This is a genomic window from Achromobacter sp. D7-1, assembly GCF_059760445.1.
Map to the genome: position 1 here is coordinate 1 of NZ_JCBAMT010000009.1, position 57671 is coordinate 57671.

At 65.6% G+C, this 57671-nt stretch carries 47 protein-coding genes, 1 tRNA gene, 2 rRNA genes and 1 other RNA gene (1 of these 51 running past the window's edge); 38 read left to right on the forward strand and 13 right to left on the reverse strand.

What is annotated here, in order from left to right:
* Window positions 1-3 precede the first annotated feature (3 nt).
* The 3 genes from rrf (AC6LKD_RS05915) (at window position 4) to AC6LKD_RS05925 (ending at window position 1001) form a co-directional block, all read left to right on the forward strand.
* A 5S ribosomal RNA gene (gene rrf / locus AC6LKD_RS05915) occupies window positions 4-116 on the forward strand.
* A gap of 157 nt (window positions 117-273) precedes the next feature.
* Window positions 274-386, forward strand: a 5S ribosomal RNA gene (rrf, locus tag AC6LKD_RS05920).
* A 249-nt stretch (window positions 387-635) separates the two neighbouring features.
* Entirely contained in the window at window positions 636-1001 is a 366-nt protein-coding gene (locus AC6LKD_RS05925) for a DUF4870 family protein (protein WP_013391517.1), read from the forward strand.
* A 454-nt stretch (window positions 1002-1455) separates the two neighbouring features.
* Here the strand turns inward: AC6LKD_RS05925 and AC6LKD_RS05930 are convergent, their stop codons facing one another.
* Window positions 1456-1734, reverse strand: coding sequence for an SWIB/MDM2 domain-containing protein (locus AC6LKD_RS05930; RefSeq protein WP_006217453.1), 279 nt, complete (start codon window positions 1732-1734; stop codon window positions 1456-1458).
* 147 nt (window positions 1735-1881) lie between these two features.
* Between AC6LKD_RS05930 and AC6LKD_RS05935 the strand changes: the two genes are divergently transcribed.
* Entirely contained in the window at window positions 1882-3075 is a 1194-nt protein-coding gene (locus tag AC6LKD_RS05935) for a M20 aminoacylase family protein (RefSeq protein ID WP_013391518.1), read from the forward strand.
* 11 nt (window positions 3076-3086) lie between these two features.
* The gene (gene pyrC, locus AC6LKD_RS05940; RefSeq protein WP_498115520.1) at window positions 3087-4151 is read left to right on the forward strand and encodes a dihydroorotase; all 1065 of its coding nucleotides are present in this window, start codon (window positions 3087-3089) and stop codon (window positions 4149-4151) included.
* Window positions 4152-4255: 104 nt separating this feature from the next.
* Here pyrC and AC6LKD_RS05945 read toward each other — a convergent pair whose 3' ends face one another.
* The gene (locus AC6LKD_RS05945; protein WP_013391520.1) at window positions 4256-6082 is read right to left on the reverse strand and encodes an ATP-binding cassette domain-containing protein; all 1827 of its coding nucleotides are present in this window, start codon (window positions 6080-6082) and stop codon (window positions 4256-4258) included.
* A 133-nt stretch (window positions 6083-6215) separates the two neighbouring features.
* On the opposite strand from AC6LKD_RS05945, the gene rnpB reads away from it, so the two are divergent.
* The 16 genes from rnpB (at window position 6216) to lpxC (ending at window position 25281) form a co-directional block, all read left to right on the forward strand.
* Window positions 6216-6621, forward strand: an RNA gene (gene rnpB, locus AC6LKD_RS05950) — RNase P RNA component class A.
* Window positions 6622-6974: 353 nt separating this feature from the next.
* Entirely contained in the window at window positions 6975-7403 is a 429-nt protein-coding gene (mraZ, locus tag AC6LKD_RS05955) for a division/cell wall cluster transcriptional repressor MraZ (protein ID WP_192492682.1), read from the forward strand.
* Between the two features lie 7 nt (window positions 7404-7410).
* Complete coding sequence (rsmH, locus tag AC6LKD_RS05960; RefSeq protein WP_498115521.1) at window positions 7411-8505, forward strand: 16S rRNA (cytosine(1402)-N(4))-methyltransferase RsmH; 1095 nt, start codon at window positions 7411-7413, stop codon at window positions 8503-8505.
* The gene (gene ftsL / locus AC6LKD_RS05965; RefSeq protein WP_207472113.1) at window positions 8505-8795 is read left to right on the forward strand and encodes a cell division protein FtsL; all 291 of its coding nucleotides are present in this window, start codon (window positions 8505-8507) and stop codon (window positions 8793-8795) included. The genes rsmH and ftsL overlap by 1 nt, the downstream gene beginning before the upstream one ends.
* Window positions 8792-10522 carry a peptidoglycan D,D-transpeptidase FtsI family protein gene (locus AC6LKD_RS05970; protein WP_013391523.1) on the forward strand — a complete coding sequence of 577 codons (1731 nt, stop codon included), beginning with the start codon at window positions 8792-8794 and terminating at the stop codon, window positions 10520-10522. Before ftsL ends, AC6LKD_RS05970 begins: the two co-directional genes overlap by 4 nt.
* Entirely contained in the window at window positions 10519-13374 is a 2856-nt protein-coding gene (gene murF / locus AC6LKD_RS05975) for a bifunctional UDP-N-acetylmuramoyl-L-alanyl-D-glutamate--2,6-diaminopimelate ligase MurE/UDP-N-acetylmuramoyl-tripeptide--D-alanyl-D-alanine ligase MurF (RefSeq protein WP_492275961.1), read from the forward strand. The genes AC6LKD_RS05970 and murF overlap by 4 nt, the downstream gene beginning before the upstream one ends.
* Entirely contained in the window at window positions 13364-14533 is a 1170-nt protein-coding gene (gene mraY, locus AC6LKD_RS05980) for a phospho-N-acetylmuramoyl-pentapeptide-transferase (RefSeq protein ID WP_013391525.1), read from the forward strand. The genes murF and mraY overlap by 11 nt, the downstream gene beginning before the upstream one ends.
* The gene (gene murD, locus AC6LKD_RS05985; RefSeq protein ID WP_498115522.1) at window positions 14530-16062 is read left to right on the forward strand and encodes a UDP-N-acetylmuramoyl-L-alanine--D-glutamate ligase; all 1533 of its coding nucleotides are present in this window, start codon (window positions 14530-14532) and stop codon (window positions 16060-16062) included. The genes mraY and murD overlap by 4 nt, the downstream gene beginning before the upstream one ends.
* The gene (ftsW, locus tag AC6LKD_RS05990) at window positions 16059-17252 is read left to right on the forward strand and encodes a putative lipid II flippase FtsW (protein ID WP_013391527.1); all 1194 of its coding nucleotides are present in this window, start codon (window positions 16059-16061) and stop codon (window positions 17250-17252) included. Before murD ends, ftsW begins: the two co-directional genes overlap by 4 nt.
* On the forward strand, window positions 17249-18325 hold the full coding sequence (gene murG, locus AC6LKD_RS05995) for an undecaprenyldiphospho-muramoylpentapeptide beta-N-acetylglucosaminyltransferase (protein WP_498115523.1): 1077 nt from the start codon (window positions 17249-17251) through the stop codon (window positions 18323-18325). The genes ftsW and murG overlap by 4 nt, the downstream gene beginning before the upstream one ends.
* Window positions 18322-19728: a UDP-N-acetylmuramate--L-alanine ligase gene (murC, locus tag AC6LKD_RS06000; protein ID WP_013391529.1), complete on the forward strand. Its 1407-nt coding sequence runs from the start codon at window positions 18322-18324 to the stop codon at window positions 19726-19728. Before murG ends, murC begins: the two co-directional genes overlap by 4 nt.
* Window positions 19725-20675 carry a D-alanine--D-alanine ligase gene (locus tag AC6LKD_RS06005; protein ID WP_013391530.1) on the forward strand — a complete coding sequence of 317 codons (951 nt, stop codon included), beginning with the start codon at window positions 19725-19727 and terminating at the stop codon, window positions 20673-20675. The genes murC and AC6LKD_RS06005 overlap by 4 nt, the downstream gene beginning before the upstream one ends.
* A 12-nt stretch (window positions 20676-20687) precedes the next feature.
* Window positions 20688-21512, forward strand: a complete 825-nt coding sequence (locus AC6LKD_RS06010) for a cell division protein FtsQ/DivIB (RefSeq protein WP_013391531.1) — start codon at window positions 20688-20690, stop codon at window positions 21510-21512.
* A gap of 4 nt (window positions 21513-21516) precedes the next feature.
* Complete coding sequence (ftsA, locus tag AC6LKD_RS06015; protein WP_006217473.1) at window positions 21517-22743, forward strand: cell division protein FtsA; 1227 nt, start codon at window positions 21517-21519, stop codon at window positions 22741-22743.
* Window positions 22744-22932: 189 nt separating this feature from the next.
* On the forward strand, window positions 22933-24117 hold the full coding sequence (gene ftsZ / locus AC6LKD_RS06020) for a cell division protein FtsZ (RefSeq protein WP_013391532.1): 1185 nt from the start codon (window positions 22933-22935) through the stop codon (window positions 24115-24117).
* Window positions 24118-24357: 240 nt separating this feature from the next.
* Window positions 24358-25281 (forward strand): UDP-3-O-acyl-N-acetylglucosamine deacetylase, encoded by a 924-nt coding sequence (gene lpxC / locus AC6LKD_RS06025; RefSeq protein WP_013391533.1) that lies wholly within the window; start codon window positions 24358-24360, stop codon window positions 25279-25281.
* 254 nt (window positions 25282-25535) lie between these two features.
* Here lpxC and AC6LKD_RS06030 read toward each other — a convergent pair whose 3' ends face one another.
* Entirely contained in the window at window positions 25536-25943 is a 408-nt protein-coding gene (locus AC6LKD_RS06030) for a DciA family protein (RefSeq protein WP_013391534.1), read from the reverse strand.
* 127 nt (window positions 25944-26070) lie between these two features.
* On the opposite strand from AC6LKD_RS06030, the gene AC6LKD_RS06035 reads away from it, so the two are divergent.
* The 9 genes from AC6LKD_RS06035 (at window position 26071) to AC6LKD_RS06075 (ending at window position 36561) form a co-directional block, all read left to right on the forward strand.
* A complete protein-coding gene (locus tag AC6LKD_RS06035) occupies window positions 26071-27042 on the forward strand; it encodes a M23 family metallopeptidase (protein ID WP_013391535.1) in 972 nt (323 codons plus the stop codon).
* A gap of 191 nt (window positions 27043-27233) precedes the next feature.
* Window positions 27234-29969 carry a preprotein translocase subunit SecA gene (gene secA / locus AC6LKD_RS06040; RefSeq protein WP_498115524.1) on the forward strand — a complete coding sequence of 912 codons (2736 nt, stop codon included), beginning with the start codon at window positions 27234-27236 and terminating at the stop codon, window positions 29967-29969.
* Window positions 29970-29982: 13 nt separating this feature from the next.
* Complete coding sequence (locus AC6LKD_RS06045; protein ID WP_498115525.1) at window positions 29983-30702, forward strand: VOC family protein; 720 nt, start codon at window positions 29983-29985, stop codon at window positions 30700-30702.
* Between the two features lie 199 nt (window positions 30703-30901).
* Window positions 30902-31657: a GntR family transcriptional regulator gene (locus tag AC6LKD_RS06050; RefSeq protein ID WP_013391539.1), complete on the forward strand. Its 756-nt coding sequence runs from the start codon at window positions 30902-30904 to the stop codon at window positions 31655-31657.
* Window positions 31654-32643: a tripartite tricarboxylate transporter substrate binding protein gene (locus tag AC6LKD_RS06055; protein WP_492275968.1), complete on the forward strand. Its 990-nt coding sequence runs from the start codon at window positions 31654-31656 to the stop codon at window positions 32641-32643. The genes AC6LKD_RS06050 and AC6LKD_RS06055 overlap by 4 nt, the downstream gene beginning before the upstream one ends.
* Window positions 32644-32704: 61 nt before the next feature.
* Window positions 32705-34399: a thiamine pyrophosphate-binding protein gene (locus AC6LKD_RS06060; protein WP_013391541.1), complete on the forward strand. Its 1695-nt coding sequence runs from the start codon at window positions 32705-32707 to the stop codon at window positions 34397-34399.
* A gap of 69 nt (window positions 34400-34468) precedes the next feature.
* Window positions 34469-35251 carry an SDR family NAD(P)-dependent oxidoreductase gene (locus AC6LKD_RS06065; protein WP_498115526.1) on the forward strand — a complete coding sequence of 261 codons (783 nt, stop codon included), beginning with the start codon at window positions 34469-34471 and terminating at the stop codon, window positions 35249-35251.
* Between the two features lie 80 nt (window positions 35252-35331).
* Window positions 35332-35790: an Lrp/AsnC family transcriptional regulator gene (locus tag AC6LKD_RS06070; RefSeq protein WP_013391543.1), complete on the forward strand. Its 459-nt coding sequence runs from the start codon at window positions 35332-35334 to the stop codon at window positions 35788-35790.
* Between the two features lie 159 nt (window positions 35791-35949).
* Window positions 35950-36561, forward strand: coding sequence for a gamma-glutamylcyclotransferase (locus AC6LKD_RS06075; RefSeq protein ID WP_013391544.1), 612 nt, complete (start codon window positions 35950-35952; stop codon window positions 36559-36561).
* Window positions 36562-36575: 14 nt separating this feature from the next.
* Here AC6LKD_RS06075 and pagP read toward each other — a convergent pair whose 3' ends face one another.
* The 4 genes from pagP to AC6LKD_RS06095 all read right to left on the reverse strand — a co-directional run bounded on the left by pagP (window position 36576) and on the right by AC6LKD_RS06095 (window position 40335).
* A complete protein-coding gene (gene pagP, locus AC6LKD_RS06080; RefSeq protein WP_207472148.1) occupies window positions 36576-37130 on the reverse strand; it encodes a lipid IV(A) palmitoyltransferase PagP in 555 nt (184 codons plus the stop codon).
* A gap of 129 nt (window positions 37131-37259) precedes the next feature.
* The gene (gene mgtE / locus AC6LKD_RS06085) at window positions 37260-38732 is read right to left on the reverse strand and encodes a magnesium transporter (RefSeq protein ID WP_492275969.1); all 1473 of its coding nucleotides are present in this window, start codon (window positions 38730-38732) and stop codon (window positions 37260-37262) included.
* A gap of 10 nt (window positions 38733-38742) precedes the next feature.
* Entirely contained in the window at window positions 38743-39153 is a 411-nt protein-coding gene (locus AC6LKD_RS06090; protein WP_013391547.1) for an acyl-CoA thioesterase, read from the reverse strand.
* A 105-nt stretch (window positions 39154-39258) separates the two neighbouring features.
* Window positions 39259-40335, reverse strand: a complete 1077-nt coding sequence (locus AC6LKD_RS06095) for a YeiH family protein (RefSeq protein ID WP_013391548.1) — start codon at window positions 40333-40335, stop codon at window positions 39259-39261.
* A 120-nt stretch (window positions 40336-40455) separates the two neighbouring features.
* Between AC6LKD_RS06095 and AC6LKD_RS06100 the strand changes: the two genes are divergently transcribed.
* The gene (locus AC6LKD_RS06100) at window positions 40456-41349 is read left to right on the forward strand and encodes a LysR family transcriptional regulator (protein ID WP_492275970.1); all 894 of its coding nucleotides are present in this window, start codon (window positions 40456-40458) and stop codon (window positions 41347-41349) included.
* A 3-nt stretch (window positions 41350-41352) separates the two neighbouring features.
* On the opposite strand, the gene AC6LKD_RS06105 is transcribed toward AC6LKD_RS06100, so the two are convergent.
* Entirely contained in the window at window positions 41353-42549 is a 1197-nt protein-coding gene (locus AC6LKD_RS06105; RefSeq protein ID WP_492275971.1) for a M20 aminoacylase family protein, read from the reverse strand.
* A gap of 75 nt (window positions 42550-42624) precedes the next feature.
* On the opposite strand from AC6LKD_RS06105, the gene AC6LKD_RS06110 reads away from it, so the two are divergent.
* On the forward strand, window positions 42625-44325 hold the full coding sequence (locus AC6LKD_RS06110) for an AMP-binding protein (RefSeq protein WP_013391551.1): 1701 nt from the start codon (window positions 42625-42627) through the stop codon (window positions 44323-44325).
* Between the two features lie 6 nt (window positions 44326-44331).
* Here AC6LKD_RS06110 and AC6LKD_RS06115 read toward each other — a convergent pair whose 3' ends face one another.
* On the reverse strand, window positions 44332-45207 hold the full coding sequence (locus AC6LKD_RS06115; RefSeq protein WP_498115527.1) for an inositol monophosphatase family protein: 876 nt from the start codon (window positions 45205-45207) through the stop codon (window positions 44332-44334).
* A gap of 144 nt (window positions 45208-45351) precedes the next feature.
* Here AC6LKD_RS06115 and mnmC point away from each other — a divergent pair, with 144 nt between their 5' ends.
* The 6 genes from mnmC to AC6LKD_RS06145 all read left to right on the forward strand — a co-directional run bounded on the left by mnmC (window position 45352) and on the right by AC6LKD_RS06145 (window position 52686).
* Window positions 45352-47223, forward strand: a complete 1872-nt coding sequence (mnmC, locus tag AC6LKD_RS06120; protein ID WP_498115528.1) for a bifunctional tRNA (5-methylaminomethyl-2-thiouridine)(34)-methyltransferase MnmC2/FAD-dependent 5-carboxymethylaminomethyl-2-thiouridine(34) oxidoreductase MnmC1 — start codon at window positions 45352-45354, stop codon at window positions 47221-47223.
* Between the two features lie 272 nt (window positions 47224-47495).
* Complete coding sequence (locus AC6LKD_RS06125) at window positions 47496-49721, forward strand: glycoside hydrolase family 31 protein (protein ID WP_492275973.1); 2226 nt, start codon at window positions 47496-47498, stop codon at window positions 49719-49721.
* A 199-nt stretch (window positions 49722-49920) separates the two neighbouring features.
* On the forward strand, window positions 49921-51009 hold the full coding sequence (locus AC6LKD_RS06130; protein ID WP_492275974.1) for a methionine ABC transporter ATP-binding protein: 1089 nt from the start codon (window positions 49921-49923) through the stop codon (window positions 51007-51009).
* Complete coding sequence (locus AC6LKD_RS06135; protein ID WP_013391556.1) at window positions 50966-51619, forward strand: methionine ABC transporter permease; 654 nt, start codon at window positions 50966-50968, stop codon at window positions 51617-51619. Before AC6LKD_RS06130 ends, AC6LKD_RS06135 begins: the two co-directional genes overlap by 44 nt.
* A 55-nt stretch (window positions 51620-51674) precedes the next feature.
* A complete protein-coding gene (locus AC6LKD_RS06140) occupies window positions 51675-52472 on the forward strand; it encodes a MetQ/NlpA family ABC transporter substrate-binding protein (RefSeq protein WP_013391557.1) in 798 nt (265 codons plus the stop codon).
* A 138-nt stretch (window positions 52473-52610) separates the two neighbouring features.
* Window positions 52611-52686 (forward strand) — tRNA-Lys (locus AC6LKD_RS06145).
* Between the two features lie 164 nt (window positions 52687-52850).
* Here AC6LKD_RS06145 and AC6LKD_RS06150 read toward each other — a convergent pair.
* From AC6LKD_RS06150 to AC6LKD_RS06165, 4 genes are all read right to left on the reverse strand, one after another.
* A complete protein-coding gene (locus AC6LKD_RS06150; protein WP_498115529.1) occupies window positions 52851-54659 on the reverse strand; it encodes a methyl-accepting chemotaxis protein in 1809 nt (602 codons plus the stop codon).
* The gene (locus tag AC6LKD_RS06155) at window positions 54660-56396 is read right to left on the reverse strand and encodes a GGDEF domain-containing protein (protein WP_498115530.1); all 1737 of its coding nucleotides are present in this window, start codon (window positions 56394-56396) and stop codon (window positions 54660-54662) included.
* Window positions 56397-56467: 71 nt separating this feature from the next.
* Complete coding sequence (locus tag AC6LKD_RS06160) at window positions 56468-56767, reverse strand: transposase (protein WP_498115531.1); 300 nt, start codon at window positions 56765-56767, stop codon at window positions 56468-56470.
* Window positions 56768-56817: 50 nt separating this feature from the next.
* Window positions 56818-57671, reverse strand: the 3' portion of a protein-coding gene (locus AC6LKD_RS06165; RefSeq protein WP_498115532.1) for a M14 family metallopeptidase. It continues 238 nt past the right edge of the window; only the last 854 of its 1092 coding nucleotides appear in the window; its start codon lies beyond the right edge, outside the window; it ends in the stop codon at window positions 56818-56820.

Consider the following 57671-nt stretch of genomic DNA (forward strand, 5'->3'; position numbering starts at 1 on the left):
ACGCTTGACGACCATAGCGAGTTGGTCCCACTCCTTCCCATCCCGAACAGGACAGTGAAACGACTTTGCGCCGATGATAGTGGACGGACGTCTGTGAAAGTAGGTCATCGTCAAGCTTTTATTCCGCAGAACCCCACAGGTAACCCCTGTGGGGTTTTGTCTTTGTGAGAGCCCATGGCGGCCGCCTGTCGAGACTTGCTCCAGGCGCATTCATCGGTCTCTCGACAGGATTGGAGCGTTTGCCCAGGCAGGGCCGGCACTCAAGCAGTTACGCCTGACAACCATAGCAAGGTGGTCCCACTCCTTCCCATCCCGAACAGGACAGTGAAACGCCTTTGCGCCGATGATAGTGGACGGACGTCCGTGAAAGTAGGTCATTGTCAGGCTTTGATTCCAGGAACCCCGCAGCTCGCGCTGCGGGGTTTTTTCTTTGTCGCGGGCGCTGCTGCCAGGCGTGCGCACTGTCTGACGGTGGCAGACGCGTGAGCGCGTGGCACGGGCTTTTGCTTGGTGCTTGCGCACCGTCAATCAGGCTGCAAGCCGCGCCAGCATTGAATGTGCACAAATAACAACGGCCGTGGGCGGGGTGGCTTTGTGCGGTAAGATTGACCGAGTCAATTCGTTGGAGCGTTATCGTGAGTGATCCCCAGACCCCCGTGCCCGGAACGACGTTAGACCTGCGCACGCTGACCCACGTGGCCTATGGCTTGTACGCCCTGGGCTTCCTGACGAGTGGATTCCTGGGCATCGCCACGCTGGCGGCCGTGGTGCTGATGTATCTGAAGCGCTCGGACGCCGCAGGCACCGTCTATGCCGCTCATTTTGACTGGCTGCTGCGTACTTTCTGGTGGGCCTTGCTGTGGCTGGCCATCAGCGGTATTGCGACCTTGATCTTCATCGGCTGGATCGGCTTGGCCGCGACCGTGATCTGGGTGCTGTATCGCTTGATCAAGGGCTGGCTGTCGCTGCTGGAAGGCTCCGCGCCGACCACCTACGCCTGACGGCGTGCGTTCAAGCAAAAGGCCGGCACATGCCGGCCTTTTGTTTTGTTGGGCTTGCACCACGGCTGCGCGCCTATCGTGCGCGTGCGTGCAGCAGCGAACAAGAGACAGGCGCGCGGTTCAGGACCTTGCGTGAGCCTGCAGGCGCAGGAGCTTGCCCGTGCATGGCGCCGCGCATGTGGATGCTCGTGACGCCGCCGAGCCTGGGGTTGTTCGTGCAGCTACCAGCCGCTAGATGCGAGCTTGCAAGAAGCGCTACCAACTGCCTGAAGAGGCGCGCCAGGCTTGGCTTTCGGGGAATGCTGGTGTGGGGAATCGGGCCATGTCGGTGAGGTGGCGGCGTGGCTGTCGCGATGCTTGAAAGCTGCGCTGGGGAGGCGAGCTCGCCCAGGAATGAACCGGGGCGTCGCGACGATATGTAGGCAGGGACGTACGGGGTACGCCCTTTGCCTGCTTACTTCAGATGTGCGTTGACCAGCTTGGTCAGTTCGAACATCGTGACCTGATCTTTGCCGAAGATCGGGCGCAGCTTGGCATCGGCGTTGATGTTGCGCTTGTTGCTGGCATCTTGCAGGTTGTGCTTCTTGATGTATTCCCAGATCTTTTTGGTGACCTCGGTACGCGGCACGGCTTCCGAGCCGATGACAGCAGCCAGTTCGGCGCTGGGGGTCAGGGGCTTCATGAATGCAGCGTTCGGCTTGCGCGCGGTCGCGGGTTTGGAGGTTGTGGCCATAATGCGGCGCTCCTTCTCTGGCTGTTGGAAAAATTGTCCTGCGGCCGGAGCATAACGTGTCTCTCCCGTAAAGACAAAGGCATTTATCCTCTGTAGCAACTAAAATGCACGGACTGTCCTCCCTACATCGTCATTCTGTAACCTCCTATGTACGCACGATCTCCTTTGGAATCAATTCGCCTTTTTCATGACGAATTGACGGCGCTGCGGCGCGATTTGCACGCGCACCCCGAACTGGGCTTCGAGGAGGTACGGACTTCCGGCATCGTGGCCGGCGCGCTGGAGGCGCTGGGGATCGAGGTGCATCGCGGCATCGGCAAGACTGGCGTGGTGGGTGTCATCCGCGGCAAACGCTGCGACAGCGGGCGCATGATAGGCCTGCGCGCCGACATGGATGCCTTGCCCATGACCGAGGACAACGACTTCGGCCACAAGTCGACCAAGCCCGGTCTGATGCACGGCTGCGGCCACGACGGCCACACCGCGGTGCTTATTGGCGCGGCCAAGTACCTGTCGCAGACGCGCAATTTCGACGGAACGGCAGTGCTGATTTTCCAGCCCGCCGAAGAGGGCCGCGGCGGCGCGCGCGCCATGCTGGAAGACGGACTGTTCGATACCTTTCCGTGCGATGCGATCTATGCGCTGCACAACTGGCCGGGCTTGAAGCCGGGCACGATAGGCATCAATCCCGGGCCGATGATGGCCGCGGCGGATCGCTTCGAGATCCTGATCACCGGGCGCGGCGGCCACGGCGCGCATCCTTACCAGACTATCGATCCCGTCACGATCGCCGGGCAGATCATCACGGCCTTGCAGACCATCGTGTCGCGCAACGTGAATCCGCTGGATTCGGCGGTGGTGTCCATTGGATCCTTGCAGGCGGGCCATCCCGGCGCGATGAGCGTGATTCCGCGCGAAGCGCGGATGGTGGGCACGGTGCGCACCTTCCGCAAATCCGTCCAGGAAATGGTGGAGAGCCGCATGCGCGAACTGGTGTCAGCTATCGCGAGCGCCTTCGGCGGCAGCGCCGAGGTGACTTACGAACGGATCTATCCGGCGACCTTGAACACGCCGCAGCATGCCAATCTGGTGGCCGACATCGCCACCGAGATGATAGGCAAGGAGAACGTCGTGCGCGATCTGACGCCATCGATGGGCTCCGAGGATTTCTCTTTCATGTTGCAGAGCAAGCCTGGCGCATACTTCCGGCTGGGCCAGGGCGGAGCCGATTCCGGCTGCGTGCTGCACAACTCGCATTTCGATTTCAACGATGCCGTCATTCCCTTGGGCAGCGCGATGTTCAGCGCGCTGGCCGAACGGGGCATGCCGCTGGCAGATTAAGAAGCCTAACCATGTCTACTCAAAATACGACTCAGCTCACCATTACTCGCCCGGACGACTGGCATCTGCACCTGCGCGACGGCGCTGCCCTGGAGGCCGTGGTGGCGGACAGCGCGCGCCAGTTCGCGCGGGCCATCATCATGCCCAACCTGAAGCCGCCGGTCACGACCACCGAGCAGGCGCTGGCCTATCGCGACCGCATCCTGGAGGCCTTGAAGAAGGCGGGTGGCAACCCCGACGCCTTCACGCCGCTGATGACGCTGTACCTGACCGACAACACCACGTCGGAAGAGATCTTCCGCGCTTACGAGTCGGGCCAGGTCTACGCCGTGAAGCTCTATCCCGCAGGCGCCACCACCAACTCGGACGCCGGCGTGACCGATCTGCTGGGCAAGTGCGCCAAGGCGCTGGAAGCGCTTGAAAAATGCGGCATGCCGTTGTTGGTGCATGGCGAGGTCACGGACCCGTCGATCGACCTGTTTGACCGTGAGGCGATCTTCGTCGAGCGCGTGATGAAACCTCTGCGCCGCGCCTTTCCCGCCTTGAAAGTGGTGTTCGAACACATCACGACGAAAGAGGGTGCCGAGTACGTGCGAGACGCCGAAGGCCCGATTGCCGCCACTATCACGCCGCAGCACTTGCTGTACAACCGCAACGCGATTTTCCAGGGCGGGGTGCGGCCGCACTTCTACTGTCTGCCCGTCCTCAAGCGCGAAACCCACCGCCTCGCTCTGGTCGAAGCGGCCACTAGCGGGAGCCCGCGCTTTTTCCTGGGAACCGACAGCGCCCCGCATGCGCGCGGCCTGAAGGAGCATGCCTGCGGCTGCGCCGGCTGCTATACGGGCTTGCATGCCATGGAGCTGTACGCGACGGCTTTCGACGCCGTCGGCAAGCTGGACAAGCTGGAAGGTTTCGCCAGTTTCCATGGCCCGGACTTTTACGGCCTGCCGCGCAACACCGGCACGCTGACGCTGGTGCGCGAGGCCTATGTGGTGCCCGAGGAGATCCCGTTCGGCAATACGACGCTGGTTCCGCTGGCGGCAGGCGAGGCGCTGGCCTGGCGCGCACGCGGCTAGGCGGCTGCGCCGCGGCCCAGGCGGCAGGTCCGAGACGTGAAAATGCCCCCGAATTTTCGGGGGCATTTTTTACGCGCCTCTATATGTATATAGAGACAAGCTGATTACAGCGCGCCTTCGCGCCGTGCTTCCAGCAATTCCCAGCGGGCGAAGCGCTCTTCGAGTTCGCTTTCCAGCTTGGCCAGTTCGCCGTTGATGCGTTCGACCTCGGCCGGCGCGTCGCGGTACAGGCTGCCGTCGGCGAGCTTGCCGGCGAGCTCGGCCTGTTGCGCCTCGAGCGCGGCGATGGCGTCGGGCAGCCCCTCCAGTTCGCGCAGTTCCCAGGAGTTCATCTTGGAGGACTTAGGGGGTTTGGGCCGGGCTGCCTTGGCGCGCGCGGCGGCGTCATCGGCAGGCCGGGCGGCAGGGGCGGTCTCTTCGGCGGGGGCCGCCGGCGCGGGCCGCTGGGCGACCCACTCGTCGTAGCCGCCTACGTAGTCGCGCCAGCGGCCATCACCTTCGTAGGCGATGGTTTGCGTGACGACGTTGTTCAGGAAGGCGCGGTCGTGGCTGACCAGCAGCACCGTGCCTTGGTATTCCTGCAGCAACTCTTCCAGCAGTTCCAGCGTTTCGATGTCGAGATCGTTGGTGGGCTCATCCAGCACCAGCACGTTGGCGGGACGGGCGAACAGGCGCGCCAGCAGCAGGCGCGCGCGCTCGCCGCCGGACAGGCTGCGCACCGGCGAGCCGGCGCGGGCGGGCGAGAACAGGAAGTCGCCCAGGTAGCTCATGACGTGCTTGCGTGCGCCGCCGATTTCGACCCATTCGCTGCCCGGGCTGATGATGTCGACGAGCGTGGCGTTTTCATCCAGCTGCGCGCGCATCTGGTCGAAATACGCGACCGCGACATTGGTGCCCAGGCGGGTCGTACCGCTGTCCGGCTGCATTTCGCCCAGGATCAGTTTGAGCAGGGTGGTCTTGCCGGCGCCGTTGGGGCCGATGATGCCGATGCGGTCGCCGCGCAGGATGGTGGTGGAGTAGTCGTCCACCACGATCTTGTCGCCAAAGGCCTTGTTCACATGATCGAGTTCCGCGACCAGCTTACCGGAGCGTTGGCCTTCGGCAAGCGCCAGCGAGACGTCGCCGACGCGCTCGCGGCGTTCGGCGCGATCGACGCGCAGCTGTTCGAGGCGGCGCACGCGGCCCTCATTGCGGGTGCGGCGGGCTTCCACGCCCTTGCGGATCCAGATTTCTTCCTGCGCCAGCAGCTTATCGAAGCGGGCTTGTTCCAGGCGCTCGGATTCCAGCCACTGGGCCTTGCGCTCCTGCCACTGCGAGAAGTTGCCGGGGAAACTCAGCAGCCGGCCGCGGTCGAGTTCCACGATGCGGGTGGCGACGGAATCCAGGAAGCGGCGGTCGTGGGTGATGATGACCGCAGCGCCTTTCCAGGAGCGCAGCATGTCCTCCAGCCAGGCAATGCCTTCGAAGTCCAGGTGGTTGGTGGGTTCGTCCAGCAGCAGCAGATCCGGCTCATCGACCAGGGCGCGCGCCAGCGCGACCCGCTTGCGGGTGCCGCCAGACAAGCCGGCGATCTGCACGTCGGCCGGCAGGCCGAGTTTTTCGAGCACCGAGCGCACGCGCGACGGGCGTTGCCAGTCTTCATGATCGCCCTCGACATTGCAGACGACATCGAAGACGGTGGCGTTTTCGTCCAGCTCAGGTTCCTGCTCGACGGTGGCCACGCGCAGTCCGGAGCTGCGGGCGATATCGCCGTCGTCCGGCTGGGTCCTGCCGTCCAGCAGTCTCAGCAGCGAGGACTTGCCGGCGCCATTGCGGCCGATGAGGCCGATGCGCTCGCCGGCCTGGATGGCGAAATCGGCGTGATCCAGCAGCGGATGGTGGCCATAGGCCAGCTGGATGTCGGTAAGGGTGATGAGAGTAGCAAGGGCCATGTGGTGGGTAGTGTCTGCGGCGTCTGAGCGGATCAAGGCGTATTGTCGCAGGAACCCCGGAACGCCGTTTGGGCGGCCCGTGCGGCGGCGTCTTCGGGGACAGGGCCGCCGGGTGTAATAGAATACGCACCGCAAGGCGGGTCGGACGATCGTGGTGGATGCGAATCCATCGAGGAAGGTCCGGACTCCACAGGGCAGGGTAACGGCTAACGGCCGTCCGGCCGCGTCTTCGGGCGCGGTTGAGGAATAGGGCCACAGAGACGAGTCTGCGGGGTGGGCGCGCATCGCGCGCACAGATACGGCCATCTCCGTATCGCGCCGTCCGGCAACGGGCGGCGGCATCGCAGGGTGAAACGCGGCAACCTCTACCCGGAGCAACATCAAATAGGCATGCGTGCGGTCTTCGGATCGCGAAGGGCGGCTCCGTCCGAGCATGCGGGTAGATGGCTAGAGCGGCTCAGCAATGATCCGCGCAGAGGAATGATCGTCCGCCAGGGAAACCTGGTGTACAGAATCCGGCCTATAGACCCGTCTTGCAACTCATTCTCAACGCGAGCGAGGTTCGAACCGGAGCCTGGCATCGCGTGGGCCGGGTCGGCCACTTTTTCGATCGTCACAATCCCGGAGTCCGGCGGAAAGCCTCGCCAATCGGAGCAATCGACCGATCGTAAAACAATGCAAAGCCATTGTTAGCTGCCACTTCTGAAGAAGGACTTTTAGATAGTGCCGCAACCTCCTGATTTATTGGGAGGTTTTTCTTTTTGCGGATTTACATATTGATCTAAGTCCTTGTTGTGATTGAAAAAATTGCAACCACGCGCTTGACCGCCCTGATCCCATACCGTAGAGTGGGAAATAGTAGGAAATTGTGCAATTAAGTGGGGTAAAAGTGGTGTTTCAGGGAAGCAGCGCGCTCACGCTGGATGCCAAGGGACGGATCTCGATTCCGACCCGGCATCGTGACGCGCTCATGTCGCAGGCCGATGGCCGGCTAACCCTGACACGCCACCCTGACGGCTGCTTGCTGGTCTACCCGCGGCCGGAGTGGGAAAAGAAGCGCGAGCAGATTGCCGCCTTTCCCATGACGGCGCGCGCGTTGCAGCGGCTGTTGCTGGGCAACGCTCAGGACGTGGAACTGGACGGCTCCGGCCGGGTCCTGATCGCTCCTGAACTGCGCAACGCTTCCGGTATGACGCGCGATGTGATGCTGCTCGGTCTGGGCGCGCACTTCGAGCTGTGGGACGCCGCTATCCTGGCCAGCCGCGAGGCTGAGGACCTGGCCAAGGGTATGCCGGATGTGTTGAATCAGTTTTCGTTCTGAAAAAGTTATGGAATTCGAACATCGGCCCGTTCTGCTGGAGCCGACGGTGGACGCGTTATTGCTGCCCGACTTCGGCGGCAAGGGCGCGGCACGGTCGCATCAGCAGGCCGGGCCGGCTGCGGCTACGCGAGCGGAGGACGGCGTCTTCGTCGACGGCACCTTCGGGCGTGGCGGGCACAGCCGCGAACTTTTGGGCCGTCTGGGCAAGGCTGCCAGGCTGGTGGTGTTCGACAAGGACCCGGAGGCGATCGCCGTAGCCAATGCGTTGGCGGCAGCGGACCCGAGGGTCACTGTGGTGCATGGCGGCTTTGCCACCATGGCCGAAGAATTGGAGCAGCTCGGCATCGGCAAGGTCGATGGCGTGATGCTGGATCTGGGCGTTTCCTCGCCTCAGATCGACGATGCCGAGCGCGGTTTCTCGTTCATGCGAGACGGCCCGCTCGATATGCGGATGGACACCACTCGTGGTCCCACGGTGGCGGATTGGCTGGCGCAAGCCAGTGTGGATGAGATGCGGGAGGTCATAGCGGATTATGGCGAAGAACGGTTTGCTTTTCAGGTTGCAAAGGCGATTGCTGCTCGCCGCGCAACAAGGCCGCTGCGCACCACGCTCGAACTTGCCGAGTGCGTCGCCAGCGCCGTCCGCACGCGCGAAAAGGGGCAGCATCCGGCCACACGCACCTTTCAAGCTCTACGGATTTACATCAATCGGGAACTCGAAGAGCTCGCGCGCACCCTCGCGGCAGCTCTAGACCTGCTCGCCCCGGGAGGGAGGTTGGCGGTGATCAGCTTTCATTCGCTTGAAGACCGCATGGTCAAGCAGTGCATCGCGGCGGCGGCTCGTCCGGCTGCCGCGCATGCGCGCCTGCCCCTGCGGGAAAGCGAAATGCCGCAGCCGGTCCTGCGTTCCCTGGGGCGCGTGCTGGCCGAAGACGATGAGGTCTCGGCCAACGCCCGTGCCCGCTCCGCCGTCCTGCGCGTTGCCGAACGCACCGAAACGCCGCTGCCCGCCGAGGGCGGCTTTGCGTTCGTGAAGATCGGCTCGCTGCCGGGCAGCGATCTGGCTCCTGCGCCGCGCCGCGGCAAGGGGGGGCGTCGCTAATGGGTCGCGTCAACCTGATCGTTGCGGCTTTACTGATGCTGTCGGCCATTTCCCTGGTCACCAGCCGGTATCAGTCGCGCCAGCTCTTTATCGAGCTGGGCCGCGATCAGGCGCACGCACGCGACCTCGAAACCAGTTGGCGGCGTCTGCAGCTGGACCGCGCCGAACTCGCCCGCAACGCGCGGGTGGACGCGATTGCGCGTGACGGCCTGAAGATGATTTCCATCGTTCCGGACCGCACGCTGTACATGAATCAGGCGCCTGTCTCCGCCAGCGGAGGCGCGCAATGAAACGCGTCCCCTTCTTCGACAACCCCGTGCTGCGCGGGCAATTGCCCACGTGGCGCGCGCGCCTGGTGCTGATCCTGCTGTTCGGCGGGTTCACCGTGCTGGCCGGCCGCGCGCTGTTCCTGCAGGGGCTGTCCACCGAATTCCTGCAGCAGCAGGGCGAGCGGCGCTATGAGCGCACGCTGACCCTGGCCGCCACGCGCGGCAAGATCATGGACCGCAATGGCGCGGTGCTGGCCTCCAGCGTGCCGGCGCGCGCCATCTGGGCGATTCCCGAAGACGCCAAGCAGGCCACCCCGGCGCAGATGGATACTTTGGCGAAGCTGCTGGAAACGCCCTTGGCCGATCTGCGCCACCGCCTGGTCGACGAAGACAAGAACTTCGTCTACCTGAAGCGCCAGGTCTCGATGGACGTGGCCGACAAGATCAAGCAATTGGGCATGCCGGGCGTGCACCAGCAGCCGGAGACCCGCCGCTATTACCCGGACGGCGACGTGATGGCCCACGTGGTGGGTTTCAACAGCGTCGAGGACCAGGGGCAGGAAGGCGTCGAACTGACGTTCAATCAGCAGTTGTCGGGTCGTCCGGGCAGCCGCCGCGTCATCAAGGACCGGCTGGGCCGCGTGATCGAGGACGTGCAGGCCGTGACCCTGCCAGTGGATGGCCGCGACCTGCGCCTGTCCATCGACACGCGCTTGCAGTACCTGGTGTTCAAGGCTCTGAAGGACGCCATGGACAAGCACCAGGCCAAGGGCGCGACCGCCGTGGTGGTGGACGTGCACACGGGCGAGATCCTGGCCCTGGCCAACGTGCCTACCTTCGATCCGAACAAGCGCGAAACCTTTCATGGTTCCAAGCTGCGCAACCAGGCCATTACCGACACGTTCGAACCTGGCTCGATCATGAAGCCCTTCACCGCCGCGCTGGCGCTGGACCTGGGTCGCATCAGCACCAAGACGCTGTTTGAAACCGGCAATGGCCGCTTCCAATACCAAGGCAGCACGATCAGTGACGTGAGCCGCAACGGCACGCTGGACGTGGCCGGCGTACTGCGCAAGTCCAGCAACATCGGCATGACCATGATCTCCGAGAAGCTGGAATCCCGCGAGATGTGGGACCGCTTCACCGAATTGGGCCTGGGCCAGGCGCCCCAGGTGGGATTTCCCGGCGCGGCGCCCGGCCGCCTGCGCCCCTGGGACCGCTGGCGCCTGATCGAAAAGGCCACGATGGCCTACGGCTACGGCCTGTCGGTGTCGCTGCTGCAGGTGGCGCGCGCCTATACCGTTTTCGCCCGCAATGGCGACATGGTGTCGCTGACGCTGGTCAAGCGCGACAGCGACCCTACCAGCGTCAAGATCTATACGCCCAAGACCACCGAAATGGTGCGCGGCATGCTGGAAGCCGCCGCTGGTCCTGAAGGCACCAAGGCTGCCCAGGTGCAGGGCTATCGCGTGGCCGGCAAGAGCGGCACGGCGCGCAAGATCGTCGACGGCAAGTACAGCATGCAGCGCTATCGGAGCTCCTACGTGGGCTTCGCTCCGGTGTCGGATCCGAAGATCGTCGTGGCCGTGTCCATCGACGAGCCGACGGTTGGCGGCTATTACGGCGGCGCTATCGCCGCGCCCGTGTTCTCCCAGATCGTGGGGGGGAGCTTGCGGCTGATGGGGGTGCGCCCGGACGCGCCCTTCGAATCCACAATTGTTGCTGGTCTTAAGGAGCCAGGCAGATGAGCGCCAAAGGCTTCCTCTTCAACCCTGTCGCCACGGTTGCCGAAACCGTGGCGTGGTTGCATTCGCGCGTGTCGTTGACCGCGCACCTCAAGCTGGACTCCCGCGATATCGAGCCGGGCGATGTTTTCGTCGCCTGCCCGGGTCTGTCCAGCGACGGACGTCTCTATATAGAGAAGGCGTTGGCGCTGGGCGCCAGCGCGGTGTTGTTCGAAGCCCCCGCCAACGATGCCGTCGCGGCCGTGGCGGACCAGGCCCCGATGCTGCCGGTGACCGGCCTGCGCGCCCTGCTGGGCGAGTTGGCCGACACCTGGTATGGCCGGCCCTCGGCCGAGCTGGCGGTGGTGGCGGTGACTGGCACCAACGGCAAGACCTCATCGGTGCAGTGGATCGCCCACGCGCTGAGCCGCAATGACAAGCCTTGCGGCACCATCGGCACCCTGGGCGCCGTGCTGCCCGACGGGCGCACGCTGGGCGGCGACCTGACCACGCCTGACGTGCTGACCGTGCATCGCACGCTGGCCGCCATGCGCGACGCCGGCGCCAAGGCCGTGGCGATGGAGGCATCCTCCATCGGCATCGAGCAGGGCCGGATGGACGGCGTGCGCGTTGCGCTGGCCGCCTTCACCAATCTGACCCGCGACCATCTCGATTATCACGGCACCATGGAGCGGTACGAGGCCGCCAAGGCGCGCCTGTTCCGTTGGCCGGGGCTGACCGCCGCCGTGATCAACGCCGACGACGAAGCCGGACGCCGCTTGATCGCCGGTCTGCCCGCGGGCATGGCGATGGGCTACAGCCTGAGCGCCGACCCGGAGATTCCCGCCGGCATGCGCGCGCGCGATCTCCAGGCCACTGCCCAGGGCCAGATCTTCACGTTGGTGTCGCCGCATGGCGAGGCCCAGATCGTGACCCGCCTGCTGGGCGCGCACAACGTGTCGAACCTGCTGTTGGTGGCGGGTGTGCTGTATCAACTGGGCCTGCCGTTTGCGCAGATCGCGCGCGAACTGGCCGCGACGGATCCCGTCGACGGCCGCCTGCAGACCGTCGAGCCGGTGGCGCACAGCACCCAGGCCGCCACGGGCCGCGGCGCGCTGGTGGTGGTGGACTATGCACATACGCCCGACGCGCTGGCGCGGGCGCTGTCCGCCCTGCGCGCCGTCGCGACCGCACGCTCGGGCCGCCTGATCTGCCTGTTCGGTTGCGGCGGCGAGCGTGATCCGGGCAAGCGTCCCGAGATGGGCCGTATCGCCGCGGACCTGGCCGACCACGTGGTCGTATCCAGCGACAACCCGCGTACCGAATCGCCCGAAGCCATCGTCGAACAGATCCTGGCCGGCATTCCCGACAGCGTGCGCCCCGACGTGCAGGTGGACCGCGCGCGCGCCATCATGCAGACCATCTGGGCGGCAGCACCCGATGACGTGGTGCTGCTGGCGGGCAAGGGACATGAAACCTATCAGGACATCGGAGGCGAGAAGCTGCCCTTCGATGACCGCGAATGGGCGCGGCTGGCGCTGCTGGTGCCGCAGGTCAAGGGCGTGTCCACCGACACGCGTCGCATCGGCCAGGGCGAACTGTTCGTGGCGCTGGTGGGCGAGAACTTCGACGCTCACAACTATCTGGACCAGGCCGAGGCGCGCGGCGCCTGCGCGGCCGTGGTGGCGCATGCCGTGCCCGATGCCAAGCTGCCGCAACTGGTGCTGGGCGACACGCGCATCGCGTTGATGCGCATCGGCGCCGCCTGGCGTGCGCAGTTCGCGTTGCCCGTGGTGGCGGTGACCGGCAGCAACGGCAAGACCACCACCAAGGAAATGATCTCGGCCATGCTGGCCGAGTGGCAGGGCGAGGCGGGCCGTCTGGCGACCGCCGGCAACCTGAACAACGACATCGGCGTGCCGCTGACTCTGCTGCGCCTGCGGCCGGAGCACCGCGCAGCCGTATTCGAGCTGGGCATGAACCACCCCGGCGAGATCGCGCAATTGGCCGCCATCGCCGCGCCCACGGTGGCGCTGGTGACCAACGCCCAGCGCGAGCACCAGGAATTCATGCACAGCGTGGAAGCCGTGGCCCATGAGAACGGCGCGGCCATCGCGGCGCTGCCCGAAGATGGCGTTGCTGTGTATCCCGGCGACGAACCCTATTCGGCGATCTGGGACGCCTTGGCCGAGCCGCGCCGGGTGCTGCGCTTCGGCCTGCAGCCCGGCCTGGACGTGTATGCCGAACAGATCCTCGCGGACGTGCACGCCACGCGGTGCCGCGTGGTCACGCCGATGGGCGTCGCCGACTTGACGCTGCCGGTGCCGGGCCTGCACAACCTGCGCAACGCGCTGGCGGCCATCGCCAGCGCGATCGCCGCGGGGGCGCCGCTGGAAGGCGCGGTGCGCGCCCTGTCCGGTTTCAGCCCGGTCGCGGGCCGCATGCAGCACAAGCATATGAGTGACGGAACGTTGCTCATCGATGACACCTACAATGCCAACCCCGACTCGGTGCGCGTGGCCGTGGACGTGCTGGCCCGCATGGCCGGCAAGCGCGTCCTGGTGCTGGGCGACATGGGCGAGGTCGGGGACAACGGCCCCGCCATGCATGTCGAGGTGGGCAATTACGCGCGCGAGCAAGGGCTCGACGCGTTCATCACGCTAGGCGAAGCCAGCCGGGCGGCCGCGGCCGCATTCGGAGTGGGGGCGCACGCCTGCGCATCGGTAGACGAAGTGGTTGCCGCCTTGCGCGGCTTGCGCGCGTCCTGCGTATTGATAAAGGGATCGCGCTTTATGCGCATGGAGCGGGTAGTGACGGCTTTTTCTACGAATGAAGGTGTGACGGCCAAGGGGCAGGGAGAGCAGAATGCTGCTTGAAATCGCCCGCATGCTGTCTGACGATGTGCGCGCGCTGGGGGTGTTCGAATACATCACCTTGCGCGCTGTGCTGGCGTGCGCAACCGCGCTTTTGATCGGCCTGGTGGCCGGTCCGCGCGTGATCCGCAAACTGACCGAGATGAAGATCGGCCAGGCCGTGCGCTCCTACGGCCCGGAAACCCATCTGGTCAAGACCGGCACGCCCACCATGGGCGGCGTGCTGATCCTTATTTCCATCGCCATCAGTACGCTGTTGTGGGCGGACTGGACCAACCGCTTCGTGTGGGTGGTGCTGCTGGTGACCTTCGGCTTCGGCTGGATCGGCTGGATGGACGATTACCGCAAGGTGGTTTATCGCGATCCTGAGGGCATGCCCGCACGGCAGAAATTCTTCTGGCAGGCGACCATCGGCATCGTGGCCGCGGTGTATCTGGCGTTCGCCGTGTCGGCGCCGGCCAATACCGAACTGTGGCCCCTGTTCAAGGCCTGGGTCGGCAGCGGCTTCACGATGCCTCTGCCGACGCGTGCCGACCTGATCGTTCCGTTCTTCAAGAGCGTGAGCTACCCGCTGGGCGTGCTGGGTTTCGTGGCGCTGACCTGGGCCGTCATCGTCGGCACCAGCAATGCCGTGAACCTGACCGACGGCCTGGACGGCCTGGCCATCATGCCCACCGTCATGGTGGGCAGCGCGCTGGGCATCTTCGCGTACGTGGTCGGCCGCGTGGACTATTCCAAGTACCTGTTATTCCCCTATATCCCGGGCGCATCGGAATTGATGGTGCTGTGCGCCGCGATCGGCGGCGCCGGCCTGGCGTTTTTGTGGTTCAACGCGTATCCGGCGCAGGTCTTCATGGGCGACGTCGGCGCGCTGGCGCTGGGCGGCGCATTGGGCACCATCGCCGTCATCGTGCGCCAGGAAATCGTGCTGTTCATCATGGGCGGCGTGTTCGTGGTCGAGACCCTTTCCGTGATGATGCAAGTGACTTGGTTCAAGTACACCAAGCGACGTTATGGAACAGGTAGACGCATTTTCCGCATGGCCCCGTTGCATCATCACTTTGAAGTGGGTGGCTGGAAAGAAACCCAGGTGGTCGTGCGTTTCTGGATCATCAGCATGATGCTGGTGCTGATTGGCCTCTCTACCCTGAAGTTGCGATGAATACGATGGAAACCTCCCGCGCAGACGCGCCGCTCGTCCTGATCCTCGGATTGGGCGAGACGGGTGTCGCCGCCGCTCGCTGGTGCGCCCGCCTGGGCGCCCGCTTGCGCGTGGCCGACACGCGCGCTGAACCGGGCGGGCTGGCCGCGCTGCGCGAAGCGCTGGCGCAAAGCGAAGTGGAATACCGGCTGGGCTGCGATCAGTCCTTCGACACGGCGCTGCTGGACGGCGTGAGCCAACTGGTGCTGAGCCCCGGCCTGGCGCCCGCTCAGCCTCCCGCGGCCGATCTGCTGCGCGAGGCCGAGGCCCGCGGCATCGAGATCGTTGGCGAAATCGAATTGTTTGCGCGCGCGCTGGCCGACCTGGCCGAAACGCGCGAGTACCGACCGCGCCTGTTGACCGTGACCGGCACCAACGGCAAGACCACCGTCACCGCGTTGACGCGTCAACTGATCGAGGCCAGCGGCCTGTCGGTCGTGGCGGCGGGCAACATCAGCCCCGCGGCGCTGGCCGCGCTGATGGATGCGCTGGATGCGGAATCGCTGCCACAAGTCTGGGTGCTGGAGTTGTCCAGTTTCCAGCTGGAAACCACGCGCTCGCTGATGGCCGACGCTGGCGTCGTGCTGAACGTCACGCAGGATCACCTGGACTGGCATGGCAGCATGGAAGCCTACGCCCAGGCCAAGGCCCGTCTGCTGAAGATGGCGCGCGTGGCCATCGTCAACCGCGACGATCCCTATACCGTGGACATGGTCGCCACCCTGAACGCACTGAACGTGCGCAGCTTCGGCCGCGACGTGCCGGAGCTGGTCGGCGACATGGGCCTGGAACTGGGCCAGGGTGTGGCCTGGCTGGTGGCCTGCGAACCGAACGATTTCGATGAGCCCGCGCCGCCGGTGCGTCGCAAGAAGGACGCGCCTGAACCTGTGCGCGCCAAGGGCCGCATGAGCCGCCTGATGCCGGTGGACGCCTTGCGCATCCGCGGCATCCACAATGCCCTGAACGCGCTGGCCGCGTTGCAACTGGCCCGTTGCCTGGACCTGGGCTGGGGCGCGATGTTGCGCGCGCTGCGCGAATACGCCGGCGAACCGCATCGCGCGGCCTTTGTGCGCACGATCGGTGGCGTCGACTACATCAATGACAGCAAGGGCACCAACGTGGGCGCCACTGTCGCCGCGCTGGAGGGCCTGGGCCAGCAGGTCGTGCTGATCGCCGGCGGCCAGGGCAAGGGCCAGGATTTCGCGCCGCTGATTCCGGGGGTGACGCAGCATGCGCGCGCCGTGATGCTGATCGGCCAGGACGGTCCCGAGATCGGCCGCGTGCTGGCGTCGACCGGGGTGCAGTGCGTCATGGCTGAAACGTTGCGCGACGCGGTGCGCGGCGCCGCCGAACTGGCCCAGCCCGGCGATGCCGTGCTGCTGTCGCCCGCCTGCGCCAGCCTGGACATGTTCCGCAACTATCCGCATCGCGGACAGGTGTTCGTGGAAGAGGTCGAAGACCTGGCCCGCGACCGTGGAGAGGTCGCATGAGCCTGATCGCCGATCTCACCGCCAGCGTCAACGCCGTACGGCCCGGCCGTACCCGCATGCGCAATTTCGATCTGCCGCTGGTCATCGCGGCATCGACCTTGCTGCTGCTCGGCCTGCTGATGGTGTATTCGGCATCGATCGCGCTGGCCGACGGCCCGCGCTACGCGTCCTATGGCCGCTACTACTTCGTGATCCGCCACGGCCTGTTCATCAGTGCCGGGCTGCTTGCCGCCGCCGTGGTGCTGGCGGTGCCGATCCGTGTGTGGCAGCGTCTGGCCGTGCCCCTGTTCGTGGTCGCCAACGTGCTGCTGGTGGCTGTGCTGATTCCCGGCATCGGCCGCGAAGTCAACGGCGCGCACCGCTGGATTCCGCTGGGTCCGCTCAACTTCCAGCCTTCCGAGCTGATGAAGCTGGCCGCGCTGCTCTACGCCGCCGATTACACCGTGCGCAAGCAAGAACATATGCAGGCGTTCGCGCGGGGCTTCCTGCCCATGGCGTTCGCGCTGGCCGGCGTCGGCATGCTGCTGCTGCTCGAGCCCGACCTGGGCGCCTTCATGGTGATCGTGGCGATCGCCATCGGCATCCTGTTCCTGGGCGGCATCAACGGCAAGTACTTCAGCAGCCTGCTGGCGGTGCTGGTCAGCACGTTTCTGATGCTGATCTGGCTGTCGCCGTGGCGCCGCGCACGCCTGTTCGCCTACCTGGATCCCTGGAACGAAGACAATGCCTACGGCAGCGCCTACCAGTTGTCGCATTCGCTGATTGCCCTGGGCCGCGGCGAATGGCTGGGCGTGGGCCTGGGCGCCAGCGTCGAAAAGTTGCACTACCTGCCGGAAGCGCACACCGACTTCCTGATGGCGGTGGTGGGCGAGGAACTGGGCTTTGCCGGCGTGATGCTGGTCATCACCCTGTTCGCCATCATCGTCTACCGCGGATTCGACATCGGCCGCCAGGCCATCGCCATGGAACGCACCTTCGCGGGCCTGGTGGCGCATGGCGTGGCGATGTGGTTCGGGGTGCAGGCCTTCATCAATATGGGTGTCTGCCTGGGCCTGCTGCCCACCAAGGGCCTGACCCTGCCCCTGATGAGCTACGGTGGTTCGGGCGTGGTGATGAACCTGTGCGCCCTGGCCATGTTGATCCGGGTCGACGTGGAAAACCGCATCATGATGCGTGGGGGGCGGGTATGACGGCCTCGCGCACCATCCTGATCATGGCCGGCGGCACCGGCGGCCACATCATGCCGGGCCTGGCGGTGGCCGATGTGCTGCGCGAGCGCGGCTGGCGCGTGCTGTGGCTGGGCAATCCCGAAAAGATGGAAGGCCGGCTGGTGCCGCCGCGCGGCATCGAGCTGGTTCCGTTGCGCTTCCAGGGCGTGCGCGGCAAGGGCGCCTCGGCGCTTCTGAAGCTGCCGTTCCTGCTGCTGCGCGCGTTCGGGCAAGCCTGGTCGCGTTTGTCCGACGTGCGGCCCGACGTGGTGCTGGGCATGGGCGGCTACGTGGCTTTCCCGGGTGGCGTCATCGCGGCGCTGCGCGGCACGCCGCTGGTCGTGCATGAACAGAATGCCGTCGCAGGCACCGCGAACAAATGGCTGGCCCGGATGGCCCGCCGCGTGCTCAGCGGCTTTCCCGGCGTATTGCCCAAGGGCGAGGCCATGGGCAATCCGGTGCGCGCGGACCTGTGCGCGCTGCCGGACCCGACGGCGCGTTACGCCGGCCGCAGCGGTCCGCTGCGGGTGCTGATCGTGGGCGGCAGCCTGGGCGCCCAGGCGCTGAACACGACTTTGCCGCAGGCGTTGGCGCGCCTGCCGCAGGAAAGCCGGCCGGTGGTGGTGCATCAGGCTGGCGAACAACATTTGCCCGCGCTGCAGCAGGCCTACGCCCAGGAGGGCGTGGAAGCCGACTGCCGCGCATTCATCGATGACATGGCGGGCGCCATGGGCGATGCCGACCTGCTGATCTGCCGCGCGGGCGCCATGACGGTGTCCGAAGTGGCCGCGGCAGGCGTGGCGGCCTTGTTCGTGCCGTTCCCGCATGCCATCGACGACCACCAGACCGCCAACGCGCGCTTCCTGAGCGATGCGCAGGCCGCCTGGCTGCAGCCGCAGACCGGCCTGACGCCCGAATGGCTGGCGCAGTGGCTGGGCCAGCGCTCCCGACAAGAACTCCAAGCCGTGGCCGAACGGGCCCGCGCGCATGCGCGTCCCGAAGCCGCGGCTCATATCGCCGACGTCTGTGAACAAGCAGCGGGGCGTTCATCATGAAACACAGAATTCAACACATCCATTTCGTAGGCATAGGCGGCTCGGGCATGAGCGGCATTGCCGAGGTGCTGCTCAACCTGGGCTACACCATCAGCGGTTCCGACCTGAACGAGTCGGCGGTGACGCGCCGCCTGGCCGGCCTGGGCATGAAGATCGCGATCGGCCACGTGGCCAGCAACGTCACCGGCGCCGCCGCCATCGTCACGTCCACGGCAGTGGCGGGCGACAACCCCGAAGTGATCGCCGCCCGCGCGGCGCGCATTCCGGTGGTGCCGCGCGCCCTCATGCTGGCCGAGCTGATGCGCCTGAAGCGCGGCATCGCCGTTGCCGGCACGCATGGCAAGACGACCACGACCAGCCTGGTGGCCAGCGTGCTCGCCGCCGGCGACCTGGATCCGACCTTCGTGATCGGCGGCCGCCTGAATTCCGCGGGCGCAAATGCGCGCCTGGGGCAGGGCGACTACATCGTGGTCGAAGCCGACGAATCCGACGCCTCGTTCCTGAATCTGCTGCCGGTGATGGCCATCGTGACCAACATCGACGCCGATCACATGGACACCTACGGGCACGACGTGGCGCGCCTGAAGAGCGCCTTCATCGAGTTCACGCAGCGCCTGCCGTTCTACGGCAGCGCCGTGCTGTGCTCGGACGACGCCAATGTGCGTGAAATCATGCCCTTCGTGTCGCGGCCGATCACGACCTATGGCCTGAACGAAGAGGCGCAGGTGCGCGCCTACGAAGTGCAGCCGGCGGGCACGCGCATGCGCTTCAACGTGCAGCGCACGCATCGCGACACCCTGTTGCCGCCGCTGCAGGTCGAACTGAACCTGCCGGGCCTGCACAACGTGCGCAACGCGCTGGCCGCGATCGCCGTGGCGACCGAGCTGGGCGTGGCCGACGAGGCCATCTGCGAGGCATTGTCTTCCTTCCACGGCGTGGGCCGTCGTTTCACGCAAACGGGCGATTTCCCCGTGCCGGCCAACCATGGCGGCGGCACCTTCACGGTGATCGACGACTACGGCCATCACCCGGTGGAAATGGCTGCCACGCTGGCCGCCGCGCGCGGCGCCTGGCCCGACCGCCGCATCGTGCTGGCGTTCCAGCCGCATCGCTACACCCGGACTCGGGATTGTTTTGAAGACTTCGTGCGCGTGCTGGGCACCGCCGATGCCGTGCTGCTGACCGAGGTCTACGCCGCGGGCGAACCGCCTTTGGTGGCGGCGGACGGCCGGGCCTTGTCGCGCGCCTTGCGCGTGGCCGGCAAGGTCGAGCCGGTGTTCGTCGAGGACGTGGCGGAGCTGCCGCAGGCCGTGGTCGATTTCGTGCGCGACGGCGACGTGGTGATTGTTATGGGAGCGGGTTCGATCAGCAAGGTCCCCGCCCAAGTTGGAGAACTGGCATGAGCACGCAATTCGGCAAAGTGGGTGTGTTGTACGGCGGGCGCTCCGCCGAACGCGAAGTGTCCTTGATGTCGGGCGCGGGCGTGCACCAGGCGCTGCTCAGCGCCGGCGTGGACGCGCACCTGTTCGACACGGGCGAGCGCAGCCTGTCCGAGCTGGCCGCCCAAGGCTTCGACCGCGTGTTCATCGCTTTGCACGGCCGCTATGGCGAAGACGGCACCATCCAGGGGGCGCTGGAACTGCTGGGCATCCCCTACACCGGCAGCGGCCCGCTGGCGTCCGCGCTCGCCATGGACAAGACCATGACCAAGCGCGTGTGGCTGCAGCACGGCCTGCCCACGCCCGACTTTGAATTGCTGGATGCCGACACCGAACTGCGCCTGGTGCCGGACCGCCTGAGCCTGCCGCTGATCATCAAGCCGCCGCACGAAGGATCGACGGTGGGCATTACCAAGGTGGTGGGTTATTCCGACATGAAGGAAGCCTACGCCGCAGCGGCCCGTTTCGACGCCGAAGTGCTGGCCGAGCAGTTCATCACCGGCCGCGAGCTGACCGTGGCGGTGCTGGGCGGCGGCAAGACCGCGCGCGCGCTGCCGGTCATCGAGATCGCCGCGCCTGGCGGCAATTACGACTACGAGCACAAGTACTTCTCCGACGACACGCAGTACTTCTGCCCGGCCACGCTGCCGCCCGAAGTGGCCGCGGAAGTCGCCGAGATCGCGGTCCAGGCTTACCAGGCGCTGGGCTGCGAAGGCTGGGGCCGCGCCGACTTCATCCTCGACCGCGACAACCGGCCGTGGCTGCTTGAAATGAATACCTCGCCTGGCATGACCAGCCATTCACTCGTTCCCATGGCCGCCAAGGCGGTGGGAATCAGCTACGCCGACCTGTGCGTGGCGATCTTGTCCGAGGCCGCGTGCAAAGTGCGCAGCCCGGCCCGTAACGCTTGACCCGGATACTCTGTGTGGAACGACGCTCGCACCACCAACCTGATCGCCAACACGCTGGCCGTGCTGGCGGTTTGCGCCATGCTCGTCGCGGGCGTGGTGTGGGTGGTGCAACGCCCGTTCTTCACGCTCTCGGCCATCGAGCTGGAATCGATGCCGGACACCGAGCTGCACTACGTCTCCACGGGGGCGGTGCGGTCGGCGATCGCGGGCCGCTTCAAGGGCAATTTCTTCACGGTGGACCTGGACGACGCGCGCGAGATCTTCGAGTCGGTGCCGTGGGTCCGGCACGCCACCGTGCGGCGGATCTGGCCCAATGTGCTGCGCGTGCGGATCGAGGAACAGCAGCCTCTGGCGCTGTGGAACGAGAACCAGATGATCAACACCTGGGGCGAAGCGTTCACGGCCAATACGGGCGAGGTGGACGACGAGACAGTGCTGCCGCAGTTCTCCGGTCCGGAGGGCACCGAATCGCTGGTCGTGCAACGCTACGCCGAACTGGCCCGCTGGTTCGCGCCGCTCGATATGCACGTGACGCAGCTGGATCTGAGTCCGCGCTACGCCTGGCGCGTGGTGCTGTCCAACGGCATGTCGCTGGACCTGGGCCGAGATCCGGGCGCGGACGCGCCGGATCCGCATGGCCTGCCGGGCGCTCTGCCGTTCGCGGCCCGAATTCAACGTTTTGTGCAGGCGTGGCCCGCCGTGTCGGGGCGCCTGGAAGGGCGCACCGTGACGCAGGCCGACCTGCGCTATCCCAATGGTTTCGCCCTGGCGCTGGCCCCGTTGCCGCCGTCGGAAACCAAATCCAAATCCATACCGAAACCTCCCAAGAAACGCTAACGCCATGACCCGTGACATCAAGGACCTTATCGTCGCCCTCGATATCGGCACCAGCAAGGTGGTGGCTGTGGTGGCTGAAATTTTGCCTGAAGGGCGATTCGAAGTGCTAGGCCTGGGCCAGCACGAATCGCGCGGCATGCGCAAGGGCGTGGTCGTCAACATCGAGACCACTGTGAATTCCATCCAGCGCGCGCTTGAAGAAGCCGAGCTGATGGCAGATTGCAAGATTCGCGACGTCTACACCGGCATTGCCGGCAGCCATATCCGCAGCTTCAACTCCAGCGGCATGGTCGCCGTGAAAGACAAGGAAGTCACCGCCACCGACGTTGCCCGCGTCATCGAGACCGCCAAGGCGGTGAACATCCCGACCGACCAGCAGGTGCTGCACGTGCTGACGCAGGAGTTCATCGTCGACGGCCAGGAAGACATCCGCGAGCCCATCGGCATGAGCGGCCTGCGCCTGGAAGTGCGCGTGCACATCGTGACGGGCGCGGTCAGCGCCGCCCAGAACATCGTCAAGTGCGTGCGCCGCTGCGGCCTGGAAGTGCAAGACCTGATCCTGCAGCCCCTGGCGTCCAGCCTGGCCGTGCTGACCGCCGATGAAAAAGAACTCGGCGTGGTGCTGGTCGACATCGGCGGCGGCACCACCGACGTTGCCATCTTCACCGGCGGCGCGATCCGTCACACCGCCGTGCTGCCGATTGCCGGCGACCAGATCACCAACGACATCGCCGCGATGCTGCGCACGCCCACGCCCGATGCAGAGGAAATCAAGCTGCGCTACGGCGTGGCCAAGCAGGTGCTGGCCAGCCCGGACGAGTCCGTGGAAGTGCCGGGCCTGGGCGACCGCGGTCCGCGCCAGGTCAAGCGCCAGGCGCTGGGCGCCGTGATCGAACCGCGCGTGGAAGAACTGTTCACGCTGGTGCAGCAGGTCGTGCGCGATTCCGGCTACGAGGACCTGCTGGCGTCCGGCGTGGTCCTGACCGGCGGATCGGCGCAACTGCCCGGCATGATCGAACTGGCCGAGGACGTGTTCCTCAAGCCGGTGCGCGTGGCGGTGCCCGAATACGAAGGCAGCCTGGCCGACGTGATGCGCAATCCGCGCTTCTCGACGGTGATGGGCTTGTTGCAGGAAGCACGGATGCAGCGCGTGCGCGGCCGCAAGGTCGCCGCCCAGACCGGCAATTTCAAGAGCCTGCTGGCGCGCATGAAGGAATGGTTCATGAACTGAGTTTCAAGGGGCAGGTTGGGGCCTGTCCTTGGTGCGGTTCGCAGCAGTAACGCGGGCCGGGCCAGAAGAGGGGAGGCGCTTCAAACCCGTTGCGGGCCCGTCCGGCGACGAGTTTGAGGCGATTCACAAAACATAGGTTGGTTGGGGAATTTTTGTGATTTGCGAAATCGGACTTGTGAGGGAGTCATCATGATGAACTTTGAGATGCTTGAGAACAACACCAAAGGGACCGTTATCAAGGTCGTTGGTGTGGGCGGTGCGGGCGGCAATGCCGTGGCGCACATGATTCGCAGCGGTGTGCACGGGGTGGATTTCATCTGCGCCAACACCGATGCGCAGGCACTGGCGGCGACCAACGCCCCGGTGCAGATCCGTCTGGGCCGTACCGGCCTGGGCGCGGGCGCCAAGCCCGAGCAGGGACGTGCGTCGGCTGAAACCGCGCGCGAGGAGATCCGTGCCGCGCTGAATGGCGCGCACATGGTCTTCATCACCGCCGGCATGGGTGGTGGCACCGGCACCGGCGCAGGTCCGGTCGTGGCCGAAGTCGCGAAGGAACTGGGCATTCTGACGGTGGGCGTGGTCACCAAGCCTTTCACCTTCGAAGGCAACAAGCGCCTGAAGATGGCCGAGGACGGTATCTCGGAACTGGCCAAGCACGTGCATTCGCTCATCGTGGTGCTCAACGAGAACCTCTATGAACTGATGGACGAGGACGCGACGCAGGAAGACTGCTTCCGTTCGGCCGACGACATCTTGCACAACGCTTGCGCGGGCATCGCCGAAATCATCAACGTCGAAGGCAACGTCAACGTCGACTTCGAAGACGTCAAGACGATCATGGGCGAGCAGGGCCAGGCCATGATGGGCACGGCGTCGGCTTCGGGTGCGGACCGCGCCCGCGTGGCCGCCGAGCACGCCATTGCTTGCCCGCTGCTGGAAGGCGTGGACCTGAACGGCGCTCGTGGCGTGCTGGTCAACATTACCGCCAGCCGCTCGCTGAAGATGCGCGAAACGCGCGAAATCATGGAAACGATCCGCAGCTATGCTTCGGACGACGCGACCGTGATCTTCGGCACCGCCTACGACGAATCCATGGGCGAAAACCTGCGCGTGACCGTGGTGGCAACTGGCCTGGGCCGTGCGCAAGCGCGTCCGCAGCTGGTGCAGAACACCGCTGAAGTGCTGCGTACCGGCACCGACAACATGCCCATGGGCACGATGCCGGCTGGCGGTCAAGGCGATTACCGCAACCTGGACATGCCGTCTGTCATGCGCAACCCGCGCAGCCAGGCGTCGGCCCAGGTGCGTGCTCTGGAAAGCTCGGGCATGGATCATTTCGACATCCCGGCATTCCTGCGCAAGCAAGCGGATTGAACCTAGGAGCCGATTTCTGGCTCTAATTGCACTCCCTCATCTCCGGCCTGCCTGTCCCCACAGGCAAGCCGGAGGCAGAGCGGTCCGTGTTTCCCTTGCACGGTTTCAATAAGGGACGGAGGTATCGGTCGATCCGGACGCCAAATGGCGCCAGGGATCGGACAGAGTTACAATACGTCAGTTACGCCGGCAATCTGCTTGTCTTCTTGCCGGCTTCCTGGCTCAAAACACCCAAGTCTCATGTTCCGACAGCGCAGCATTCAGAATCTCGTCCGCACGACAGGCGTCGGCGTCCACTCCGGACGGCGGGTCGAGCTCACCTTGCGCCCGGCACAACCGAATACGGGCATCGTGTTCCATCGCGTCGATCTGCCGCAGGTCGTGGATCTGCCCGCGCAGGCCACCGGCGTGGGCGATACGCGCATGGCATCGGTGTTGCAGCAGGGCAATGTCCGCGTGTCCACGGTGGAACACCTGATGTCGGCGCTGGCCGGCCTGGGTATCGACAACCTGCATATCGACCTCACTGCCGAAGAAGTCCCCATCATGGACGGCAGTGCGGCCACGTTTGTCTATCTGCTGCGCTCGGCAGGCATCGTTGAACAGAACGCGCCCAAGCAATTCATCCGCGTGTTGAAGCCGGTGGAAGTGCGCGAAGGCGAAGGCCGCAACGAGAAATGGGCCCGCCTCGAACCCCATGAGGGCTACGCGCTGGCGTTCTCGATCGATTTCCGCCACCCCGCCATCGACTCCACGGCCAATTTTGCCGAGATCGATTTCGCCACGCACTCGTATGTGCGTGAAATCGCTCGCGCGCGCACCTTCGGTTTCGTCAATGAAGTCGAGGCCTTGCGCTCCATGGGCCTGGCCCGCGGCGGCAGCCTGGACAACGCCATCGTCATGGACGAGTACCGCGTGCTCAATAGCGACGGACTGCGCTACGACGACGAATTTGTAAAACACAAGATCCTGGACGCCATCGGCGACCTGTATCTGCTGGGCAAGCCCCTGGTGGCGCGCTACGTCGCGTGCAAGTCCGGCCACGGCCTGAACAACCAGCTAGCCCGTGCGCTGCTGGAGCAACGCGACGCCTGGGAACTGATTACCTACGAATCCCAGGCTGAAGCACCGCAGGCGTTCCGCCAAGAGTGGCAGCTGGCCTAGAGCCAGGCCCACTCCCTACCCGCTGACGCGGGCCCCCTCCAGGGGCGACGTCTGCGGACCGGCAAAGCCGGCTCCGCGACGTCCGCGCTATCATCTTGCGCGGCTAGGTCCCTGAGGACTCCCAGAGGATGTGACGGTCGTCATCCTCTAGCGCTTTAGGCGCAAACCGGCGGCAAACCATAGGATGGATCCGTCCGAGAACTTGGTTTCGCTTCGTTTCCGGGAGGCCCGGATCACGGACAACCCGGCTGGCTTCAGCTACTCTTGTGGTGCTTCAGCAGCTTGGCGACCGCGTCGGCCAGAGGGCCTGGCCGCAGGTTGTCGTGCAGGGTCTCGAACGCGCCCAGGGCGGTGTCGCCCAGTGGTTGCGCCTCTTTGGGAGGGCGCGGCTGGCGGGCGCCAGGTTTGGGCAAACCCGCTTGTACCTTGACGGCGATTTCGTTAAGGTTCCAGCCTTGGTCTGCCAAGGTCCGCGCGATGCGCGGTGCCAATTGACGCATCTTGGCCGCATGCGCGGCACTCGGCACCACCAGGTGCAGGCACTGGTTTTCCAGCTTGCCCACCTGGCATACGGCGCCCAGCGGGGCGGGCAGAACCGCCGCCACCGCGTACTGGATTTGCAAGTGCTTGCGGGCGGTCGCCAGAACGCCGGCGCCCCGCATGTCATGACCCAGCCATCCCAGGGCGGTATCTTCTTTCCGCCGGCTGGAACTGGAACGTTGACGGTATGAAGTGGGTCTATTCATGCCGGCTCTAAGAATTAGGAAGCAAACCTTGAAAATCGTGATTATGCACGCCCGCGACGGGCGGGACGGGCATTTCACCCTGGGCGGCGCGCGCCTCGCGCTGTTTCTGGGGGGCGCCTTGATCACGGCCGCCATCTTTGGCGCCGCGTTACAACGATACCTTACTCCGATCCTGCCGGCCGTACATACCGTGGGCTGGCCGCTGGCGGGCCAACCCGGGCGCGACGCCGATTTCCTGCGCGGAAACATGAATCTGCTGGCCGCCAAGGTGGGGGCGCTGCAGGCCAAGCTGGTAAGCATCGACGGCCTGGGCCAGCGCGTGGCCAAGGTGGCCGGCGTGGCTTACACCGATCCCGAGCTGGCCAAGCAACTGGCCGTGGCGCAGCCCGAGGCGCTGACCCAGCCCGAAGCCACCCAGGTCATGGACGATCTGTTCACCGACCACCCGCCGCCCAGCGCGGCCTCGGCCGAGGCGCTAGGCCGCCAGCTCGACGAGATCCAGGCCAGGCTGGCCCAGCAGTCGGACAATCTGAAGCTGCTGGACGCGGCGCTGACCAAGCGGTCGGCGGACCAGGCGCGCATGCCGACCGCCATGCCCATCACCGATTATCCCTATCTGAGCTCGTCGTACGGCTGGCGCCGCAACCCCGTGACCGGCCGCAGCGCCATGCACGAGGGCCTGGACTTCGCCGCGCCTCCGGGTACGCCCATCCTGGCGGCTTCGGGCGGGGTAGTGCTGGAGTCCAAGTTCCAGCCGGGCTACGGCAATATGGTCGAGATCGATCATGGGGACGGTTTGATCACCCGTTATGCCCACGCTTCCTCCCTGATGGTGAAGCAGGGGCAACTGGTCGAACGCGGCCAGCAGGTGGCCCGCGTAGGCAGTTCCGGCCGTTCCACCGGCCCGCATCTGCACTTCGAGGTCCGCCTGGCCGGGCAGCCGCTGGACCCACGCCTGTTCCTGGGACCGCATCAGACTGCGCCGCCTTCCGCGGTGGCCCACGCCGGGCAGTGAACCTGGGCGGTCCGCGCCGGTCAAACCGGCCGGCAGTGCTACCCTGTCCATAGGTTCAGGCTATTGCGCTCCAGGTGCGTTAAACTGGTTCGTTTTCCAGCGGACCCCCGCTCAACCAATAACATCAAGTCACGGGTGACGCTGCTCCGGCCTTTTGCGGGCGCGGCGTGGCTCGTGCGGCCGACATACGCATGGTTTCTCTGCTCAAAAAACTCATAGGCAGCCGCAACGACCGGCTGCTTAAGCAGTATCGCAAGCTGGTAACCCAGATCAATGGGCTCGAACCCAAGATCTCCGCGCTCTCCGATGCGGAGCTGGCGGCCAAAACCGAGGAATTCCGTTCCCGCCACGCCCAGGGCACATCCCTGGACGATCTGCTGCCCGAAGCGTTCGCGGTTGTGCGCGAAACGGGCAAGCGGGTGTTCGGCATGCGCCACTTCGACGTGCAGATGCTGGGCGGCATCGCCCTGCACAGCGGCAAGATCGCCGAAATGCGCACGGGCGAAGGCAAGACGCTCATGGCGACCTTGCCGGTCTACCTGAATGCGATCGCCGGCAAGGGCGTGCACGTGGTCACGGTGAACGACTACCTGGCCCGCCGCGACGCCGAATGGATGGGACGCCTGTACCACTTCCTGGGCCTGAGCACGGGCGTGGTGGTGCCGCAGCAGCCCAACGAGGAAAAGAAGGCGGCTTACCTCGCCGACATCACCTACGGCACCAACAACGAATTCGGCTTCGACTACCTGCGCGACAACATGGAATACCGTGTTGAAGACCGTCGCCAGCGCGGGCTGTTCTACGCCATCGTCGACGAAGTGGACTCGATCCTGATCGACGAAGCTCGCACGCCGCTGATCATCTCCGGCCAGGCCGAAGACCACACCGAACTCTACGTCCGCATGAACGCGGTGCCGCCGCTGCTCAAGCGCATGGCCCACGAGCCCAAGCCGCAGGAGCCGGAACCCGAAGGCGACTACTGGGTCGACGAAAAGAGCCAGCAGGTCTACCTGTCCGAAGCCGGGCACGAGAACGCCGAAGGCATCCTGTCGCGCCTGGGCATCCTGCCCGAGGGCGAATCGCTGTACGACCCGCGCCATATCGCGCTGATGCACCACCTGATGGTGGCGCTGCGCGCCAACACGCTGTTCTTCCGCGACCAGCAGTACGTGGTGCAGGACGGCGAAGTGGTGATCGTCGACGAATTCACCGGCCGCCTGATGGTGGGCCGCCGCTGGTCCGATGGCCTGCACCAGGCGGTCGAGGCCAAGGAAGGCGTGAAGATCCAGCACGAGAACCAGACGCTGGCGTCGATCACGTTCCAGAACTACTTCCGCATGTACGAAAAGCTGTCCGGCATGACCGGCACGGCCGATACGGAAGCCTACGAATTCCAGGAAATCTACGGGCTCGAAACGGTCATCATCCCGACCAACAAGCCCATGGTCCGCAAGGATCAGAACGACCAGGTCTTCAAGACCGACGGCGAAAAGTACAACGCCATTCTCGAAGACATCCGCGACTGCCACGAACGCGGCCAGCCGGTGCTGGTGGGTACCACCAGCATCGAAAACTCCGAGCTGCTGTCGGGCCTGCTGAAGAAGGCCAAGCTGCCGCACGAAGTGCTGAACGCCAAGCAGCACGCCCGCGAAGCCGAGATCGTCGCCGAAGCCGGCAAGCCTGGCCACATCACCATCGCCACCAACATGGCGGGCCGCGGCACCGACATCGTGCTGGGCGGCAGCGTCGACAAGCAGGTCGACCTGATCCGCGCCGACGAGTCGCTGTCCGAAGCCGAAAAGGAAGCCCGCATCGCGAAGGTGCGCGCCGACTGGAAGCCGCTGAACGAGCAGGTCAAGGCCGCCGGCGGCCTGCGCATCATCGGCACCGAACGCCACGAATCGCGCCGTATCGACAACCAGCTGCGCGGCCGTGCCGGCCGCCAGGGCGATCCGGGCTCGTCGCGCTTCTATCTGTCGCTGGAAGACTCGCTGATGCGCATCTTCGCGGGCGACCGCGTGCGCGCCATCATGGAACGCCTGAAGCTGCCCGAGGGCGAGCCCATCGAGGCCGGCATGGTGACGCGTTCGATCGAGACCGCGCAGCGCAAGGTGGAAGGCCGCAACTTCGACATCCGCAAGCAATTGCTGGAGTACGACGACGTCGCCAACGACCAGCGCAAGGTGCTGTATTCGCAGCGCAATGACGTGCTGGAAGCCGCCAGCGTGGGCGCCACCGTGCAGAACCTGCGCGATGCCGCCGTGGCCGAGATGGTCAACACCTACGTGCCGCCGGAATCGGTGGAAGAACAGTGGGACGTGCCGGCGCTGCAAAAGGCGCTGGAAGCCGACTGGCACGTGCAGTTGCCGCTGACCGAAATGCTGGAAAAGGAAGCCAGCCTGACCGACGACGACCTGCGCGAGCGTGTCGTTGGCGCGGCGCGCGACGCCTACCAGGCCAAGGTCGACCAGGTGGGCACGGAATCGTGGTCGCAGTTCGAGCGTTCGATCATGCTGCAGGCGATCGACACGCATTGGCGCGAGCACCTGTCGGCGCTGGATTACCTGCGCCAGGGCATCCATCTGCGCGGCTATGCGCAGAAGAATCCCAAGCAGGAATACAAGCGCGAAGCCTTCGAACTGTTCTCGGGCATGCTGGACCGCATCCGCGACGACGTGGTCCGGGTGCTGATGACGGTGCGCGTGCAGTCGCAGGAACAGGTCGAACAGGCCGAGGCCGAAGCGGCGCAGCCGCACGTGCAGAACGTGCAGTATCACCATTCCGATTACGACGAAGCGCTGGCCCAGTCCGAACCGGAAAGCGGCGCCCAGCCCGTGCGCAATGCCTTGCCCAAGGTCGGCCGCAACGACCCGTGCCCTTGCGGCAGCGGCAAGAAGTACAAGCAGTGCCACGGCAAGCTCGTCTGATCCAGGAGCCATCATGCTGCATTCCGTCGGCCGCACTGAATTCGACCATGCCGTGGTCATGGTGCGCGACCGGCTGGATGCGCTGGCCCCGCATTTCGAACGCCAGGGGTTCCACCTCAGCGACAAGGCGGTGCACAACCTGGGGTCGTGCAACCGGCTGATCGTGCTGGAAGGCACGTATGTCGAACTGCTGGGCTGGCCGCCCGGCGCGCCGCCCGCCCGCAAGGAAATCGCCGATTCGCCATTTGGGCTGGAAGCGCTGGTGTTCCGCACCTATGATGCCGAAGCCACTCGCGAGCGCCTGCTGGCGGCTGGGTTTGCCGTCAACCCGGTCCAGGAACTGAGCCGTCCCGCCATGCTGGACGGCCAGGAAGTCCAGGCCCGTTTCCATACCGTGCGCTTCGCCGAGCAGCCCTTGCCCGGCATCCGCATGTATTTCTGCCGCCATCTGACGCCCGAGTGCGTGTGGTCGCCTGAACTCATGGCGCACCCCAACGGCGCGCGCAGCCTGGTGCGCATCGATGCCGGGGCGCAGGATGCACGCGCGGTCGCACAGCGGCTGGCGCTGGTGGCCGGCGTGGACGCCGAGGCCGCAAACGGCGGCTGGGACGTGCCGCTGGCTAATCTGCGCATCCACGTGAGCCAGGATGCGGCAGCAGCAGCGCCCACGCTCTCGACATTGACCCTGGAAAACAAGGACGGCGCCCACTACACGCTGGACACCGGCCTGTAAGCGCCAGGCGGCAGGCGCCGCCGCAGGAATGAATGGCCCGCAATGTCCGCATTGTGGGCTTTTTTTCGCCCTGCGTTTGCCTCGCTCAGGGGCGTGCAGGGAGGTCGACTTACGGGGAAACCCGGGTTGTTGCGCCAACTGTATGCACTTTAGTATGCATTTCATTCCCGGCCATCCAACCGAGCGCAGGTGAGCAGGCATGACCCAATCCTCAATCGCAATCCGGCCCGCGGCGCGCACCAAGGAAGCTCAGGCCGAGCTGTATAACGCGGTCAAGGCGATGGCAGTGCGCTTTGACTTCAAACCCGGCGAACGCATCAACGAGGTGGAGCTGGCCCGCAGGCTGAACGTCAGCCGCACGCCGCTGCGCGAAGTCCTGAACCAGCTGATGGTCGAGGGCTTCCTGACCCGCTCGGTCAATCGCGGTTTCATTGCCCGCCTGCTCGACGCCAAGCAGATTCACAGTCTCTACGAGTACCGCGCCGTGCTGGAGGCGGGCATCGTGCGCGCGGCCTGCGAGCGCGCCAGCGACGAAGAGCTGGCCAGCCTGCGGGAGTTCGTCGAGCGGTCCCGCGACCTGCCCGAGGACAGCGACGCCACCCGCCTGCTGGAACTCGATGAGGCTTTCCATCTGACGCTGGCGCGCTACTCGCGCAACGAGGAGTTCGTGCGCGCGCTGGAAAGCGTCAACGCCCGCATCCACTTCGTGCGCTGGATCGACATGCAGCAGGGGCGTCGCAGCCACACGCAGAGCGAGCACCTTCGCATCGTCGAGGCGCTGGAACGGCGCGACATCGCTGCCTTGCCGGACCTGATGGGCGCGCATATCGGCCGCCGCCTGGATCAGATCACCGACGTCATACGCACCGGTTTTTCCACGATCTACATGCGGGACCAGGTCGAACCCGCCACGGCAGCGCCGGCCAACACCATACAAGCAGGGGAAAATCTATGAATCACGGGATCAAGCGCGGACTGGCTGCGCTATGCATGTTGTCCGCCACGGCAGGCGCATTCGTCACGTCGCCGGCCACCGCCGCAGAGGAACGGCCGCTGATACTGGTCGTGCCGTATCCCCCTGGAGGCAGTACCGACATCCTGGCGCGCATTCTGCAGCCGCGCCTGTCGCAGCAATTGGGCGGCCGCGCGGTGGTGGTCGAAAACCGGCCGGGGGCGGCCAGCCAGATCGCCACCGCCTTCGTGGCGCGCGCCGAACCCGACGGCAACACCTTGCTGGTCAGCTTCGACAACCATGGCATCAACCCCGCCGTGAAGCCCAAGCTGCCCTACGACACGTTCAAGGACTTCGTCGCCATTTCGCAGACGGTGCGCTTCCCGCTGGTGCTGGGCGCCAATCCCGGCGTGCCTGGGGATAACCTGAAGGAATTCCTGGCCGCCGCGGCCAAGCAGCCGCCCAACAAGTTCAACTACGCCTCGACCGGCGTGGGCTCGTTGAACCATTTGGCGCCCGAAGAGCTCAAGCGCCTGTCGAAGGTCGAACTGCTGCATGTGCCGTACGGCGGCGGCGGACCGGCCATCCAGGCGGTGGTGGGCGGCCAGGCCAGCATGACCTGGTTGAGCTTCGCCGCCCTGCGCGGCCAGATCCAGGCCGGCAAGATCAAGCCGCTGGCGGTGGCGGGCGACAAGCGCCTGGCCGACCTGCCCAATGTGCCGACGGTGGCGGAATCCGGCTTCCCGGGTTTTGTCGCCTATTCCTGGAGCGGCATGTTCGCGCCCAAGGGCACGCCGGACGCAACGGTAAAAAAGCTGACCGCTGATTTCAAGGCCGTGCTGGCCGATCCGGAAATCCGCAAGAAGGTCACGGACGCGGGCTTCGAAATCGTGGCCTCCGACGGTCCGGCGCTGGACGCCTACGTGAAGTCGGAATACGACCGCTGGAGCGCCTTCATCAAGAGCAGCAACATCAATCTGGACAACTGAACCACGCGCGGCCGGCGGAGTGCCGCCCGGCCGCGGCGCGTGCAACACAAGTGGAGATGACATGGAAAACATGACCGGCGCCGAAGCCATGGTGCGCATGCTGCAGCACAACGGCGTCAAGCACATATTCGGCCTGTGCGGCGATACCAGCCTGCCGTTCTACGACGCGCTGTACCGGCTGGACCACGGCATGCAGCACATCCTGACGCGCGATGAGCGCAGCGCCGGCTACATGGCGGACGCCTATGCCCGCGTGACCGGCAAGGTCGGCGTGTGCGAAGGCCCCAGCGGCGGCGGCGCAACCTATCTGCTGCCCGGCCTGGTGGAGGCCAACGAATCGTCGATCCCGGTGCTGGGCATTACCTCGGACGTGGCGGTGGGCTCGCGCGGCAAGTATCCGCTGACCGAACTGGACCAGGAAGCGCTGTACCGTCCGCTGACCAAATGGAACCGCACCATCGACCGCGCGGATCAGATTCCCGGTATGGTGCGCGCCGCCTTCCGCGCCATGACGACCGGCAAGCCCGGCGCCGCCCATCTGTGCTTTCCGTATGACGTGATGAAGCAGCAGGTGGAGGCGTCCGATGTCTGGGCCCAGCCCGAGCACGGACGGTTCCCGGCCATGCGCTATGCGCCGGATCCGCTGGATGTCGCGCGCGCCGCGCAGCGGCTGGTCAGCGCGCGGGCGCCGGTGATCATCTGCGGCGGCGGCGTGGTCATCGCCGGCGCCAGCGGCGCCTTGCAGGAATTGGCCGAATCGCTCAAGGCCGCGGTCTGCGTGACCGTGAGCGGGCAGGGCAGCCTGGCCGACAACCATCCCTTGAACGCGGGCGTGGTCGGCTCCAACGGCGGTGTGATGGCGACGCGCGACGTGGTGGCCGCGGCCGACGTGGTGCTGTTCGTCGGCTGCCGCGCCGGTTCGACCTCCACCGAGCACTGGCGCTTTCCGAACCGCGACGTGCCCATCCTGCATATCGACATCGATCCCATGGTGATCGGCGCCAACTACCTGACCGAAGTCGGCATGGTGGGCGACGCCAAGCTGGCGCTGGAGGCCCTGGGCGTGGAGGTCGCGGCCCGCCTGGCGCACCGTCCCGCGGATGCCGCCGACGGCGCGGTGCTGGCTGGCCGCGCCAAGGAGGCTCGCCGGGCGCAGCTGGAGCCGCTGGCCCACAGCCTGGACGCACCCATCCGCCCGGAGCGCGTGGTGCAGTCCCTGAACCGCCTGCTGCCGGACGACGCGGTGGTCTGCGCCGACCCCGGCACGCCTTGCCCGTATTTCTCCGCCTACTACGACGTGTCGCGCCCCGGCCGTCATTTCATCACCAACCGCGCGCATGGCGCGCTGGGCTTCTCCATGTCGGCGGCGCTGGGCGCCTGGGTCGGCCGGCCGCAGTCCAAGTGCGTGTCGGTGATGGGCGACGGCAGCTTCGGCTTCACCGTGGGCGAACTGGAAACCATTGTGCGGCACAAGGCGCCGCTGCTGATGGTGGTGTTCTCCAACTCGGTCTATGGCTGGATCAAGGCCAGCCAGAAGGCGGGCTACGACAAGCGCTACTACAGCGTGGACTTCAACCGCACCGACCATGCCCGCATCGCCGAAGCCTATGGCGTCAAGGCCTGGCGGGTGGAGGATCCGGCCAAGCTGGATGCCGCCATCAAGGCGGCAATGGAGCATGACGGCCCGGCGCTGATCGACGTGGTGGCGCAGCCCTTGCAGGATGCGGCGGCGCCGGTCAGCCAGTGGATGGGCTGATACAGCAGTCATATACTGGTCCGCTTTGGCGGAGCCCTCCGCCAAAGCGTAATGACAGGAGAGTCGGGCATGGATCTGGGGATCGGCGGCAAGACGGCACTGGTATTCGGCGGCAGCCGCGGCATGGGGCGGGCGTGCGCTCTGCAATTGGCGCGGGAAGGCGTGGCGGTCACGATAGCCGCCCGCAACCCGGCCACGCTGGAGCAGGCCGCGGCCGAGATATCGCATGAAACCGGAATCGGGGTGGGCTGGGTGTCGGCCGACCTGACGCAGGCGCCGGGCCGGGACGCGGCCATGGCCGCCTGTCCGCATCCCGACATCCTGATCAACAATGCGGACGGCCCGCTGCCGGGCGACTTCCGCAACTGGAGCCATGACGACTGGATCGCCGCGCTGGACGCCATGATGCTGGGCCCCATCGACATGATCCGCCGGGTGGTGGACGGGATGATGGAGCGGCGCTTCGGGCGCATCGTGAACATCGTGTCGCGCAGCGTCAAGGCGCCGCATGCCGAGCTTGGCCTGTCCAATGGCGCGCGTTCGGGCCTGATCGGCTTCGTCAGCGGACTCGCGCGGCAGACCGTGCGCCACAACGTCACCATCAACAACCTGCTGCCCGGCGCCTTCGCCACGGATGCGCAGGTCAGGCACATACAAGGCATGCTGGATCAGTCCGGCGGCAAGAGCTTCGAGCAGCTCTGGGACGAGCGCGGATGCGCGAATCCAGCCGGCCGCTACGGCCAGCCCGAGGAGCTGGGCGCGCTATGCGCCTATGTCTGTTCCGCGCAGGCCGGCTACATGACGGCGCAGAACATCCTGATCGACGGCGGCGGCTACCCCGGGACCTACTGAAGTCCGGCGCCCGGCGGGCGCAAGCTGGACGCGGGCAGGCGGAACAGGCAACATTGGGGCCGATCCAGCCGAGGAAACCCATGGACCAGACGGACATCAAGATACTGGCCTTGCTGCAGAAGGACGCCACCTGTTCAGTCGCCGAGATCGCCGAGCAGGTGCACCTGTCCGTCACGCCCTGCTGGCGCCGCATCCAGAAGCTGAAGGATGACGGCGTCATCGCCCGCAACGCCATCTTGCTGGATCCCTGCGCGCTGGGCCTGAACCTGACGGTCTTCGTGTCCATCAAGACCAGCCAGCACAACGAGAAATGGACCCAGAGCCTGATCAACGCCGTGATGGCCCTGCCCAACGTGGTGGAGTTCCATCGCATGGCGGGTGACGTCGATTATCTGCTCAAGGTCGTGGTCGAGGACATGGCGGCCTACGACCGCTTCTACCGCCGCCTGATCGGCGCCGTGGACCTGCTGGATGTCAGCGCCAGCTTCTCGATGGAAGTCATCAAAAGCACCACCGAATTGCCGCTGGACGCGGTGTAGGCGGGCGCGCGCAATTTTTTTTCCATGGCGGGGGCTGCCGGGGATGCAAATTCCATTCGGCCCGCCGGCCGGCCTCCATCACGCAATTCTTTTGCGCGGGCTACGGCGTAGGATATCCCCACTCCCATTATGGGATGAATCGGGATATCAGAGGACCCTATGTCGTTGGCAGTACCCGCCGGCTGCGCCGGTACGGAAACTTCGCGGCGCGCGCTTTCGGTGGATGACCTGCTGGTCGGCTGGAACGGCGTCGACGATCTGTGGGTGTTCGCCTATGGATCCCTGATATGGCACCCCGGCTTCACCTGGCGCGAGCGCCGGCTGGCGACGGTGCGCGGCTACCACCGGTCCCTGTGTCTGTGGTCGCACGATCATCGCGGTTCGCCCGACAATCCCGGCCTGGTGTTCGGCCTGGACCGCGGCGGCTGCTGCCGCGGCGTGGCTTTCCAGATCGCCGCCTGCGACGTGCCCGCGGTATTCCAGGCGCTATGGCGCCGCGAGATGATCACGGGCGCGTACTCGCCGCGCTGGCTCACCTGCCATACCGAAGCCGCGCCGGTGCGCGGGCTGGTGTTCCTGTTGAACCGGGCTTGCCAGGAGTACGCGGCAGGCCTTAGCGACGATCGTCTGCTGGCGTCGGTGCGCAATGCCGTCGGCCATTCGGGGCCTTGCCTGGACTATGTCGTGGAGACCGAGCGTGCGCTGCGTGCGCACGGCATCGACGACTGGCGCTTGGGCGATCTGGTGCGCAGGCTGGGCCAGGCCTTCTGAGGCCTGCGAGCGCTTCAGAAGCTCCAGCGGCCGAACATGAACAGCACGTTGCCCGCGCCGGCGGAACCCGGGATGTAGGTCGCGTATAGCATCGCGTCCTTGTAGCCCGCGCTCACCAGCGGCAGGATGCCCGGAAACGGCACGTAGCTCATGATGTCGTGGCGCGCCGTCAGGAAGACGGTATAGCCCGCGCCCAGGCGAAAGTTCTCGCTGACCCGCCCGATCTTCAGGAAGCCGTAGCCGGCGATCGGTTCGACCTTGCTATGCGAATCGAGAAAGGCCATGGCGTACAGGCCCTGCCAGTCGCCGTCTTCGTCGTAGATGCTGCGGCCGTAGCCGCCGCCCCAGGCCAGCTCGTTGAAGCTGTCGATCTTCTCTTTGCTGTAGGTGGCCCGGTTGTGCCACGAGTAGCCGGTGAAGTACAGGTCGTTGCCGCCCTCGTTCCAGATCTGGTCAAGGCGGTTGCAGGCCGACTGGGCCCATGAGGGCATGCTGTCACAGGCTTGGGCTGTGGCGGCGAAGGTGGCGAGCAGCAGGCAAAGCATTGCCGCCCGGAATCTTGCAGTCATTGTGGATGCAGAAAGGGTAGAGATGACAATTCCATTACTGTAATGGAACGATCGTTATCTACCCTGTCAGCTAGCTGTCAACCGGGCGCCGCCAGAGGGAAGCCGATTTTCTTGACCGTTGTATCCGGGCTACAGCAGGAAAATCGTCGCCAGGCCCAGAAAGATGAAGAACCCCAACGAATCGGTGGCAAAGGTCAGGAGCACTGACGAGCCCATCGCCGGATCCTTGCCGAAGCGGGCGCGCACCATCGGCACCAGCACGCCCACCGACGCGCCGACCAGCATATTGCAGATCATGGCGGCCATCATCACCAGCGCGATGGACAGCGAATGCGAAATCGCCCAGGCGAACAATGCGGCGACCAGGCTGCCGCACAGCCCCACCATCAGGGTGACGAGGAGTTCGCGCTTGACCAACTGCCACAGATTGCGGCCGGTGATCCGCCCCATGGCCAGGGCCCGGATGATCAGGGTCATGGTCTGGTTGCCGGAGTTGCCGCCGATGCCGGCCACGATGGACATCAGGAACGCCAGGATGACGATCTGGCTGACCGTGCCCTCGAACTGGGAGGCCACGAAGGACGCCGTGGCGGCGGTACAGAGGTTGAACAGCAGCCAGGGGGCGCGGTTGCGCAGGGCCGTGGCGACGGGCGCAAAAATGTCTTCTTCCTGCAGGCCGGCGCGCGACAGCGCCTGTTCCTGGGAGTCTTCGCGCATCACGTCCACCACGTCGGCAATGGTGACCCGGCCAATCAGGCGGCCCTGGTCGTCCATGACCGGCGCGGAGACCAGGTCGTAGCGTTCGAAGGCGCCGGCGGCATCGGCGTCGGAATCCAGCGGGTTGAGCGCCAGGAAATCCGAGTTCATGACCGCGCTCACTTCGGTTTCGGGCTCGCTGACCAGCAGCTTGGACAGGGGCAGGATGCCTTGCAGCTTGTCCTGGCGGTCCACCACGAAGATCTGGTCGGTGTGGTCGGGTAGTTCGTGCAGCCGGCGCAGATAGCGCAGCACCACTTCCAGCGTCACGTCCTCGCGCACCCGGACCATCTCGAAGTCCATGATCGCGCCCACGCTGTCTTCCGGATAGCCCATGGCTTCCAGCAGCTGCGCGCGTTCCTCTTCGGTCAGGCCTTTCTGGACTTCGGCCACCACGTCGGGCGGCAGGTCGGGCGCCAGGTCGGCCAGCTCGTCGGCGTCCATGTTGCCGGTGGCGGCAACCAGGTCCTGGCGGTCCATCGCCTCGATCAGCGATTCCCGCACCCAGTCTTCGACTTCCAGCAGCACGTCCGCGTCGTGCTCGGGGCTGACCAGTTTCCAGATGGCCTGCCGTTCGTCCTTGGGCAGCGATTCCAGGATGAAGGCGATGTCGGCCGGATGCAGGCCGTCCAGCAGGGTCTTGAGTTCGGCTTCGTGCTGGCGGTGCACCAGGTCCTCGACCAGCGAGGCCTTGGAGTCGCCTTCTTCCTGGCGATGCACCAGGTCGGCGACCAGTTGCTGGCGGCGCAGGCGTTCCTGCACTTCCGCCAGCGCGTGTTGGGCGTCTTCCGGGTCGAGGCGGCGGGGCGTCGCGGGCGGTTTCTGCGCGGCGGCGGACTGCGTCATGCGTTACGGCTCAAAGAGTAGGAAGGGGACGGCGCCGGCGGGCTTCGTCGGTGGCGACGTAGGTCAGCGTGGCCTCGGTGACCTTGACGATCTCGGCGTCCAGCCGCTGACGCTCCGCGTAGACCTCGACGGACACCGTGACCGAGGTCGTGCCGGTCTTGGTGATGGCTGCGTAGAAACTGAGCAAATCGCCCACGAACACCGGCTCTTTGAACTGGAAGGCATTGACCGCGACGGTGGCCACGCGCCCGGCGGCGCGGCGCGCGGCGGGGATCGATCCGGCGATGTCGACCTGGGACATGATCCAGCCGCCAAAGACGTCCCCGTGGATATTCGCGTCCGCCGGCATCGGCATGACGCGCAACACCGCATCGCGATCGGCGGGCAAAGTCGTAAACGGGGTTTTGGTGCTGGAGGTCATGCGGCCGACTCCACTGCTAGGGAACCAGCCGATTATGCAGGAAAAACGCGACAGCGGCGTGCATGCGCAAAGCCCGCCGCGCCTCTGGGCGCGGCGGGCCGGGGATCAGGACGCCAGCTTGACGATGCCGTAGCCGCCGACCAACAGCCAGAGGTACAGGATCAGGCCCAGCGCCATCACCCGGGGACCGGCCTTGCGGATCTGGGCGAAGCGGGTTTCGATGCCCAGCGCGGTCATGGCCATGGTCAGGGCGAAGACGTCCAGGCGGCGGATGGCGGCCACCGCGTCGGCGGGGATGATGTTCAGCGAATTGATGATGGCCAGCACCAGGAAGCCCACCGCGAACCAGGGGATCGGCAGCTTGCCGCCTTTGCCCTGGCCGCCGGCATGCGAGGCTGCGCTGCGCAGATACATGCCCAGGATCAGCAGGACCGGCACCAGCAGGGCCACGCGGGTCATCTTCACGATGGTGGCGACTTCGGTGGTGGCGGGGTCGACGTTGCTGGCCGCGCCGACGACCTGGGCCACTTCATGGATGGTGCCGCCGATATAGATGCCCAGGGCCTGGGTGTCGAAGTTCAGCCAGCCCGCGTGGTAGAGCACCGGGTACAGGAACATGGACAGGGTGCCGAACAGCACCACGGTGGCCACGGCCACGGCGCTCTTGTGGGGAGCGGCCCGCAATGTGGGTTCGAAGGCCAGCACGGCGGCGGCGCCGCAGATGGCGCTGCCGGCGGCCGTCAGCATGGCGGTGTCGCGGTCCAGGCCCAACAGACGCTGGCCCACCACCGTGCCGAGCACCAGGGTGCCCACCACCACCGCCACCGAGACCGCCAGCCCGGGCAGGCCCACGGCGGCGATCTGCTGGATGCTGATGTTCAGGCCGTAGAAGGCCACGGCGATGCGCAGCAGGCGCCGCGCGGTGAAATTCACGCCCGCGCTCCAGTCGGCGGGCATGGTGCCGCGCAGGAAGTTGCCGTAGAGCATGCCGCAGACAATGCCCACGACCAGCGGCGAGAAACCCAGCTGGCGGATGGCGGGCAGGTCCGCCAACTGCATCACCGCGGCGGCCATCAGGCCGACGAACAGCACGCCGTTGAGCTTGTCGCGCCAGGGTGTGGCGGCGGGAGACGCCGTCGGCGTGGCGGGGAGGGGGACGGCGGTGCTGGTAGATGTACTCATGGCTGGCCTTTTGGGGGAGGCATATCTAAATAACTTCCCGAAATATTAATTTCCCGCCTACTATTTGAAAAATCTTTATTTCAGATATGTAATATCAGGAATTCTGATATTTAGGCGATCATGACTCCCGATCAGCTGCTTACCTTCGCCAGCGTGGCCGATGCCGGCAATATCAGCCGCGCCGCGCAGCTGCTGAACCTGTCCCAGCCCGCCGTCTCCGGCCAGCTACGGATGTTGCAGGAATGGTTCGGCGAACCCCTGTACCGCCGCAGCGGCCACGGCATCGCGCTGACCGAAGCCGGTGAGCGCCTGGCCGAGCAGGCCCGCCAGTTGCGCCAGGTGTACCGGCAGGCGCAGGCGGTGCGCGAATCCTGGCGCGGACTGGAAACCGGCGATCTGCGCCTGGGCGCCAGCACCACCCCCGCCAGCTATCTGCTGCCCAGCCTGGTGGCCGATTTCCGCCATGCCTTTCCGGCGGTCAGCCTGCATCTGTCCGATGGCAACACGCGTGAGATCGTCGAGCGCCTGCCGGCCCTGGATCTGGCGTTCATCGAAGGCGACGTGCCTACGGGCTTGCCCGCGGACACGGCCGTGCATGCCTGGCGCCAGGACGAAGTGGTGGCGGTGGTGCGCGCGGACCACGCGCTGGCGGGAAAAGGGGCGGTGACGCTGCGCGACCTGGCGGCGTCAGCGCTGATCATGCGCGAGCCCGGTTCGGGCGTGCGCCGGCTGGTGGAGCGCGCTTTCGCGGACGCCGGCCTGGCGCCGTCGGTGGGCCTGGAGCTGGCTGGCGTGGAGGGGGTGAAGCAGGCGGTGCGGGCCGGACTGGGCGTGGGCTTCGTGTCGGTCATGTCGATGCGGCACGAGGATGGCGCCCTGGCGGCCTTGCGCCTCTTGCCCAGGCCGCTGACGCGGACCCTGAGCATCCTGGTGCCGCATGCCGACGCCGCCGCCCGCGCCGCCGAGCGCTTCCTGGCGATGTGCCTGGCGGTCGGGATGGCGGACGGCGTTTGAGGGTCAGACCTTGGCCAGGCGCTTGAGCGCCAGCTGGACCCAGTAGGTGCCGCCCAGCGGCAGCAGTTCGTCGTTGAAGTCGTAGCTGCCGTTATGCAGCATGCAGGGGCCCAGACCGTGGCCGCTGTCGCGATGGTCGCCGGTGCCGTTGCCGATCCAGACATAACAGCCCGGCAGTTCCTGCAGCATGAAGGCGAAGTCTTCCGCGCCCATGGTGGGTTGCACGTGGTCGTTGACGTTGGCCTCGCCCACGATGTCGCGCAGCACGTCGGCGCAGAACGCGGCTTCCTCGGCGTGGTTGATGGTGGGCGGATAGTTGCGCTGGAACGTGAATTCGACTTCGCAGTCCATCGCCGCGCAGGTGTGGCGCGCGATCTCTTCCATACGGCGTTCGATCAGGTCCAGCACGTCCAGCGTGAAGGTGCGCACGGTGCCGCGCAATTCGGCGTGGTTGGGCACGACGTTGTCGGCGCTACCGGCGTGGATCTGCGTGATGCTGAGCACGGCCGCATCCAGCGGATTGCGGTTGCGCGTGATGATGGTCTGCAGCGATTGCGCCAGTTGCACGGCCGCCATGACCGGATCGATGCCCAGGTTGGGCATGCCGGCGTGCGTGCCCTTGCCCTTCACGATGATGGAGAACTCGTTGCTGGAGGCCATGATGGGACCGGCGGTCAGGCCGAACTGGCCGGGCTTCATGCCGGGCCAGTTGTGCATGCCGAACACCGCTTCCATGGGAAAGCGTTTGAACAGGCCGTCGTCGATCATGCGCTTGGCGCCGCCGCCGCCTTCTTCCGCAGGCTGGAAGATCACGTAGACCGTGCCGGCGTAATCGCGGTGCTGCGACAGGTATTGCGCGGCCGCCAGCAGCATGGCCGTGTGGCCGTCGTGGCCGCAGGCGTGCATCTTGCCGGCGTTGGTGCTGGCGTGCGCGAAGGTGTTGACCTCCTGCATGGGCAGCGCGTCCATGTCGGCGCGCAGGCCCACGGCGCGGTCGCCCGGCAGATTGCCGCGGATGATGCCGACCACGCCGGTGCCGCCTAGGCCGCGGTCGATTTCAATGCCCCATTCCTCGAGTTTCGCCGCCACCACGTCGGCGGTGCGGAACTCTTCGAAAGCCAGTTCGGGATGCGCGTGGATGTCGCGGCGGATCTTGGAAATGTCGTGATGCCACGCGACGATGGGTTCGAGCAGTTTCATGGAGCTCTCGGGCGAAAAAAGGGAACGCAACAAGGGTATCATCAATCAAAAACCAATTTAATGGAGACAAATACCATGACGCGTCCGTGGCTTGCCCATTATCCGCAGGGGGTTCCGGCGGAGATATCCACAGAGGGTTATGCCTCCCTGACTGACTTGCTGGATCGGGCCTGCAAGCAGTACGCCTCGCGCATCGCCTGCACCGCGATGGGCAGCAACATTACCTATGCGCAGCTCGACGCCCATGCGCAAGCGTTCGCCGGCTGGCTGCAAAGCATGGGCCTGGCCAAGGGCGAGCGGGTGGCATTGATGATGCCGAACGTGCCTGCCTATCTGGTCAGCATGCTGGGCACGCTGCGCGCGGGTCTGGTCGTGGTGAACGTGAATCCGCTTTACACCGCTGAAGAGCTGCAGCGACAGCTGCAGGACAGCGGCGCGTCGGCCATCGTCATCCTGGAAAATTTCGCGCACACCTTGCAGCGCGTCACGGACCGCGGACAGCTCAAGCACATCATCGTGACCGGCCCCGGCGATCTGCTCGGCGGGCTGAAGGCGCCGCTGGTGAATCTGGCTGCGCGCTACGTCAAGAAGATCGTGCCCGCATGGCAGATCGATGGCGCCCGCATGCTGCCCGACGTGCTGCGCGACGGCGCGCGCCAGCGCTTTGCGCCGCCGCCGCTGTCGATGGACGACGTGGCGGTGCTGCAATACACCGGCGGCACCACCGGCGTGCCCAAGGGCGCGATGCTGTCGCATCGCAATCTGGTGGCCAATGTGCTGCAGACGGAAGCGGTGGCCCAGCCCGTGGTGCATGACCTCGCGGACCAGCAGCTCACCATCATCAGCGCGCTGCCGCTCTACCACGTGTTCGCGATGACCGTGTGCGGGCTGTATGGGCTGCATGCCGGCATGCGCAACGTGCTTATCATCAACCCGCGCGACCAGCCTTCGCTCATCAACGCGTGGCGCAAGGTGCCGATCAATGTGTTCCCCGGCGTTAATACGCTGTTTAACGCACTGGCGCACAACGACGACTTCGCCCGCCTGGACTTTTCTGCCTTGCGGCTGACCTTGGGCGGCGGCATGGCGGTGCAGCAGCAGGTCGCCGAACGTTGGCTGAAGATTACGGGCAGGCCGCTGATAGAAGGCTATGGCCTGTCGGAAACCTCGCCGGTGGCGACCGTGAATCCCACCAACGCGACCGCGTACTCCGGCTCCATCGGCCTGCCGCTGCCGTCCACCGACGTGGCCATCCTGGACGACGAAGGCCATGAAGTGCCGCTGGGCGAGCGTGGCGAAGTGGGTATCCGCGGGCCGCAGGTCATGCTGGGATACTGGCAGAAGCCCGAGGAAACCCGCCACTCCATGACCGCCGACGGCTACTTCCGCACCGGCGACATCGGCATCATGGATGAGCAGGGCTATACCCGCATCGTCGATCGCAAGAAAGACATGATCGCGGTGTCGGGCTTCAAGGTCTATCCGAACGAGGTCGAGGCCGCAGTGGCGCAGCACCCCGGCGTGCTGGAATGCGCGGCGATCGGCGTGCCGGACGAGCACTCGGGCGAGGCCGTCAAGGTATTCGTGGTGCGGCGGGACCCGACGCTGACCGAGGCGCAGATCCAGGATTGGTGCCGCGAAAAGCTCACGGGCTACAAGCGTCCACGCTACGTGGAATTCCGCGACGAGCTGCCCAAGAGCAACGTGGGCAAGATACTGCGCCGGGAGCTGCGTCCCGATGCGGTTGCGGGCGCACCCACGGGCACCGCGGCGTAAGGGCCGTCAGTCCTTCTTGTCCAGGTGCGGCGCGATCATTTCGTGCAAGGCGCGCTCGATGGCCTTGTTGCCGGCCACGACGCGTCCGCCGATGGGCCAGGGATCCTGCCGGTGCATGTCCGAACACGCGCCGCCCGCTTCGCGCAGGATCAGCGTGCCGGCAGCCACGTCCCAGGGCGCCAGGCCCATTTCCCAATAGCCGTCATAGCGGCCGCAGGCGGTCCATGCCAGGTCCAACGCGGCCGCGCCCATGCGGCGCACACCGCGGGCGCGGTTGATGGCGTCGTGCAGCATGGGCATATATTGCGCGGCGAATGAAAAGTCGCGGAACGGAAACCCGGTGGCCAGAACGGCGTCTTCGATGGTCGGCGTGCGCGAACACTTGATGCGCCGGCCGTTGAGCCAGGCGCCCAGGCCGTGGACCGCGGTAAAGAGTTCCTCGCGGCTGGGGTCGTACACCACGCCGACCACGGGCGTGTCCTCGGCCAGCGTTTCGGTGGCTGAGATGGCGGTGCCGGCGTGCGCGATCAGCGCGATCGACACCGCGTAATGCGGAATGTCGTGCAGGAAGTTGGTGGTGCCGTCCAGCGGATCGATATACCAGGTGGCGCTGCCCTGCGGCTTGCCGCCGGTCTCTTCGGCGACGATGCCGAATTTGGGCGTGCGCGCTTGCAGCTCCTGGATAATGGCAGCCTCCGCCTCGCGGTCCGCCTGGGACACGAGATCGTTGCGCGCCTTGCGGTCGATCACGAGATCCGCGCGGTGATGCGCGTAGGATTGCAGTATGGCCGCGCCGGCATGGGCCGCCGTGACTGCCGCGTCGATCGCGGCGCACAGGTCGATGGGCGAGGTCTGCGAGCGGGGCTGATCGTAGGTATCCATGAAACCAGTGTAAGCCCATGTATGCGTCAACTCCGTGGCTGCGCCTCTAAACCGCCGCGCCGCGTGTGGCGTCCGCCCAACGCAGCCGCATCCGATAATCCGCGCTGAGTCCCATTCTCCATTTCGTCCGCCGTCGCCGTTTCCATGTCCTCTAGCTATGCTCCCCTGATCCCCGCCCAGGCTGAATTCGATGCCGACGGCCGGCTCTACAGCCCCGCTTATGGCGATGTCTACCATTCGCCATCGGGTGCGTTGGGCCAGGCGGAACACGTGTTCCTGCGAGGCAACGGCCTGCCCGAGCGTTGGCGTGGTCGCCGCGCTTTCACCGTTTGCGAAACGGGCTTCGGGCTGGGGCTGAACTTCCTGGCCCTCTGGAAAGCATGGCACGACGATCCCCTGCGCAGCGCCGCGCTGCACGTGGTGTCGCTTGAAGGGCATCCCTTCGAACGCGAAGACCTGGCGGCTTTGCTGGCCCGCTACGCGCCCGAGTCCCTGGCCGGCCTGGGACGGCAACTGGCAGAGCGATGGCCGGTCCTGTTGCCCGGATTGCATCGCCTGGAGTTCGAGGGCGGCGCCGTCACGCTGACGCTGGGCTTCGGCGATGCCCAGGTCCTGGCGCCCCGCCTGAACGCGAGCGTGGACGCATTCTTCCTGGACGGCTTCGCGCCGGAGCGCAATCCGCGGATGTGGGAGCTTTCCCTGCTGCGCGACCTGGCCAAGCTGGCCGCACCCGGCGCCACGCTGGCTACCTGGGCCTGCACCGGCGAATTGCGCCAGACCTTGCGGACGGCGGGTTTCGAGGCGCGGCGGGTGCCCGGCTACGGCGGCAAATGGCATATGACCGTGGCGGCTGCTATCGCGCCGGGCTGCGCGGCCCCGAGCGCCCCGGACGAGGATTCCCGCCACGCCGTGGTGGTGGGGGCGGGGCTGGCGGGCGCAGGCATTGCCCAAGCATTGGCCGCGCGCGGGTGGCGTGTGACGGTGCTCGACGCAGGCCTGGCGCAGGGCGCGCCATCGCATGCCGGGCATGTCGCGGCGGCTTTGACTCCGGTGGTGGCGCGCGATGACAACGCGCGGGCGCGTCTGTCGCGCGCGGGCAGTCTGCGCGCGTTGGCGCGATGGCAAAGCCTGCCCGAAGGCGCGGCGCCGCTGGTCTGCGGCACCGTGCAGTTGGAGCGCGACGAAGGCCGGTCCGCGGCGCTGGCCGGCACCCTGGAGACCTTGGCCTTTCCCGGGCACTGGGTGCGCCAGGTGAACCGCGACGAAGCCAGCGCCCTGGCCGGCCTGCCGCTGGCGCGGGGCGGGGTGTATTTCGGACAGGGCATGTTGCTGCAGCCTGGCAGGCTGATAGAGGCGCTGCTGGCGATGGACGGCGTGACGGTCCTGCCCGGCAAGGTGGCCAGTGTCGACCGCAACGGCGCGGGCTGGAGCGTGCGCGATCTGGCCGGCGCCGAGCTGGCGCGCGCCGATACCGTCATCCTGGCCAATGCGTTCGGCGCGCGCGCCGTGCTGGCCGATAGCGGTCTGCTGGATCCCTTGCCCCGTGTGGCGCAGATGCATGCGCTCGCGGGCGAGGTAACGCTGGTGCCAGCCCGGGCACTGCACGGCGGTCCGCGCTGCATCGTCGGCGGCGAGGGCTATCTGCTGCCCGATGTGGGCACCGGTTGCGTGGCCGGCAGCACTTACGTGCATGGCGCGGCCGAAGCGCGGGTCGGCGCCGAAGGTCAGCGTGTCACCCTGGACAAGGCTGCGGGCCTGCTGGGCGGCGGCTTTCCGGACTTTGATTCCCTGGAGCCTGGCAGCCTGCCGGGTTGGGCCGGCTGGCGGGCCGTGCTGCCGGGGCGGCTGCCGGCCGTGGGCGAGCTTCCTCAGGCCCCGGGTCTGTGGCTGGCCGTCGGTTACGCGTCGCGCGGCCTTTCATGGTCGGCGCTGATGGGCGACCTGATCGCCGCGCGCCTGGCCGGCGAGCCGTCGCCCCTGGAAACAGATCTGGCGCAACTTATTTCGCCACGTTGAAAAAAAGCCGGGAAGGGGGAACGGGGGCATCCCGCAGGTGGCGTAGAATGGCAGGAATTGCCAGGATTTGGCGCCAAATTGGCCTGAGTTGGCCGCGAACCTGGCGTTTTGGCGGGTCGAAGGCCGCTCCTTTTGGGGGCGCTGGCCGAAGGCTTTAGACCCCTTTTATGGATGAGTTCGCAATCCAAAAGAGGGACCGAGTTTATTTCAAAGCCCAAATCCGTCAAAATAGCGTCTTTTGATGGTTTTTGGCTTAAGCCGGGGGATGCTCTGTGCCGCCCAAGTTCGACTTTGCCCATACTACCCAGCTCGACAATGTCGAGCTGTTGACGTCCCGCCCCAGTCGCATCGATTTCGACGCGGGCGATGGGTTGCACCTGGTAGTCGAGGCGCATGCGCCTGGTGTTTTTCGCCTGCGCTGCGGCGAGGCGAATCACCTTAATGATGACAAGCCCGGCGCGCGTGCTCGCGCCGTGGCGGAAATGCTGCTCGCGCGCCAAGAGGCCGTGGGCGAAGCCGTTATCGCTCCGCGCGACGACGGGGAAGGCTGGCGGATCACCCAGGGCGACGTCTCCCTGGAAATCCTCTCCAACCCCGTGCGGGTCGCGATCTACCGCAACGACGAGCGGGTGTTCGAGTCCGAGGTCTCCGCGCATACGCCCGCATTCGGGCACAACGCGTTGGATCAGGCCGACGACGCCGTCTGGACGGCGGGCTTTACGCTGCAGTCCGATGAGCGCGTGTACGGACTGGGCGAAACTCCGGGCGACCTGAACCGCCGCGAAGAATCCGTGGTTTCCGACGATCCCGAGCACCGCGCCTTGCCTTTGGCATGGAGTCCGCGCGGCTGGGGCGTCTACGTCAACACGATGCGCCGCGTGGAGCACTCGGTGGGCGTGGCGCCCGCGGATTCCGCCTACGTGCTGACCGTGGACGACGTCGTGCTGGACGTGTTCCTGTTCGCCGGCGAACCCGGTGAAATCCTCAATCAGTACACCGCCCTGACCGGCCGCGCCGGCCAACCCTCATTGTGGGCGATGGGAGCATGGCTGCAGCAGGCTCCGGGCGAGATGCCCACGGACACCGTGGCCCTGGTAGCCCGCATGCGCGAAAACCAGATTCCGGTGGATGCCGTGACGCTGGCGCAGCCGGCGGCCTGGGGCTTCCAGTCGGACAAGACGGTTTTCGAATGGAATGCCCAGCGCTTCCCTGACGCCAAGCAGATGCTGGCGCTGTTCCATAAGCACCATGTGCATGTCGCCGCTTCCGGCTTCCCCGGCGTGCTGAAGACCAGCCCGCTGTTCGAAGAACTCGAAGACCGTGGCTGGCTGCTGGCCAAGGACGATGGTTCGGCCCAAGTGTTCGACGGCAACGCCGCCACCTCGGGGCAGCCCTATGGCCTGTTGGACCTGACCTACCGCGACATCTACAACCTGTGGGTGGAGCGCCATCGCCAACTGGTCGAAGACGGCCTGGACGCGCCCGCGTGCGACGCCCAGATCGCCATTCCTGACGGCGTCACCGCCCGCAACGGCGAAACCGGTCCTGCGCTGCGCAGCATGTATCCGCTGCTGGTGCGCCGCGCGCTGTTCGACGCGGTCGCCGGCCTGAAGGTCCCGCCGGAAGGCGTGGTGCCCAGCTCCGACCTGTTTCCCGCTGCCCAGCGTCTGCCGTGGCAGGTTGGGCCGCAAGCTGAAAACACCTGGGAAGGGCTGCGCCACACCCTGCGCACCGCCTTGTCGATCGGCGCCAGCGGCTTGCCCGTCCAGGTGCACGGCATCGGCTCGGCCGCGCGCGACCGCGCCAGCATGACGCCGGAACTGTATCTGCGTTGGCTGACCGCCGGCGTGTTCTCGTCGAACTTCGCCTTCCAGGGCGTGGACGGCCTGATGCCCTGGGACTTCGGCGAAGAAACCCTGGCGCACGCCAAGACCTGGATGCAGTGGCGCTATCGCCTGGTGCCCTATGTGCTGGGCGCCATCGAGGACTCGGCGCGCACCGGCCTGCCGGTGCAGCGGTCCATGGCCATGTCGTTCCCGAACGATCCCGTCTCGCATGATTGGGACTTGCAGTACCTGCTGGGCCCGGCCCTGCTGGTAGCGCCCATCACGGAACCGGGTAAGCAAGTGCGCGTCTACCTGCCCAAGGGCGAAGCCTGGTGGGACCTGAATACGGGGCACCGCTATGAAGGCGGCACCACCTGGACTATCGATTGCGAATTGGGCCAGTTCCCGGTGTTCGGCCGCGAAGGGCACATGCTCTGTCTGGGGCCGGCGGCGCAGCATACGGGCGAGTTCAACTCCGCCCGCATCCTGGACGAGGTCTGGATGTTCGGCATGCCGGTGCACAACCCGGTCGTCATGCGCAACAAGATCCGCGTGATGCAGATGCAGGGCTCCAGCTACATCAAGGGGCTGGAAGGCCTGCGCATTTCTCCGTCCGAGGGCCTGGAGGTCAAGCGCCGCGGCGCGGAAGTCCGCATCTCGCGCGCACGCTGAACCAACCGGCTGCGGCCGGTCCGGCAAAAACTGGGCAGTCAGGAAGGCTTTCCTTCCTGACTGCCCTTTCCGCGTTATGGCATGTGCTCCATAGGGACGCAACAAGGCGCGGGCGCAGGCTTTTATATTACTTGTAGTTATTAAAAATGAAAGAAACAGTCGTTCTCTGTAGAAGAGAAAAGATACAAAATCGCTTGCCATGATTCAGATCGAGAACCTATCCAAGACCTACGCCACGCCGCACGGAGAATTCCAGGCGCTGCGCGGCATCAACCTGCACATCCAGCAGGGCGAGGTCTTCGGCATCATCGGCCCCAGCGGGGCCGGCAAAAGCACGCTGGTCCAGTGCATCAACCTGCTGGAGCGGCCCAATGAAGGCTCGATCGCCATCGGCGGGCAGTCCCTGACCGGCCTGAGCGAAGCGCAGCTGCGCCAGCAGCGCCGCCGTATCGGCATGGTGTTCCAGGGCTTCAACCTGCTGTCGCGCCGCACGGTGTACGGCAACGTTGCGCTGCCGCTGGAAATCGCCGGCGTGGCCAAGGCCGAGATTCCTGCCCGCGTTGAGCGCCTGTTGGCGCTGGTGGGCCTGGAGCATCTGCGCGACCGCTATCCCAGCCAGATCAGCGGCGGCCAGAAGCAGCGCGTCGGCATTGCCCGCGCCCTGGCCAACAATCCTGACGTGCTGCTCAGCGACGAAGCCACGTCCGCGCTGGACCCGGAAACCACGCACAACATCCTGGCCCTGCTGCGCGACATCAACCGCAAGACCGGCGTGACCGTGGTCATGATCACGCACCAGATGGAAGTCGTGCGCGAGGTCTGCGACCGCGTGGCCGTGCTGTCGCAGGGCGAAGTGGTCGAAATGGGCAGCACGCGCGAAGTGTTCGCGCAGCCGCGCCACGAAGTGACTCGCGCCATGGTGTCGGCCGCCACCGCGTCCGACCTGACCGACGCCACGCTGGCGGCGGTCAAGGAACGCATCCAGGCGCTCGTAGCGGCCAAGCCGGGCCAGGCGGTGCGCCTGCTGCGCCTGTCGTTGACCGGCACCGACGCGTCGGGGTCCTTCCTGTCCGACCTGTACAAACAGTTCTCCCTGGACGTGGGCCTGATCCAGGCGCGCGTCGAAGACATCCAGGGCGTGGCTGTCGGCACGATGTTCGTGCTGGCCCAAGGCGCGCCCGCTTCGGTCAAGGACGCGATTGCCGCGCTGGCCGCCCGTGACATTACCGTTGAAGAAATAGCTCATGAGTCCGCAACTGATCGACCTGCTTATTACGTCGCTGCTTGACACCCTGTTGATGGTGGGTGTGGCCAGCGCCATCGCGGTGGTGGTCGGCATTCCGCTGGGCGTGATCCTGACGGTGACTGCCCGCGGCAACATGCTCGAGAACCAGTCCGTCAACCACGTGCTGGGGGCGGTGATCAATGCCACGCGTTCGGTGCCGTTCGTCATCTTGATGGTCGCGATCATTCCGTTCACGCGCCTGGTGGCCCAGACCTCCATCGGCACCACCGCCGCCATCGTGCCCTTGTCGGTCGCCGCGATTCCGTTCATGGCCCGCATCGCCGAAAACGCCATGCGTGAAGTCGACCCCGGCCTGATCACCGCCGCACGCGCCATGGGCGCATCGCCGATGCAGATCATCATGAAGGTGCTGCTGCCCGAGTCCTTGCCCGGCCTCATCGCCGCCACCGTCGTTACCGTCGTCAGCCTGATCGGCTACTCGGCCATGGCCGGCGCCATCGGCGGCGGCGGCCTGGGCGACCTGGCCATCCGCTACGGCTACCAACGCTTCCAATCCGACGTGATGGCCGCCGTGGTCATCGTGCTGATCGTCCTGGTCCAGGTGATCCAGAGCCTGGGCGACCGCTACGTGCGCCGCATCTCGCATCGCTGATCCCGCGCCCGCCGCACCATTTTCTTCTCACTTCCGACATTCGGGATATCGCAACATGAGCATCAAGGTTTTGAAGTCGCTGGCCGCGTTCGCACTCGGCGCCGCCGTTTTCGCCCAGCCCGCGCTGGCCCAGGACAAGCCGCTGAAGATCGGCGTGACCGCCGGCCCGCACGCCCAGATCTTTGATGTGGTGAAGCAGGAAGCCGCCAAGCAGGGCCTGAACATCCAGGTCATCGAATTCACCGATTACGTGCAGCCCAACGTCGCGCTGTCCGCGGGCGACCTCGACGCCAACAGCTATCAGCATCAGCCTTACCTGGACAATGCCAATGCGGACCGCGGCTACAAGCTGGTCAGCATCGCCAAGACGGTCATCTTCCCCATCGGCATCTACAGCAAGAAGATCAAGTCGCTTTCCGAGCTGAAGGAAGGCGCCCGCATCGCGCTGCCGAACGACCCGACTAACGGCGGCCGCGCCTTGTTGCTGCTGCAGGCCAATGGCCTGATCAAGCTGCGTCCCGACGTGGGCCTGAAGGCGACCCCGATCGACGTGGTCGAGAACCCCAAGAAGCTGCGTTTCATCGAACTGGACGCTGCTCAGCTGCCGCGCTCGCTGGACGACACCGATGCCTCGGCCGTGAACACCAACTTCGCGCTGGAAGCGGGTCTCAACCCCGCCAAGGATGCCATCGCCCAGGAATCGCCCGACTCGCCTTACGCCAACGTGCTGGTCGTGCGTGAAAAGGACAAGGACCGTCCCGAGTTCGCCAAGCTGATCAGCATCTACCACAGCCCGGCCGTGAAGCAGTTCATCGAGACCAAGTACAAGGGAGCCGTGGTGGCCGCCTGGTAAGTCCAAGCGCCTGCCCGAAGTTCCCATAACGGCCGCCGCGAGCGGCCGTTTTCATTGTGGGATGAGGGCCTTGTGCAGGGCTGTTGCGTCGAATTTTGACAAACCGCCCCAAATCGGCCATAATTTCTGGCTTCGGTCGGGTTGTTAGCTCAGTCGGTAGAGCAGCGGACTTTTAATCCGTTGGTCGCGAGTTCGAGTCTCGCACAACCCACCACCCCAATTCCCGCAGTACGCAGCAGCGCCGTCCAAGCATTGCTGACCAAGAAGAAACGCCGCTATCTCTAGCGGCGTTTTTCGTTGGTGGCTGGGTTATTGAACCAGTTGGGGCGGGAGTGGCCGAAAGCGGCGCGTGTCGCGATCGGCCCCCCTGCAATTCTCCTACGTCGGTGCCGCGAACGCGATGAGAGCAGGCTCCGCCATGGGCACAGGCCGCGCGGTGACGGACGATGCGGTCTTGAACACTTCGACCGCCTGCAGCAGATCCCGCGCCTGTTCCGCCATCGAAAGCGCCGCCGCCGCGGATTCCTCGACCAAGGCCGCATTCTGCTGCGTCACGGAATCCAGCTGGGCGATGGCCACGTTGACCTGTTCGATGCCGATGGCCTGTTCGCGCGAGGCTGTCGCGATCTCTCCGGTTATTGTCTTCATGCGCATGACCGACGTGACGACGTCCTCCATGTCTTGGCCTGCCCGTACGGCGAGGTCCCGGCCCGCCTGGACCACGGAAGTCGAGGTCTCGATCAGATCCTTGATTTCCCTGGCGGAGGTGGCGCTGCGCTGGGCCAGCGCGCGGACTTCGCCGGCCACCACGGCGAAGCCCCGACCCTGGTCCCCGGCTCTTGCGGCTTCCACTGCCGCGTTCAGCGCAAGTATGTTCGTCTGAAAGGCGATGCTCTCGATCAGCGACACGATCTGCCCGACCTTTTCGGAATTGGTGGAGATCTCTGTCATGGCCGCCAGCATTTCGGATACGACCCCGCCCGCTTTCTCCGCAGCCCTGGCGCCTTCGGAGGCCAGTTCATCGCCGCTGGCCGCATTGTCCTGATTCAGCCGCACGGTGGACGTCAGCTGTTCGATGCTGGCCGCGGTCTCTTCCAACGACGCTGCCTGCTCTTCAGTGCGGTGCGACAGGTCGGCATTGCCTTGGGCAATCTGACCTGCCGCCGTCGAGATGGACGCGGCGGAAGATTTGATCGCATCGACGATTCTGGACAGGCGCGATCGCATGGTTTCCAGCCCGTGCATCAGGCTGTGGTCATAGCGGGGATCGAGCTGCAGCCGGCTGCTCAGATCGCCATCGGCGATGTTCACCGCCAGAAGCTGCGCATCGCCAGGATCGCCACCCAATTGGCGCAGGATGCTGCGCGCCGTGAGACAGGCAGCAGCCACGCCAAGCAACAGCGCGACCACGACGGTTATTCCCACCGCCCACTGCAATTGGTTCGCGAGGGTCCGGGTATCCGCCGCACGCGCGTCATTGATCTGCGTCTCGAGCGCGGCGAGCGTGGACAGTGTCTCTTGGAGCACGCGCTGCTTGGGCCGCAATTCATCCTCCAATAGGTGCTGCGCGGCCTGCCGGTCACCGTTCATGCCTTCTTCCTGCACGCGAACGAACAGCGAGCGCATGTCTTGTTGTGCGGCCCCAGCGGCGGCGAACAGACGTGATTCCTCGCTGGTGGTATTGGAGCGGCTCGAGAACATGCCGCCCAGCCGATTTCGCGATTCGTTGTAGAGCTTCTCGGCTTCATTCGCCCGCAGCACTTCGGCCTGCAGCACTTTCGGATCTGTGAGGACCAGGATGTTGCGGATCGCGATGGCCTGTTCCTGGACCTGGTAGCGCATATCGATGGCCAGGCGCCGCTGTTCATTGTTGATGGCGGTGATCTGGTAGACATCCTGCTCCAACGCCCGGATGCCGAACGTGCCCAGCACGCCAGACACCAACAGCGCCACCATGATCATTGCAAAGCCCATGGCGAGGCGGGTACGCATCTTCAGGTTTGACGGTTTCATTGCTCTTTCGCTTTCAAAATGGAATTTCTGTATTCGGCTTACTCCGTCCGGACTATACGGATGGGTTGCACGCAGAAAAAGACAGAAATTTTTTTCCACCGAGTACTTTTTTCTATCTTGTGAAAGACCGAGGACCGATGCGTGCGGCGCGTTCGCGCCGCTGTGCGAAAGCACTCAAGCGTCTTCGGATTGCGTAATGACGCAGTTGCGGCCAGAGGCCTTGGCGCGATAGAGCAGCTCGTCTGCTTGCTTCAGCAGGGCATCGATATCGTGGATTTCATCCGCCGGCGCGCAGACTACGCCAAAACTGCTGGTGATGGACTCTATGGTCTTGCCGTCCAGCGGTACCGACAGACGCTCGACGCGGCGGCGCATGCTCTGCGCCATTGCGCTGGCCTGCGCGGTGCTGCGGACCGTGCACAGCACGGCGAATTCCTCACCGCCGATGCGCGCCACGATGTCCGAGCGGCGCCATGTCTGGTGGCATGCTTGCGCCACGGCCACCAGCACGTTGTCGCCGCCGGCGTGGCCGTAGGAATCGTTGATCCGCTTGAAATGGTCGATGTCGAAGACGATCAGCGTCAGCATCTGTCCTGGCTCATCCAGGCTGGCGCACAAGGCTTCGGCGCGCGCATGAAACGCGCGCCGGTTGAGCAATCCAGTGAGGAAGTCTGTCTCCGCCAACGCGGCCAGGTCGGCGATGAGCCGCTCGCGCTCATGTTCCGTGCGGGACTTGGCGATGGCGTTGTCCTTCAATGTCTGTATGGCATCGAACAGACCGCGGACCGCCTTGCGATAGCCGGCGGCAGAGATCGGCGCGGGGGCGTTGTCGTTGAGCGAGTTGATGATCTCGGTGGCCACGACGAATGGGCGTATCAGACGCCAGCGGAACTTGGTGAATCCCCAGGTGGCGGCCAGCAGCAGCACGATCGCGACCGTCGTGGTGGTGACCAGTTCCGTCAGCGCATTGACGCGTTGGCGTTCCAGCAGCTTTTGCAACACGTTCAGCACTTCATCGCGGAAGTCGAGAATGGATTGCATCAGGGGAACGTAACGTTCCTGCATGCCAGCCTCGTGAGGCGGCGAGTGGGCTAGTGCAGGCGGCGCGTGGCGCAGCGCTGCGATGTACTCCAGGCCCGCGCCAAAGTACTCGTATTGAACCCGCGGATACGCTCGGGTTTCAAGGTCCGCATGGGTGGAAAGCTGTACTTCGAGCAGCGCGCGCAATTGGGTGACGCGGCCCAGTTGTTGCTCGATACGCTGCGTTTCCTCGTCGCTTAAAGGGCGGCGCTGAACCTGTGCAGGCATGAAGGCGGAACCAAGCAGGCCGGCCTGCTCGCGCAGGCCCGCCGCCAGCAAGGCAATGGTCATGAGGCCGGGGCTTTCTACTTCATGGCGGATCACAACGGCGGAGTTGTCGAGCGCAGTTTCCTCAAGCGCGGGAATGAGCCCGGCCATGATCACCACCACGTCGTTGAGCTCCTCGGCACTGATCAGCGTACGTCGCCTGGCAATGAGCCGATCTGCCAGGGCGCGGTGTTGGACCAGGGTTCGCGCGATATGCTGGATGGTGCCTTGCGCGTCCCTGCAGCCGTCGCAGTTGCGAGTCTGGTGCAGCGCCAGCAGCTCGGCGATTCTGCTGTCGCTGGCGCTGCGCGCGAGCTGCAACTCCTGCTGCCTGGCCTCGGATACGGGCTGGCCTTCTATCAGTGCGGCATTCATCGACCCGCGCTCCATTAGGACGGCAGCCATCGCGTCCAGCGTGCCCTGGACGACGCACAGGCTCGACCTGGCATCGCGCGCCGCCATATGGGCGTGCCAGCTATGGGTCAGTTGGATACCGATCAGCGCACTGACCGGGATCAGAACGCCGATGACATATGCCACCGTGTAGCGATTCAGGGATTTCAAAAGAACAGTGAAGACGAAGAGATTTCAACGTGCGGAAGGCGTCGGAAAGGAGGCGCTGCGTCGCGTACGCTTTATTCCTTTGCCCCGAGCGTGTCTTGCAGTATCACCTTGTTGAGCGCCAGGATGGCGATCAAGCGCTCTAGGCGATTGCACTCGTTCTCGAGTCTGTTCAACAGTTTCAGTTCGTAGGACGCCAGCCCGTCGTAGTGCACTTTCCATGCGTGGAAAGTGGCTTCGCTCACGCCCATGCGCGTGCAGATATCGGATATCGGCGTGCCTAGCGTTGCTTGCCTCAACGCGTGCCTGATCTGTTCTTCCGTAAAGCCCGACCGGTCCATGTGATGCACCTCCGTATCTTGAGATGAAGCCAACACCTGCCGCGGGGACGGAAGCGTCGGCGCAATCCTTTCGGTTTTCTGTATCAAGCCGCCTGCAAGCCGCGCAGCGCCTGCAGAACCGCCACCCGGGTCTGCCCCAGCACCATGCCGTGCCAGTTCTCCTCGTTGCAATAAAACGCTTCCAGTGTGGTTTGCAGGATGGTTCTTCGTAGCTCCTGGGAGGCCTCGGGATGCGCGTGCAGCCAGTTCCGGCCGCATAGCGCATGCACCATTGCGTCGAAGCGCACCGCCCCGAACACGATGGCCATCGAGGTCGGCAAGGACAACGGGCAGGCTTGATAGATCAGATCGGCGAGCTGGCCGGAGATATCGACTGACACCGAGTTGCCCTGGTAGGGGACGGTAATGTCGCTGCCCCACCATTGGCGCGCGCGCGATACCTCGGCATCGTCGTGGCGGCCGGCATAGAGCTTTTCGCCATGGCCGCGAGGCCCCCAACCGGTATGCACGTCGATCCAGCCGATATGGGTGCGTGTGCGCGCATGCTCGTGCAGGATTCGGCGCAGGTTCAATAGCGATGCCGCGGGGCGGTCGCCTCCGTAGAACAGGCCGTCGGCGTGCGTATACTGGCCGCGCGAGACAGCCTGCGCGAAGGCGGACTGTCCGTGCTCGGCGATGAATTGAGCGATCTGTTGCTGGTTTGATGGCGTGGGAGGCCATTCATCAGGCAGCAGCAGGTCGTGTATCAGCGCATACTCAGGGTTCACGGGCAGCGGCCGCCCATCGAAGGGCAGCCCATTGCGGTTCAGGTCTATATTGCATTCGTCGGTGCGCGCGATCCACGAATAACCGTAAGGGTTGACCGCGTGCACCAGCAGCAAGGCCACGCCAGCCTCGCGTGCCCGGCTCAGCATCACGCTATCGTCCAGCAACGCCA

Excerpts from the sequence above, each read along its gene's own strand:
- AC6LKD_RS05930 (WP_006217453.1), bottom strand. The coding sequence starts at position 1,734 with ATGGCCACAACCTCCAAACCCGCGACCGCGCGCAAGCCGAACGCTGCA.
- AC6LKD_RS05935 (WP_013391518.1), top strand. The coding sequence starts at position 1,882 with ATGTACGCACGATCTCCTTTGGAATCAATTCGCCTTTTTCATGACGAA.
- pyrC (WP_498115520.1), top strand. The coding sequence starts at position 3,087 with ATGTCTACTCAAAATACGACTCAGCTCACCATTACTCGCCCGGACGAC.
- AC6LKD_RS05945 (WP_013391520.1), bottom strand. The coding sequence starts at position 6,082 with ATGGCCCTTGCTACTCTCATCACCCTTACCGACATCCAGCTGGCCTAT.
- rsmH (WP_498115521.1), top strand. The coding sequence starts at position 7,411 with ATGGAATTCGAACATCGGCCCGTTCTGCTGGAGCCGACGGTGGACGCG.
- ftsL (WP_207472113.1), top strand. The coding sequence starts at position 8,505 with ATGGGTCGCGTCAACCTGATCGTTGCGGCTTTACTGATGCTGTCGGCC.
- AC6LKD_RS05970 (WP_013391523.1), top strand. The coding sequence starts at position 8,792 with ATGAAACGCGTCCCCTTCTTCGACAACCCCGTGCTGCGCGGGCAATTG.
- murF (WP_492275961.1), top strand. The coding sequence starts at position 10,519 with ATGAGCGCCAAAGGCTTCCTCTTCAACCCTGTCGCCACGGTTGCCGAA.
- mraY (WP_013391525.1), top strand. The coding sequence starts at position 13,364 with ATGCTGCTTGAAATCGCCCGCATGCTGTCTGACGATGTGCGCGCGCTG.
- murD (WP_498115522.1), top strand. The coding sequence starts at position 14,530 with ATGAATACGATGGAAACCTCCCGCGCAGACGCGCCGCTCGTCCTGATC.
- ftsW (WP_013391527.1), top strand. The coding sequence starts at position 16,059 with ATGAGCCTGATCGCCGATCTCACCGCCAGCGTCAACGCCGTACGGCCC.
- murG (WP_498115523.1), top strand. The coding sequence starts at position 17,249 with ATGACGGCCTCGCGCACCATCCTGATCATGGCCGGCGGCACCGGCGGC.
- murC (WP_013391529.1), top strand. The coding sequence starts at position 18,322 with ATGAAACACAGAATTCAACACATCCATTTCGTAGGCATAGGCGGCTCG.
- AC6LKD_RS06005 (WP_013391530.1), top strand. The coding sequence starts at position 19,725 with ATGAGCACGCAATTCGGCAAAGTGGGTGTGTTGTACGGCGGGCGCTCC.
- ftsA (WP_006217473.1), top strand. The coding sequence starts at position 21,517 with ATGACCCGTGACATCAAGGACCTTATCGTCGCCCTCGATATCGGCACC.
- ftsZ (WP_013391532.1), top strand. The coding sequence starts at position 22,933 with ATGATGAACTTTGAGATGCTTGAGAACAACACCAAAGGGACCGTTATC.
- lpxC (WP_013391533.1), top strand. The coding sequence starts at position 24,358 with ATGTTCCGACAGCGCAGCATTCAGAATCTCGTCCGCACGACAGGCGTC.
- AC6LKD_RS06030 (WP_013391534.1), bottom strand. The coding sequence starts at position 25,943 with ATGCGGGGCGCCGGCGTTCTGGCGACCGCCCGCAAGCACTTGCAAATC.
- AC6LKD_RS06035 (WP_013391535.1), top strand. The coding sequence starts at position 26,071 with ATGCACGCCCGCGACGGGCGGGACGGGCATTTCACCCTGGGCGGCGCG.
- secA (WP_498115524.1), top strand. The coding sequence starts at position 27,234 with ATGGTTTCTCTGCTCAAAAAACTCATAGGCAGCCGCAACGACCGGCTG.
- AC6LKD_RS06045 (WP_498115525.1), top strand. The coding sequence starts at position 29,983 with ATGCTGCATTCCGTCGGCCGCACTGAATTCGACCATGCCGTGGTCATG.
- AC6LKD_RS06050 (WP_013391539.1), top strand. The coding sequence starts at position 30,902 with ATGACCCAATCCTCAATCGCAATCCGGCCCGCGGCGCGCACCAAGGAA.
- AC6LKD_RS06055 (WP_492275968.1), top strand. The coding sequence starts at position 31,654 with ATGAATCACGGGATCAAGCGCGGACTGGCTGCGCTATGCATGTTGTCC.
- AC6LKD_RS06060 (WP_013391541.1), top strand. The coding sequence starts at position 32,705 with ATGGAAAACATGACCGGCGCCGAAGCCATGGTGCGCATGCTGCAGCAC.
- AC6LKD_RS06065 (WP_498115526.1), top strand. The coding sequence starts at position 34,469 with ATGGATCTGGGGATCGGCGGCAAGACGGCACTGGTATTCGGCGGCAGC.
- AC6LKD_RS06070 (WP_013391543.1), top strand. The coding sequence starts at position 35,332 with ATGGACCAGACGGACATCAAGATACTGGCCTTGCTGCAGAAGGACGCC.
- AC6LKD_RS06075 (WP_013391544.1), top strand. The coding sequence starts at position 35,950 with ATGTCGTTGGCAGTACCCGCCGGCTGCGCCGGTACGGAAACTTCGCGG.
- pagP (WP_207472148.1), bottom strand. The coding sequence starts at position 37,130 with ATGACTGCAAGATTCCGGGCGGCAATGCTTTGCCTGCTGCTCGCCACC.
- mgtE (WP_492275969.1), bottom strand. The coding sequence starts at position 38,732 with ATGACGCAGTCCGCCGCCGCGCAGAAACCGCCCGCGACGCCCCGCCGC.
- AC6LKD_RS06090 (WP_013391547.1), bottom strand. The coding sequence starts at position 39,153 with ATGACCTCCAGCACCAAAACCCCGTTTACGACTTTGCCCGCCGATCGC.
- AC6LKD_RS06095 (WP_013391548.1), bottom strand. The coding sequence starts at position 40,335 with ATGAGTACATCTACCAGCACCGCCGTCCCCCTCCCCGCCACGCCGACG.
- AC6LKD_RS06100 (WP_492275970.1), top strand. The coding sequence starts at position 40,456 with ATGACTCCCGATCAGCTGCTTACCTTCGCCAGCGTGGCCGATGCCGGC.
- AC6LKD_RS06105 (WP_492275971.1), bottom strand. The coding sequence starts at position 42,549 with ATGAAACTGCTCGAACCCATCGTCGCGTGGCATCACGACATTTCCAAG.
- AC6LKD_RS06110 (WP_013391551.1), top strand. The coding sequence starts at position 42,625 with ATGACGCGTCCGTGGCTTGCCCATTATCCGCAGGGGGTTCCGGCGGAG.
- AC6LKD_RS06115 (WP_498115527.1), bottom strand. The coding sequence starts at position 45,207 with ATGGATACCTACGATCAGCCCCGCTCGCAGACCTCGCCCATCGACCTG.
- mnmC (WP_498115528.1), top strand. The coding sequence starts at position 45,352 with ATGTCCTCTAGCTATGCTCCCCTGATCCCCGCCCAGGCTGAATTCGAT.
- AC6LKD_RS06130 (WP_492275974.1), top strand. The coding sequence starts at position 49,921 with ATGATTCAGATCGAGAACCTATCCAAGACCTACGCCACGCCGCACGGA.
- AC6LKD_RS06135 (WP_013391556.1), top strand. The coding sequence starts at position 50,966 with ATGAGTCCGCAACTGATCGACCTGCTTATTACGTCGCTGCTTGACACC.
- AC6LKD_RS06140 (WP_013391557.1), top strand. The coding sequence starts at position 51,675 with ATGAGCATCAAGGTTTTGAAGTCGCTGGCCGCGTTCGCACTCGGCGCC.